Source organism: Streptomyces sp. NPDC006365 (assembly GCF_042870755.1).
In the GTDB taxonomy this organism is placed as follows: domain Bacteria; phylum Actinomycetota; class Actinomycetes; order Streptomycetales; family Streptomycetaceae; genus Streptomyces; species Streptomyces xiangluensis.
Genome location: NZ_JBIAHS010000010.1, coordinates 64,860 through 120,622, shown reverse-complemented (window position 1 = coordinate 120,622; position 55,763 = coordinate 64,860). Strand labels below are relative to the sequence as shown.

The following is a 55,763-nucleotide window of genomic DNA, read 5'->3' as shown; positions in this document are numbered from 1 at the left end:
GTGGACGGTGCGTACGCACTCGTCGCGGTCGTGGCCGTAACAGACCTTCGTGCCGCCGCTGACCGGTTTGCCGCCACCGCCGCCCTTGCGGAACTGCTCCACCATCGACACCTCGGGCATCATCGTGATGTAGCCGTCGCCGACACGGGCCGCGAGGGCCGTCGCCTGAGGGCCGAAGCCGGAGATGTCGATCGGGACGGGCTCGTCGGGAACGGTGTAGAGGCGGGCGTTCTGGACCGTGTAATGGGGCCCGGAGTGGTTGACCTCCTTGCCGGTGAAGAGCTGGCGCATCACCTGGATGGACTCCTCCAGCATCTCCAGGCGGACATGCGCGGGCGGCCAGGCGTCACCGAAGATGTGCTCGTTGAGGGCCTCGCCGCTGCCGACGCCGAGCCGGAAGCGGCCGTTGGTCATCACCGCGCTGGTCGCCGCGGCCTGCGCCACCACCGCCGGGTGCATCCGTACGGTCGGGCAGGTGACCGCCGTGCCGATCGGGAGGGACACGGCCTCGGACAGGGCGCCGATCACGGACCACACGAAGGGACTCTGCCCCTGCTCGTCGTTCCACGGGTGGAAGTGGTCCGAGATCCACAGCGACTGGAAACCGGCCTGTTCGGCCATCCTCGCCTGCTCGACCAGATCGGCGGGACCGAACTCCTCGGTGGACAGGAAACAGCCGTACTCGACCATGGGGCACCTCCGCGGCCGGGCGGGTCGGGGTCCTCGTCCGGGTATCCCCGGGGTCCGGCGCGAAACGCCGCCGCCCAGGGCAGGCGACGTTTGGGTGCCCGGGCCGGGGGGACGCGGAAAGCCCGTACGAGCGACCCCTATGAGCGACCCCGCCGGAGGCGAACATGAGTCGACCCCGCGTCGTGATCGTCGGTGCCGGCTTCGCCGGGTACCAGACGGCACGCACCCTGTCCCGGATCACCCGGGGCAAGGCCGAGATCACTCTCCTGAACCCGACGGACTACTTTCTGTATCTGCCCCTGCTGCCCCAGGTCGCCGCCGGGGTGCTCGAACCGCGCCGGGTCACCGTCTCGCTCGCCGGCACCCTGCCGCGCGTACGGCTGGTGCTCGGGGAGGCCGACGGGATCGACCTCGAAGGGCACTCCGTGCACTACACGGATCCCGAGGGTGACGGCGGCACGCTCGCGTACGACCGTCTTGTGCTGGCCGTCGGCAGCGTCAACAAGCTGCTGCCCGTACCCGGTGTCGCCGAGCACGCGCACGGGTTCCGGGGGATGCCGGAGGCGTTGTATCTGCGCGATCACGTGACGCGGCAGGTGGAGCTCGCGGCGGCCTCCGACGATCCCAAGAGCTGTGCGTCGCGGTGCACCTTCGTGGTGGTCGGCGCCGGCTATACGGGGACCGAAGTCGCCGCGCAGGGGCAGATGTTCACCGACGCGCTGGTGCGCAAGCAGCCGCTGCGGCAGGGCATACGGCCGCGCTGGCTGCTGCTCGACATCGCTCCGCGTGTGCTGCCCGAGCTCGACGAACGCCTCTCGCGCACCGCCGACCGTGTGTTGCGGGGGCGCGGGGTCGAGGTCCGCACGGAGACCTCGGTGCAGGAGGCCACCCCGACCGGAGTGCGGCTCAGCGACGGGGAGTTCATCGACACGCAAACCCTCGTGTGGTGTGTCGGGGTACGGCCCGATCCGCTGGTCGAGGGGCTCGGGCGACCGCTGGAGCGCGGTCGGTTGCTCGTCGACCCGTACCTCCAGGTACCGGGCCACCCCGAGGTGTTCGCGTGCGGGGACGCTGCCGCTGTGCCGGATCTGGAGAAGCCCGGCCAGTACACGCCGATGACCGCTCAGCACGCCTGGCGGCATGGCAAGGTCGCGGGCCGCAACGTGGCCGCCTCGCTCGGCTTCGGCGACCGCCGCGTCTACCGCCACCGCGACATGGGCTTCACCGTCGACCTCGGCGGCGTGAAGGCCGCCGCGAATCCGCTCGGTGTCCACCTCTCCGGCCCGCTGGCCGGAGCCGTCACCCGCGGCTACCACCTCGCCGCCATGCCCGGCAACCGCATCCGAGTGGCCGCCGACTGGTTCCTGGATGCCGTACTTCCGCGCCAGGCCGTGCAGTTGGGCCTGGTCCGCTCCTGGTCGGTTCCCCTGGACACGGCTTCCCCGGAACTGGCCCGAGTGGCGGGCCCACCAGCCCAGAACCGCCCCGCTCCGGTCACGCGCGGTGCGCCCGCAGCGACGCAGGGGGCCGACACCCATGCGGTCCCGGACCCCGGCAGGCCGGGGGCGACGGTGCCGAGGAAGTCGGCGGTGCTGGATCCCGGGAGGCCGGGGTCGCCCGGTGACGATCAGCGTGGTCATGCTGACGCGACGAAAACGGGCCGTGGCGGCGCCGGTGCCGAGGGTTCCGGTCCTGCCGGCTCCGGCCCGGGCGGGCCCGCGATGCCGGGCGCCGAGGAGCCTGCCTCCGGCAGGCCTGCGGCGTCTGGTCCGGGTGGGTCCACCGCGTACAAGCCCATGGCGTCCGGTTCCGGCGGATCCGGCTCCAGCGGGCAGGCGGCGTCCGGTTCCGACGGGGATGCCTCTGCCGCGCCGGAGGCATCCGGTCCCGGCGGACCCGGCTCCGGTCAGCCGGAGGCATCCGGTCCCGACAAGCCCGCCCCCGCCGGGCCGGAGGCCACCGGCCCCGGCAACCCCCGTCCCGCCCGGCCGGCAGGACCCCGCACAGAGGGAGAGTCATGAAGAGCCGTCAACTTGTCGATCTTGGACAGCAGTTGCGGGTGGACAGTGTGCGGGCTGCGGCTGCGGCCGGGTCCGGGCATCCGACGTCCTCGATGTCTGCTGCTGATCTGATGGCTGTGCTGCTTGCTCATCATCTGCGGTATGACTTCGAGCGGCCCGCTCACCCCGCGAACGACCGGTTCGTCCTGTCCAAGGGGCATGCCTCGCCTCTGCTGTACGCCGCGTACAAGGCAGCCGGAGCCATCAACGAGACCGAGTTGATGACCTTCCGGCGGCTCGGGAGCCGGCTCGAGGGGCATCCGACGCCGCGGCGGCTGCCATGGGTGGAGACGGCCACCGGCTCGCTCGGGCAGGGGCTGCCCGTGGGGGTCGGGATCGCGCTGTCCGGGAAGCGGCTCGACCGGGTCGGCTACCGGGTCTGGGTGCTGTGCGGCGACAGCGAACTGGCCGAGGGCTCCATATGGGAGGCGGCCGAGCACGCCGCGTACGAGCATCTCGACAACCTCACCGCCATCGTCGACGTCAACCGGCTCGGCCAGCGCGGCCCGACCCGGCACGGCCACGACCTCGACGCGTACGCCCGCCGCTTCCAGGCCTTCGGCTGGCACACGATCGAGGTCGACGGACACGACGTGGACGCCGTGGACCGCGCGTACGGCGAGGCCCTCTCCACCGTCGGCCAGCCGACCGTGATCCTCGCCCGCACCCTCAAGGGCAAGGGCGTCGAAGCCGCCCAGGACCGAGAGGGACTGCACGGCAAGCCGCTCAAGGACGCCGACGAGGCGATCGCGGAACTCGGCGGTGTGCACGACCTCCGCGTCGAGGTCCAACCCCCGCCCGCCGCCCGGATGCTGCACGCCGTACGGACCGGACACCTCGACCTGCCGCGCTACGAACTCGGCGATCAGGTGGCCACCCGCGACGCCTTCGGCCAGGCGCTCGCCGCGCTCGGCACGGCACGCGGCGACATCGTCGCCCTCGACGGCGAGGTGAGCGACTCGACGCGCTCCGAGTACTTCGCGAAGGAGCACCCCGACCGGTTCTTCGAGTGCTACATCGCCGAGCAGCAGCTCGTCGCCGCCGCCGTGGGACTCGCCGCGCGCGGCTGGGTTCCGTACGTCTCGACCTTCGCCGCGTTCCTCACCCGCGCCCACGATTTCGTCCGCATGGCGTCGATCAGCGGCAGTGGCATCAACCTGATCGGCTCGCACGCGGGCGTCGCGATCGGCCAGGACGGACCCTCACAGATGGGCCTGGAGGACCTGGCGATGTTCCGCTCGCTGCACGACTCGACCGTGCTCTACCCGTGCGACGCCAACCAGACCGCCCATCTCGTCGCCGCGATGGCCGGCTGTGAGGGCATCCGCTATCTGCGTACCTCGCGCGGCCCGTCGCCCGTCGTCTACGGACCGAACGAGGAGTTCCCGATCGGCGGCAGCAAGGTGCTGCGCGTCTCCGCTCAGGACCGGCTGACCCTCGTCGCCGCCGGAGCGACGGTGCACGAGGCCCTGACCGCCGCAGACCTGCTCGCGGCGGACGGCATCCCCGTCCAGGTCATCGACCTCTACTCCGTCAAGCCCGTCGACCGCCGCACCCTGCGCGAGGCCGCCGAACACACCGGCTGCCTGATCACCGTCGAGGACCATCGCGAGGAGGGCGGCCTCGGCGACGCGGTCCTCGACGCCTTCCTCGACGGCCGCCCGATGCCCCGCCTGGTTCGCCTCGCCGTGCGCACCATGCCCGGCTCGGCCTCGCCCGCCGAGCAGCTGCATGCCGCGGGCATCGACGCCGAGGCGATCGCGGCTTCGGCAAAGCTGCTGGTCGAGCACGCGGTCGTGCGATGAGCGCCACCGCTGGACGCGTACGGAGAGAATGACCATGACACGGACCGTACGGGCCGGTCGGCGCACGTGGAGGTGCACCGGCCCGACAAGGTGCTGTTCCCCGGCGAGGGGCGGGCCAAGGAGTACACCAAGGACGACCTCGTCACCTATTACCGGGAGGTCGCGCCCTTCATGCTGCCGCATCTGCGCGGCCGGCCACTGATGCTGGAGCGGCACCCGGACGGTCTCGACGGACCCCGGTTCATGCAGAAGAACCTCCAGCCATACGATCCGGACTGGATCAACCGCATCGAGGTGCCCAAAGAGGGCGGCACCGTCTGCCACCCCGTGTGCGACGACACCGCCACCCTGCTCTACCTCGCCGACCAGGCCTCTTTGACCCTGCACCGCTGGCTGGCCCGCGTCGACGGGATCGACCGTCCCGACCTGCTGGTCTTCGACCTCGACCCGGCGGGCGACTCCGCCGACGAATCCGCCTCCGTACGCCGGGCGGCCCGGCAGCTCGGCGAACTCCTCGACCGGATCGAGCTGCCGTCCGCGCTGATGACCACCGGCTCACGCGGCCTGCACGTCATCGTGCTGCTCAACGGACACCACGACTTCGACGAAGCACGCGAGTTCGCCAGGGCCGTCGCCGACACACTCGCCGACGCGCACCCCGACGAGCTCACCACGGCCGCCCGCAAGAAGGACCGCGGCGACCGGCTCTACCTCGACGTACAGCGCAATGCGTACGCCCAGACCGCCGTCGTCCCCTTCACCGTGCGCGCCCGGCCCGGCGCGCCGGTGGCCACCCCCATCAGCTGGGACCAGCTGGACGATCCGGACCTGGGCCCCCGGCGCTGGACCATCGACAACGCCATCGACCAGGCCCGTACCGACCCCTGGTCCGCTCTGCCGCGCCGCGGCCGGGCGCTGGGGCCCGCGCGGCGCAAGCTCGACGCCCTGCGCTAGAGGCCCTGGACCAGAGGTTTGGCCAATGGCCTAGGGGCACTCGGAAGGCGAGGTGGCCATGTCGAACACATCGAACACATCCAGAAAATCAAGTTCACAAGATTCTGCGGAAACCCGGAAAGACCGGCAGAACGGTCTGGGGGACGAGGCGCCGGGCCCCATGGAGGTGCTGCGCCATGCGCGCGCTCAGCTCGCCGAGCTCACCGGCATGGCGGCCGAGTCCGTGTCGTCCTTCGAACGTACCGAGGACGGCTGGGTGCTGGAGATCGAGGTCCTGGAACTCGTCAGGGTCCCCGACACGATGAGCCTGCTCGCGAGCTACGAGGTGACCCTCGACCCCCAGGGCGAGCTCACCGGCTACCGGCGCGTTCGCCGTTACGAACGCGGGAGGGCAGAACCACATAGGCCTGGCGGCCGGTAGGCCGCCGACCCGCGCACTCGCACACACTCGCAACCCACAAGGAGGAACGGTCGGTATGACCGTCGTCCCAGCCCAGCAGACCGGCGGCGGAGGGGGCTCCAGCGGCCTCTATGACGTGCTGGAGCTCGTCCTGGACCGAGGGCTCGTCATCGACGCCTTCGTCCGGGTCTCCCTCGTCGGTATCGAGATCCTGAAAATCGACGTCCGTGTCGTCGTCGCCAGCGTCGACACCTATCTGCGCTTCGCGGAGGCGTGCAACCGGCTCGACCTGGAGGCAGGCCCGCGCAAGAGCCCCGGCCTGCCCGACATGGTCGGCGAGATCACCGAGTCCGGCGCGCGCGGCAAGTCCAAGGGAGCGCTGTCGGGCGCCGCCGAGACCATCTCCGGCGCCTTCAAGCAGGCCCGTGAGGAGGGCCAGGGCGAACGCCAGGCCGAGTCCAGGCCGCGCGCCCGCAAGTCCACGACGACGCGCAAGAAGGAGGAGCCGGAGTGAGCACGTACGTCTACGGCATCACCGCCGACTCCCACCCTTCGCTTCCCGAGGGCATGGACGGAGTCGGCGACCCGGCGTGCTCCGTGCGCGTCGTCAAGGAGGGCGGTCTCGCCGCTGTCGTCAGCGACGCTCCCGAAGGGCTGCGGCCCAAGCGCAAGGACCTGCTGGCCCACCAGAACGTGCTGGCCGAGGTCGGCGCGGGCGGCCCGGTGCTGCCCATGCGGTTCGGCAGCATCGCGACCGACGACGCCACCGTCGCCGGCGTGCTGGCCGAACGCGCGGACCACTACAAGGAACGCCTCGACGCCCTGGCCGGCAGGGTCGAGTACAACGTCAAGGCCAGCCACGACGAAGAGGCCGTACTGCACCGCGTGATGTCGGAGAACCCGGAGGTCCGTGCGCTCACCGAGGCCAACCGGCAGGCCGGCGGCGGCAGTTACCAGCAGAAGCTACGGCTCGGCGAGATGGTGGTGGCCGCGGTGAAGTCCCGTGAGACGGAGGACGCCGCAGAGCTCCAGCACGCCCTGGAGCCGGTCGCCGACGCCGTGAGCGCGGGCCCCGAGTCCAGCGGATGGCTGGCCAACCTGTCGTTCCTGGTGGCCCGCGAGACGGCGGAGATCTTCCTCACCGCGGTCGAGCAGGTCCGCAAGAGCCATCCGCACCTCGATGTGCGGGTCAACGGACCGCTGCCACCGTACAGCTTTGTCGACCCGGGCCCCTCCGAGCCGGCGGACACCACGATCGGCTCGGACGCCGCAACGGACGCCGAAGCGGAGCGAATGCAGGAACGGATGCAAGAGCGGATCCAGGAGTGAACCCATGGGACTGATCGGTGAAGTGCTGCTGCTGCCGCTCGCTCCGGTGCGCGGCAGCGCATGGGTCGTCAGACAGGTGCTGAACGAGGCGGAGCGGATCTACTACGACCCGGCCACCGTCCGTAGGGAACTCGCCCAGCTCGAGGAGCGGCTCGAGTCAGGCGAGATCGATGAGGAGGAGTTCGACCGACTCGAGGACGAGCTTCTCGACCGGCTGGAGATCAGCACGCGAGGCAACGCAGGAACGGGCGAGTGGACGTGACCATGAACCGAGTGGGACTGGGCCTCGCGGTAGGGGCCGGATACGTCCTCGGACGTACGAAGAAGATGAAGATGGCGTTCGCCGTCGGCTCCCTGGTGGCCGGTAAGCGGATGAATCTGAGCCCGCGGGCGCTCGCAAATCTGGTGAATGAGCAGCTGCAGAACAACCCGCAGGTCAAGGAGATCGGCGACCAGCTGCGCGAGGACCTGAGCGGCGTCGGCAAGGCGGCGTCCGGTGCGCTGGTCGAGCGGCGGATCGACGCGCTGGCGGACCGGCTGCACGGCCGTACCGAGCAGGTCCGCGGACAGCTCGCCGGTGTCACACCGGACGTGCCGGGTCTCCGGGACGAAGAGGAGCCCGAGGACGAACGCGAGGAATCCGAAGAAGAGGAATCCGAAGAAGAGGCATCCGAAGAAGAGGCATCCGAAGAAGAGGCATCCGAAGAAGAGGCATCCGAAGAACCGGCTGAGGCCGAGGGTGAGTCCGAAGAGCCGGAGGCTGAGGAGCGCGAGGAGGCCGAGGCCGAGGAGCCGCAGAAGGGCGCCGCCAAGAAAGCGGCGAAGAAGGCACCGGGCAAGAAGCCGGCCTCGAAGGGGCCTGCGAGGAAGGCCCCCGCCAAGAAGACAGCGGGCAAGAAGACGGCGGCGAAGTCCGCCAAGAAGGCCCCCGCGAAGAAGACGGCCGCACGCGGCCGAGCTGCCGAGGGGAGGCAGGGACGATGACGGACACCCTCGGGACGGCGACGGGCCGGGCCAAGAAGGGCCTCGGGGCGGCGACGGAACAGGCGGAACAGGCGAAGGGCGGCGGCCTCGGCGGTCTCGGAGGCGTCGCACAGAGCGAGGCCGCCGACCGGCTCAAGGCCGAGCTCCAGGAGTACCTCGCGGCCCAGACCCAGCGCATGCTGGTCGGCTTCGGCCGCAAACTCGGCGAGACAACCGGCAAGCTCAACGACATCGCCGAGGGCAACAGCCCCGGCTTCGCCAAACTGGCCCTCGACGGCGGCCGCAAACTCGCCCAGGGCAAGGGGCCGTTGAGGTCCGCCCTGGAGCTCGGCGCGGGCCGGGCCAAGGACCAAGTGCTCGGCGCCTTCAAGGGCATGGCCGGCGGCAAGGGCAAACGCAAGGGCCGTGCCGGCAAGAAGCCCACGGTCATCATGGAGTTCATCGACGTCGGCGTGCCACTGCGCACGGCGTACGACCAGTGGACCCAGTACCAGGACTTCAGCACCTTCGCAAAGGGCGTCAAGGGCGCGAACCGCGTCGACGACACCACCTCCGACTGGCAGCTCAAGGTCTTCTGGTCCAACCGCAGTTGGAAGGCCAACACCACGGAACAGGTGGCGGACGACCGGATCTCCTGGACGTCGGAGGGAAGCAAGGGCACGACGAAGGGCGTCGTCTCCTTCCACTACCTCGCAGAAAACCTCACTCGCATCCTGCTGGTCATCGAGTACTACCCCCAGGGGTTCTTCGAGAAGACCGGCAACATCTGGCGCGCCCAGGGCCGCAGGGCGCGCCTCGACCTCAAGAACTTCGCCCGCTTCATCACGATCAAGGGTGAGGTGGAGGACAGCTGGCGCGGGGAGATCCGCGACGGCGAGGTGGTCCGCAGCCACGAGGACGCGATCGCCGAGGAGAGCGAGGAAGCAGAGGAGGAAGAGGGCGCCTACGAGGAGGAGGGCCCGAGCGGCGAAGAGGAAGAGGAAGCGGAAGAGGAAGCGGAAGAGGAAGAGGAGCCTGAGGACGAATACGAGGACGAAGAGGTGCCTGAGGGCGAGGAGGAACAAGAGGAACCCGAGGGCGAGTACGAGGAGGAAGACGAGTACGAGACCGCCCAGGGCGGGAGCCGCCGATGACCACTCCCGGCCGGCTCCCCGAACCGTACGGGCGCGACACCAGCGCCAATCTCGCCGACATCCTTGAGCGCGTGCTCGACAAGGGCATCGTGATCGCGGGCGATATCCGGATCAATCTGCTCGACATCGAACTGCTCACGATCAAGCTGCGGCTCATTGTCGCCTCCGTCGACAAGGCGAAGGAGATGGGGATCGACTGGTGGGAGGACGACCCCGCGTTGTCCACGCGTGCGAGGCGCGACGAACTGGCCCGTGAGAACGCCGAGTTGCGTGCACAAGTCGCCGAACTGGAACGCGGGGAAGTCGAGCGCGGGGTAGTCGAGCGTGGTCGTGCCCGTACGGAGGAGGAGGCCCCATGAGTGGTCTGCGTTATGTCTATGCCGTCTGCCGCCCTTTTGGCTCCACCCTTCCCTCCCAGCTGACGGGCGTCGCGGGCGTGCCGCCCAAGCAGCTGACCCATCACGGACTGGTCGCCATCGTCAGCGCCGTACCTGAGGAGGACTTCTCCGAGGAGCCGCTGAAGGCCCACCTGGAGGACCTGGACTGGCTCAGCGCGACCGCGCGGGCCCATCAGAGCGTGATCGACGCGCTCACCGTGGTCACCTCGCCCTTGCCGCTGCGGCTCGCCACCGTCTTCCGGGACGACAGCGGCGTGCGCACGATGATGGAGGCCGAGGAGGAGACCTTCCGCCGGACACTCGACCGGATCGAGGGACGGGTGGAATGGGGTGTAAAGCTCTACGCGGAATTCGCGGAGTCCTCCCAGCCCTCTCAAGTCTCCCCATCCACCCAGGTTTCTGAGAAGCCTGGCGCGAAAATCGCGAAAGGCGGCTCGGGGCGCGACTATCTGCGGCAGCGGCGACAGCAGCGCAGAGCTCACGACGAGAAATGGGAGCGGGCCGAGGAATTCGCGCGCCGGCTGCACGACACTCTTTCCGAGTTCGCGGAGGACGCGCGTATCCACGCGCCGCAGAACCCGGCGCTGTCCCGCGCCTCCGGGCGCAATGTGCTCAACGCCGCCTATCTCGTACCGCGTGCGGAATCCGAGGAATTCGTGGAACTGGTGGACCGTACGAAAGGCGAGGAGCCGGGCCTTCGGGTGGAACTCACAGGGCCCTGGGCCGCGTACTCCTTCAGTGGCCCGGCGGGACAGGAGGGCGCATGACCGTCGTCGAACGCAGGGAGATCGCCCTCGTCGACCTGCTCGACCGGCTGCTCGCGGGCGGGGTCGTGATCACCGGTGACCTGACCCTGCGGATCGCGGACGTCGATCTCGTACGCATCGACCTGAACGCGCTCATCAGCTCGGTGAACGAACAGGTCCCCTCGCCCTGGCAGGAGCTGCTGTGACAAACCGGAGGAACCGTCTGGACCTCGATCCGGACACCGTGGAACGCGATCTGGTCAAACTCGTGCTGACCGTCGTCGAGCTGCTGCGGCAGCTGATGGAGCGGCAGGCGATCCGGCGTTTCGACACCGGGGAGCTGACGGAGGACCAGGAGGAGCGGATCGGGCTGACGCTGATGCTCCTCGAGGACCGGATGGCCGAACTGCGCGATCGCTACGGACTGCGGCCCGAGGACCTCAATCTGGACCTCGGGCCGCTTGGACCACTGCTCCCGAAGGAATAGCGGATAGTGCACTTCCGCAGCGGAAGTGGCCTACCAGCGATACCAACGGGACCTGGTGCCGGTCGTGGTGGTGCTGCGCATCAAGAATCCGAGCAGCCACACGACAAGAACCGCCACGGCAATCCACCAGAGCACTTTCACCGCGAATCCGGCACCGAAGAGAATCAGCGCCAGAAGCAGTACCAGCAGGATGGGAACCATAATCTTCAACCTCCTCCTGCTGTCCGGGTAGCCCGAACGGGGGGAATCAGACCGGCTTTCGGCAGAGAATTTCTCCGTGCAGGCAGGAGAACCACGCGTCCTCCTGCCATCCCCATTCCCGCCACGCCGCGGACACTGCTCGCAGTTGATCCTCCGTCGCATGGCCGCCGTGCGTGGCGCGCTCCGCGTACGCCGAGGCGAGGGTGCGGTCCGCCCACAGGCCGCTCCACCAGGCGCGCTCCTCGGCGGTGGCGAAGCACCAGGTGCTGGAGGAGGCGGTGATGTCGGTGCAACCGGCTTGCATCGCCCAGGACTTGAGGCGCCGCCCGGCGTCCGGCTCACCGCCGTTGGCGCGGGCCACGCGCAGATACAGGTCCAGCCAGTCGTCCATGCCGGGCGTCCGCGGATACCAGACCATCCCCGAGTAGTCCCCGTCCCGTGCGGCCACGAAGCCGCCGGGCTTGGTGACCCGGTACATCTCGCGCAGCGCCTGCACCGGGTCCCCCACGTGTTGCAGCACCTGATGGGCGTGGACGACATCGAAGGTGTGGTCGGGGTAGTCCAGCGCGTGGACGTCCGCAACCGCGAACTCGACGTTCTCCAGGCCTCGTTCGGCGGCCGTGGCCCGGGCCTGGTCCAGGATGCCCGGCGCATGGTCGACCCCGGTGACCCGGCCGTCCGGGACCAGCTCCGCCAGGTCGGCGGTGATGGTGCCCGGCCCGCAGCCGATGTCGAGGATCGTCATACGGGGCTTCAGTGAACCGAGGAGGTACGCCGCCGAGTTGGCGGCCGTGCGCCAGGTGTGCGAGCGCAGCACGGACTCGTGGTGCCCGTGGGTGTAGACGGCGGTCTCCTTCGACATGGCGTCCCCTTCCGTGGCCGTACCAGGTGAGGTCACCGTACGCCGGCATGCCAAATAATGAGACCCGTGTCTCGTGATGCGGACAGGTGTAGATGTCGTCCGGGTGATCAGCGGTTGTCGAGCGGCCGGTAGACCGTCAGCGCCTCCGGCAGCTTCTCCAGCGTCAACTGGCCCTCCACCTCCGTCACTTCGCCGTCGTAGGCCAGGAGTGTGCCGGGTGCGACTCCGTCCACGCGGAGGCCGCTGACCCGTACCGCCGCATGGACGGGGGAGCGGGTCAGCGGTCCCGCGACGGCCGCGGCGAGCAGCCGGACGGCGGGTTTGCGGCCCCCGTGCACGACCCGTACGTCCAGCCGGCCGTCCGCGAGGTCGTAGCGGCGGCCGGGGATCGGGCCCATGCGGTGGTACATGCCGTTGCCCGCGAACAGCAGCCACAACGGTCGCTCCGTGCCGCCGATCTCGGTCCGCAGTGGATGGCGGTCGGCCCGCAGCACGCGCAGCGCCGCGAGCACCCCGGCGGGCCAGCCGCCGATCCGCCGCGACCAGCGGTCCCGCTCCCGCACCAGCTCGGGATAGACGCCCAGGCTGCAGGTGTTGAGGAAGCAGCCGTCGACGGCGCCGGCCTTGAAGTAGCCCACGTCCACGCGGACGGCGTCGCCGTGCCGGAGGGCCTGGCACAGATCGCGTACGTCCTCCACGCCCAGATCGTGTGCGAAGTGGTTGAGCGTTCCGCCGGGCAGCACCGCGAGCGGCAGGCCATGGCGTACGGCCACCTCGGCTGCCGCGTTCACGGTGCCGTCGCCGCCGCACACGCCCAGCACCACGGCCCGTTCCGCCGCCTTCTCCAACTCGGCCCGCAGCTCGGCCGCTTCGCACTCGACGACCTCGGCACGCGGCAGCACATCGCGCAGCAGACGTACGCGGTCCGGGGTGCCCGCCTCTTTGTTGGCGACGAGCACCAGGCCCTGGCCCTCGGGGAGCGCGGGCGCGTCCACGCGCGGGCGGCCCGGCGGCGGCAGCTGGTCTCGGGTCGGCACAAGGCCGCGTACGGCATAGGCGGCGCCCGCGCCCAGTGCCGCGCCCGCGAGGACGTCGCTCGGGAAGTGAACACCCGTGTAGACGCGGGAGAGGGCCACGGCGACGGCGGCCGGGGCGACGCTCGCACCCAGCGGCCGGGACTCCAGGGCGACGCCCGTCGCGAAGGCCGCCGCCGACGCCGAGTGCCCCGAGGGGAACGAGGTCGTGATCGGCTGCCGCTCCAGCTGACGGATCAGCGGTACCGCGTGCAGCAGCGGGCGCGGCCGGCGCACCGTGCGCTTGCCGAGTGTGTTGATGGTCGCCGAGGCCAGGGCCAGCGAGGCGACACCCCGGGCGGCGGCGCGGCGGGCCTTCGGCGAGCGTGTCGCGGCGAGGGCGGTCGCCGTGGCGAACCACAGCACGCCGTGGTTGGCGCTGCGGCTGAGCCTCGGCAGGACGCGGTCGGCGCCGGGCCAGTGCCGGGCCGCCACGGCGTCGAAGAGCCGGCAGTCCAGGGCCAGCAGCCGGTTTCGCATGCCATGGCCGGGTTCCGGGACGGAGAGGTCTACATCTGCGCTCATGAGCTGCGGGTACCCCGCAGACGCCGGACCGCGCATAACCGTTTGCCGCTCGCTGCCGCCGCCCGGAGAATGCCCAACCATGGGACATCTGGAAGCGGCGCATCTCGAGTACTACCTGCCCGATGGAAGGGCGCTCCTCGGCGACGTGTCCTTCCGGGTGGGCGAAGGGGCCGCGGTCGCGCTGGTCGGCCCGAACGGCGCCGGGAAGACAACCCTCTTGAGGCTGATCTCGGGGGAGCTGAAGCCGCATGGCGGCACCGTCAACGTCAGCGGCGGGCTCGGGGTGATGCGCCAGTTCGTGGGGTCCGTACGTGACGAGACCACCGTGCGCGAACTGCTCGTCTCCGTCGCGCCGCCGCGGATTCGCGAGGCGGCGAAGGCCGTCGACGCCGCCGAGCACGCCATCATGACCGTCGACGACGAGGCCGCCCAGCTCCAGTACGCGCAGGCGCTCGCCGACTGGGCGGAGGTCCAGGGATACGAGGCCGAGACGCTGTGGGACATCTGCACCATGGCCGCGCTCGGCGTGCCGTACGAGAAGGCGCAGTTCCGCGAGGTGCGCACGCTCTCCGGCGGCGAGCAGAAGCGGCTCGTGCTGGAGGCTCTGCTGCGCGGCAGTGACGAGGTGCTGCTGCTCGACGAGCCGGACAACTACCTCGACGTGCCCGGCAAGCGCTGGCTGGAGGAGCGGCTGCGGGAGACCCGCAAGACCGTCCTGTTCGTGTCCCACGACCGGGAACTCCTCGCCCGCGCCGCCGAGAAGATCGTCAGCGTGGAGCCGGGCCCTGCGGGCGCCGACGCCTGGGTGCACGGCGGCGGCTTCGCCACGTACCACGAGGCGCGGCGTGAACGCTTCGCGCGCTTCGAGGAGTTGCGCAGGCGCTGGGACGAGAAGCACGCCCAGCTGAAGAAGCTTGTGCTGAACCTGCGTCAGGCGGCCTCGATCAGCCATGAGCTGGCCTCGCGCTACCAGGCCGCGCAGACCAGGCTGCGCAAGTTCGAGGAGGCGGGCCCGCCACCGGAGCCGCCGCGCGAGCAGGACATCACCATGCGCCTGCACGGTGGACGTACCGGCGTAAGGGCCGTCACCTGCGAGGGACTTGAGCTCTCCGGCCTGATGAAGCCCTTCGACCTGGAGGTCTTCTACGGCGAGCGGGTCGCCGTGCTGGGCTCGAACGGCTCCGGAAAGTCGCACTTCCTGCGGTTGCTCGCGGGCGGCGACGTCGCGCACTCGGGGGAGTGGAAGCTCGGTGCGCGCGTCGTTCCCGGCCACTTCGCGCAGACGCACGCTCATCCGGAACTGGAGGGGCGCACACTGCTCGACATCCTGTGGACCGAGCACTCCCAGGACCGCGGCGCCGCGATGTCCCGGCTGCGGCGTTACGAGCTGACCGCCCAGGCCGAGCAGCGCTTCGACCGGCTGTCCGGCGGTCAGCAGGCCCGCTTCCAGATCCTCCTGCTGGAACTGGAAGGGGCCACGGCCCTGCTCCTCGACGAACCCACCGACAACCTCGACCTCGAGTCGGCCGAGGCACTGCAGGAGGGTTTGGAGGCATACCAGGGCACGGTTCTCGCCGTGACCCACGACCGCTGGTTCGCCCGCTCCTTCGACCGCTACCTGGTGTTCGGCAGCGACGGGAAGGTGCGCGAGACGACGGAGCCGGTGTGGGACGAGCGGCGAGTGGAGCGCGTCCGGTAGCCGACGGCGCCGTATCCACGGGCCGTATCTGCCGGGGCTACGACCTGGTCACCCGGGTTGCGGGGGTTCGCTCCAGCGGAGCAGCGCGCCAAGGCCCCCCACCGGAGCCGTCTGGGGCCCGGCCTCGGGCACGGCGGGCGTCAGCGACAGCGCCGCGGCGCCCGACGCGATGACGGACCGCAGCAGTGCGTCGTCCGCCCGTGCCGACCAGGGGCGCGGTTCGCCCAGCGTCTTCGTGTCCGTGCGCCGCACCGCCAGCTGGTCGGGCGCCTCGCCGACCCACACCTCTCGGTGGGTGTCGGGCCCCTCCGGGATGATCAGCAACTCGTCGATCCGGTGCTCCCGGGCCGCCTCGATCACCGCAGGTACGCCCTCGACGGCGCCGACGTTGCCGTCCGCGTCCGGCGCCCGGGCCGCCATGAACCGCTCCAGGTCCTCTTCCGCCCTGCGCCGCACATGCTCCGCGCGGATCCGCTCCAGGTCCTCGTCGAGCAGCCTGCTGCCGGCCCCGTGCGGCGCCTCCATCGTGCGGTCCTGCAGCCGCTGCGGCAGCCGCTCGCGCACAGCCCGCCGCTCGCGGTCGTCGCCGACGAGAATCAGCAGGTCGGCCCGGGTCTCCTCCTGGCACACGGCGAGCGCGTCGGCGATCTCCGCGGCGTTGTGCTCCCAGGTGTTCTCCACCCTGAGCTGGAAGTGCCGCTCCGACCAGTCGACGGTGCTCGTACGGTGCAGGGGCCACCGCCGCCCGGTCACCGAGCCCGCGTCCCGGCTGCCCAGCGCGGAGCGCAGCTCGAAGTCGGCGCCTCGCCGGTCGACGTAGGCCACCACACAGACCGGGTCCTCACCGAGCAGATCGAGCAGCGGGGCGGTGTGCGGGAGCGCCGACCAGGTGACGGACAGTCCGCCGGGCGGGGGCGCGGCCAGCGCGGGGTCGAGGACGACCTCGCCGCCCGTGGCGAACAGGGCCCTGCCATGCGGTTCCGTGGAGTGCCGCAGCTCCTCCAGCGCGGACTCCACGGCCTGGCACGTGCGCTCGTCCGCGCCCTGGTCCGCCAACTGCCTGGATGCCGCCTGTGCCGTCAGCGACCGCTCGTGAGGGGTGCTCTCCGTGTGCTGGGAGGTGCCGACGTACACGGAGGCCCAAGGTCCCGGATGTTCGTACAGTGGACGCAGAAAGGCGAGATCCATGGCTTCCTCCCGGATGCCGTTCGGGATATTGCTTGCCGGGCGGGTACCCGGACGCTTCGAAGGAACACGACGATCGGGGTACCACCATGACCGGAGTCGACCCGGGTCTTCTGGACGACCAGCAGCTGATGAAAGAGCTGGAGACGATCCACCGCACACGGCACGACACGCTGCTGCACGGCTCGAACGACGCGCTGCGCATCCACAACGAGCGGATGGCGCAGCTGGAGGGCGAGTATCTGCGTCGGAATCCGCGCCGCCCTGTGGCCCCGGGCCGGACACGGGAAGGCGCGCGGGAACGGCAGCCGGGCGGGGCGTGAGGAACGCCCGGCCCGCGGCTTCCCGGGGCGGCCGGTCGGTGGATACGCCGGCCGGCTGGTGCTTGGTCCGGCAGGTCAGCGTCGCTTGGCGAACTCCTCCAGGAACGCCTCGCAGAACACCTTCAGGTCGTCCGGCTTGCGGCTGGTGACCAGCGTGGACGGCGCGGCCTCACAGACCTGGACCTGCTCGTCGACCCAGGTGCCGCCCGCGTTGCGGATGTCCGTACGCAGACTCGGCCACGAGGTCAGGGTGCGACCGCGGACCACGTCCGCCTCGACGAGCGTCCACGGGGCATGGCAGATCGCGGCGACCGGACGGCCCTGCTCGAAGAAGTCCCGCACGAACGACACGGCCTGCCCGTCCATGCGCAGCGCGTCCGGGTTGGCCACGCCGCCCGGCAGCACCAGGCCGTCGAAGGAACCCGCGGACGTCTCGGACACGACCTCCTGCACGGGGAACACATCGGCCTTGTCGAGATGGTGGAACGCCTGGATCTGACCGGGCTTCGTGGACACCAGGACGGGTTCGTGACCCGAGTCGATCACGGACTGCCAGGGGTCGGTGAGTTCGATCTGCTCGACGCCCTCCGGCGCCATCAGAAACGCGATACGCATCAGTTCTCCACGTCCTCTCCGGACAGGTCCTTTCTCGGACCCGTCTCTCGGCACGTCCTTCCTCGGCGGCTCGCCCCTGCCCGGCACGGGCCGCCGTTCCTCCCGCTGGTTCAGCGGATCATGCTGCCCGGCGAGTCGTCCGGTGCGGCGCGGCTGATCTCCGCCAGAGCCGAGCCGGGGTCCTCGGAGACCGCGAGGTCGCCCAGACTGACCATGCCGACCGGGTGGCCGTCCTCGACGACCGGCAGACGGCGTATGGCGTGCTCGCGCATCAGCTCGACCGCGGCCGAGACCGCGTCGTCCGGACCGATCACCACTGGGTTCGGTGTGCACACAGCCTGGGCGCTCACCGTCAGTGGGTCGACGCCGTCCGCGACCGCGCGCAGCGCGATGTCACGATCCGTCAGGACGCCGAGGAGGCTGCGGTCCCCAGCCACCAGGACATCGCCGATGTCCTGGGCGCGCATCAGTTGCGCCGCTTCGACGAGCGAGGCGTCCGGGCGCACCGCGACGACGCCTGGCGTCATGACTTCCCTCACGAACTGGGCCATGGCTGTGGGCCTTCCTGCTTCCCCCGGGTACTGGGGTGGGGCAACTGCTACTGGTACGACGACGTGATGTCGCCCGCAGTACCCCTGCGACGGCGGCCTATGCCTCCGTCGCACATTCGCCGCGGTTTCCTCAAGGGGTGCTCACCTCTCACCCGTTCTCACCGGTTCTCGCCGGTCTCGCCGCTCGCGGCCCGTACGACCGCTTCGGCCAGTTCCTGAGCTGTGTGGTAGACCGCCTTCCTCGGCAGCCGCTCCAGCGGTTCGACGAGCCCGTCGGGTGCGTACCTGCTCCGCAGGAGACGGATCAGTTCACGAGGGGTCGCGGGGAAGGCCGTACGGCCCAGCAGCCGCGCCAGTTCGTAACGCACCGCCTCCTCGGAGCTCCGGCCGGCGTCAGGCCTGACCGGTCCGCCCGCGACCCACAGGTCGTCGTCGGCGGTCGGCTCCGGGTCGTGCCACTCCTCGGTCCTGGTCGGGTGGCCCGACCGGAGCAGGCCCTGCAGTTCATGCTTCATCTCGTCGTCCTTGTGGACGTTGAGCCGGTCGCTGCCTCGCTGCATGTGTCCCTCCAGACACTCGGGGGTGGACCCTCGTGTACCCGCGCCCCCGATATCGACACGAAGGGTTTGTCCGCCCGTGGTCTGGAGACCCGATTTGCGCCCCCCAATCGCAAATCTCCTGGGGAAGGACAAGGCCATGGCGGTGTTCGCTGTGATCATGCCGGTCCTGTTGCTCGGCGTCGTCCTGGCGCTCGGCCGCTACGAGGAATGGCTCCTCCCGCCGGCCCGGCACCCCGACGAATCCGAAAAGCCCGCACTGCCCCACTGATCAGTGACCGAGCCGGACGGCATCGGCCCCCGGCGCCTGGGGAACGCCGGGGGCCTGCTCGTGGAGCTGCCCGTCAGGAGCGGTCGCGCCCCGGCAGGAATTCCTGGATCTTGGCCTTGAAGCCCTGCCGGACCATGGACGTGCGGTCGAAGTCGCCCTTCAGGACGGCGGCGGCGGTGGCCTCCATCTGCTCCCACGTGGCGTGCGGCGGGACCGGCGGTACGGCGGGGTCGGTCAGGAACTCGACGACCGCGGGACCGTCCGCCTCCAGACCCGCACGCCAGCCCGCCTCGACGTCCTCCGGCTTCTCCACGCGGATACCGGTCAGCCCGAGCGAACGGGCGAAGGCGGCGTACTGCACATCCGGGATCTCCTGTGAGGGCAGGAAGGACGGGGCACCCTCCATCGCCCGCATCTCCCAGGTCACCTGGTTGAGGTCGTGGTTGTTCCACACGCCCACGACGAGCCGCGGGTCCTCCCAGCGATCCTGGTACTTCGCGGCCGTGATCAGCTCCGCGAGCCCGTTCATCTGCATCGCCCCGTCTCCGACGAGCGCGATCGCGGGCCGGTCCGGATGCGCGAACTTCGCACCGATCGCGTACGGCACCCCACAGCCCATCGTGGCGAGGGTCCCCGACAGCGACGAGCGCATCCCGGACCGGTGCGTCAGATGACGCGCGTACCAGTTCGCAGGCGACCCCGAGTCGGACGTGACGATGGCGTTGCCGGGCAGCAGCGGATCCAGCGCCCGGGCCACGTACTCCGGGTTGATCGGATCGGCGGACAGATGGGCCCGGCGCTCCATCACGTCGCGCCAGCGCGTCACGTTCGCACACACCGTGTCGTACCACTCGCGCCCGCGGTCCGCGTCCAGCAGCGGGATCAGCCGCTCCAGGGTCGCCTTCGCGTCCCCGACGAGATTCACCTCGTACGGATAGCGCATCCCGACCATGTGCGGATCGATGTCGATCTGCACGCCCCGCGCCTTCCCGAACTCCGGCAGGAACTGCGTGTACGGGAAGGAGGAGCCGATGGTCAGCAGGGTGTCGCAGTCGCGCATCAGCTCGTACGAGGGCCGGGTGCCGAGGAGGCCGATCGCGCCCGTGACGTAAGGGAGTTCGTCGCTGAGCGCGTCCTTGCCGAGCAGCGCCTTGGCGACGCCCGCGCCGAGCAGTTCGGCGATCCGCTCCACCTCGGGCTGTGCCCCGGCGGCGCCCTGGCCGATCAGAATGGCCACCTTGTCACCGGAGTTGAGCACCTCGGCCGCCCGCTCCAGCGACTCCCGCGAGGGAATCGCCGTCCACTCGCTGCGGCCCAGGCTGGAAGGGACCATCTTGAACTCGTGGGTGGGGGCGGAGTACTCGAGGTCCTGCACGTCTCCGGGGATGATCACGGCGGTCGGGGCGCGGCGCGCGTAGGCGGTGCGGATCGCCCGGTCCAGGACGTTCGGCAGCTGCTCGGGCACCATCACCGTCTCGACGAAGTCGGAGGCCACGTCCTTGAACAGCGTGTGCAGATCGACCTCCTGCTGGTACGAGCCGCCCATCGCCGTACGGTGCGTCTGGCCGACGATCGCGAGCACCGGCACATGGTCGAGCTTGGCGTCGTACAGGCCGTTGAGCAGATGGATCGCGCCGGGTCCCGAGGTCGCCGCGCACACTCCGAGCCCGCCCCCGAACTTCGCGTAGCCGACCGCTTCGAACGCGGACATCTCTTCGTGTCGGGACTGGATGAACTTGGGGTGGTCCTCGGCCCGGCCCCAGGCGGCGAGGAGACCGTTGATGCCATCCCCCGGATAACCGAACACGTGTTCCACGCCCCATTCGCGCAGGCGCTGCAGGACATGGTCGGCGACCTTGGTGCTCATACGGGACCTCCCAGGGGTGACAGCTGTACGGCCCGAGTCACCCACGTGCCGCCGGAAAAACCTTCGGGTGTTTGCCGACCACGCGGCGGGGCAGGCGAATGTCAGTGCTTCGGACAGGAGGCACGTCCGTGGGAGCGGCGGAGACCCGCCACGGGTGTGCCTGTCAGGCTGTAGGCGCGCTCCCACGGTGACCGTCCAAACCAAGGCACCACTCAAGGGAGTTGCGACGCACCATGCAGACTCACGCGAGCGCCAAGCACCACCCGCATGACGACGCCCCCGACACCGCGGAGGCGTTTCGTACCCTCGCCAAGCTTCCTCCGGGACAGCAGCGCGACACACTGCGTGCGGAGATCGTCGAAGCCTGGCTCCCTATGGCCGAGCGGCTCGCGGGACGATTCCGCAGCCGTGGCGAGAGCTTCGAGGACCTGCGCCAGGTCGCGGCGCTCGGTCTCGTCAAGGCCGTCGACCGGTACGACCCCGAGCGCGGCAACGCCTTCGAGAGCTACGCCGTGCCGACCGTCACCGGTGAGATCAAGCGGCACTTCCGCGATCACATGTGGACCCTGCACGTGCCCCGCCGGGTCCAGGACCTGCGTAATCGGGTCCGTTTCGCCAGTCAGGACCTGTCCCAGACGATCTCCGGCCGACAGCCCACCGTCAAGGAGATCGCCGAGCACGCGCAGATGAGCGAGGAGGACGTACGCGTCGGACTTGAGGCGCTCGAGAGTTTCACCGCCCTCTCGCTCGACGCCGAGCTCCCGGGCAGCGAGGACGGATACTCCCTGAGCGACGCGCTCGGCGCCCCCGATCCGTCGCTCGACGTCGTCGTCGACCGCGAGGCGGTCAAGCCCCGGCTGCAGGCGCTGCCCGAACGCGAACGGGCCATTCTCTACATGCGGTTCTTCGGCGACATGACGCAGAGCCGGATCGCCGAACAGCTCGGCATCTCCCAGATGCATGTGTCCCGGCTGATCAGCCGCTGCTGCGGCAAGCTGCGGGACCAGGTCATGCAGGATGCGGCGTAGCGCGTAAGCGCTCCGCTGAGGGCCGTCTTGAAGCTGCGGTTCGTTGTGGCTGGCCGGCTCCCTCACTCTCGGAAGGTCTGCGGCCTCCTTCAGGGGCGCGTGACCGCACTCAGCGGCGGTCCAAGTTCCTTAGTGCCAGGGCTATGTGACGGGACATCATGTCCAGTACCTGTGCCTCGGCCATCGAGAAAGCGAGCCGGGCCCCGCAGCGGAACAGGGTGATGACGCCCTGCACGGCGCCGTTCACGGTCAGCGGGACGCACAGCAGCGATGTGACGTTCGCGCTGACCAGGACGGGGGCGCCCGAGGCGTCCTTGCCGAAGGCGTCCGGGTCGTCCGGGCGTACCTGAAGGGCCGTGGAACCGCCGCGTGCCGCCTCGACGACGAGCGGGCACGAGGCGGGATCCTGCGCCTGGAGGTCCTCGACCTGCGTGCCGGGCTGGTCCGTCGGCCCGAGGACGGTCATACGGCACAGCCGCGCGGCCCCCTCGTCGGCGATCACCCAGTCCGCGAACCGCCCGTGCAGCACTCGGGCCGCCTGCTCCAGCACAGCGGCCCGGGTCTTCGCGGGCTCGGCCAGCAAGGCCGTGGACATGGCGTCGATCAGGTCCAGCTGCGCCGCGTGCCGTGTCGTCTCGGCGAGGTCCGGCAGCGGGCCGGGGACGCCTTCGTCCGTCGGCACCCGCGCCCCCGCGGGCTGCAGCACCATGAGTACGGAAGCACGCGGCTCACCGCTCGTCCTGACCGCGGTGAGCGTCGCACGCACGGAAGTGGAGGGGCGTTGCTGAAGGTGAACGGTGAGACTGCGGTCGCCCTCGCCCCGGACCACCGCGGCGACCTGGGAACGGAACGCGGCCCGGTCCGCGTGCGCGAGGAAACCGGTCAGCGGCCGGCCCGTCGCATAGCCCGACCGTACCCCGGTGAACTGGGTCGCCGCGTGGTTGAGTCTGCGGACCACGGTCTCGCGGTCCATCAGGGCGACGGGCAGGGGAAGGCGCTGGAAGATCGCCCGCAACAACTGCTGCTCCTGGCGGTCGGTGGAGGGCCCATTGTGTGTGACGCCCGAGCTCAGCCGCTCGTACCACGGCCACAACTGCTCGGCCACATGATCCAGTTCAAAGAGTGCCGCGTCGAGCACTGTCTGAAGGTCGTCGCCAGGTATGGACCGCGCCGCCTTCAACTCCGCGACACGGCGCACGAAATCCTCAAGCTCTTCGCCGAACTCATCCGTCTGCGCCATGAACGAAACGTATCCCGTCCCAGGCCGCTGCCGTGAGGCCGGAGTGGAACCGTTCATTTTCGTTTTCTCCGGGAGTGTGTGGGCAGGTCCCAAGTCAAGGAGGTGAAACCATGCCGGACACCGAGCACATCGGCCATCTGGGCGCGGAGTCCCCGGAGTCCGCACTTCCTGCTCGTCGGCTGTCGGAACTCGCCGAGCAGGCCCTGCGCTGCACCAGCGACTGCTGCGGCGCGAGCACCACGGTTTCCAACGGTGGCACGGAGCAGCCGACCGCGGTGACCCATCCCGACCTGGCGGGCCTCGTCTCGGTCCAGCTCCGCTCCGGCGAGGGGCCGATCCCCGCCGCCGTGGACGGCGGTGAAACCGTCGAGACGGGGGACTTGCTGCGCGCCGAACGCTGGCCGCAGTACCGGGCCGTGGCACTCGACGCGGGCGTACGCTCCTGCGTCACGATGCCGTTCCGGCGCGCGGGACTGACAGTGACCCTCAGCCTTTACAGCTTCCGCCCGGACACCCTCGATGACGCCTCGCACGGTCCCGCCCGGGCCCTCGGCGACCTCGCCGCGAGCAGTCTCGTACGCGACCGCTCCTACCGCGCCGCGCTCACCGAACTCGACCAGCTGGGCACCGCCTTGCGCACCCGGCCCGTCGTCGACCAGGCCTGCGGCATCATCATGCACGTACTGGCCTGCGACGCGGACGAGGCCTTCGGGGTCCTGCGCCGTGTCTCACAGGGCACCAATCGCAAACTGTCCGACGTCGCCTCGTCCCTCGTCGAGACCAGGGGCCGCGGCCTGGAAAACGAACTGACGTCGCTGGCGTAGGCGCTCCGCTGGGGGTGCGGTTTGAAGCTGCGGGTGCGTTGTGGATGCCCGCGCCCCGCGGCGGAGCCGCTGATGTCACAGCCCCGCGCCCCTGGGTGGGTGGTGGGTCGGGGCATACGACGCACCGCCCCACGTCCCCTCCCGCCAGTGGGAAGCTGCGGGTAGTCGGAATGCGGGCTTTCCCCAGGCGCGGGGAGCCGCAGGCTTTTGCTTTCAGGGGCGCGGGGCTGTGACATATGCGGCTCCGCCGCGATGGGGGTCCCCCGCGCGAGCGAAGCCGAGAGTGGGGGAGCGACCAGCCACGACGCACCCGCAGCCGCGACACGCCGTGTCACCCCCACCCCTTTGCGGGAGTCTGGGGCGCAGCCCCGGTTTCGGGAAGGGGCGGGGCTGGGGAAAGGAAACCCCCACCCGCACTCGCTCACGGCCAGCGGCGCGGTACAGCGCCGCACGCCGTCACCCGCTCGGACGCCCCCGTGGCACGAATGGTGCCCGGCCGCGCGCGCCCCGGCGACGGCCGGGCTCTGATGGGCTACGGGGCACGAATGCTGTGCCCCTCCTCCGCAGCCCTCGGGGGCGCGGTAGGCCCCCGCCTTCGGCCGAAGGAGCCCTGTCCATGCACCGTGCAGCCCGCGTTCTGTCCACCGCAGTCGCCGCCACCGCCGTCGTCGCCGTCGGCCTGGGCACGGCCGCGTCGGCCGCAGTCCCGGTCGAGGAACGGGCCAGGGTTCCGGGCCAGGAGCGGGCCACTGGCCCGGCCGACGAGTCGGCGGACCTTCCCGCCGATGAGTCGGCCACAGGTCCGGCCTGGGTTCCGGAGGAGGAGCCGACGGATGCGCCTCCGATTCCCGATGAAGAGCCGTCCGACGAGTTGGCGGAGGAGCCGGCCGACCTGTGGGCCGATGAATCGGGCGGTGCTCCGGCGGAGGATCTGGCCGGGCAGCCGACCGAGAATTCGGCCGGTGTGTCGCCCGGGAGGTCGGCCGACGAGTGGGCCGGGACATCGCCCGGGGTGTCGGCCGGAGCGTCGGCAGCGCACCCGGTCGCCGAGGTCACCCCCCACACCGTCGCCCCCGGCGGCACCGTCACCGTCTCCGTGTCCTGCGGCGTGCTGGGCGGGACCGCGCCCGAAAGCATCGACGCCCACTCGCAGGCCTTCGAGCACGGCACCGCCAAGCTGCACCTGGTCAAGGGCAAGGGCAAGGGCAAGGGCAAGGACGAGGCGGCGGGCCCTGCCTACAGCGGCACCGCCCGGATCGCGTCTGCCGCGAACTTCGAGAAGGGCGGATCCCACAAGGCCGGCACCTCCGAGTGGAGCGTCGACGGCGCCTGCCCGGCGCCGCCCGGCGGCAAGGAGGCGGAGTGGAGCGCGACGTTCACGGTCGCGAGAGACGGCTCCCACCACCCGCACGGGGTGCGCGCGGGCGCGGGCGGCGCGTTCACCGACTCCCCGGCCGCCCTCGCCGCCGGCGGCATCCTCATCACGGGCGCACTCGGCGCCGCCGTACACAAGCTGCTGCGCAGGGAGTCATCCGCGAACCGCTGAATTGATGACGCGTGACGGTGGGTACTCACTGCTCAGAGACACAACCGGCACCGTAGGAACCACGGATCACTGCGCGGAGGCGACCATGCGGCGGACGGATCCGGAAGGGCACGGCCCCGTCCGTTACGGCCCACCGCTTCCCGGCCAAGGGCTGCCGGTCCCACCGGGACTCACCGCCGCCGCGGTCGGCGCGCACACCGAACCCACCGGTGGCGGCCCCCGGCTCCTGGACGCGGCCTGCGCGTACTGGGCGCGGCGCGGGTTGCCCGCAGAGCGCCACCGCACGGCCGCGGCCCCCGGCGCCCCGGCCCTGCTCCTCGCGCTGACCGCCGCACTCGGCGGCGACGTCCTGGTGCCGCGCCCCTGCGCCACCTGGTGGCGGCCCACGGCCCGGCTGCTCGGCACCTCCGTGTTCCATGTGGCGACATCCGCCGAGTGCGGCGGCGTCCCCGATCCCTACGCCCTCCTCGAAACCGTGCGCCGGGTGCGCGCCGAGGGCGGTGACCCACGGCTGCTGGTGCTCTCCGTCGCAGACGACCCCACCGCCACCGTCGCCCCGCCCGAAGTGGTCCACGAGACCGTGGAGGCCGCCGCGGGCGAGGGACTGCACCTGATCAGCGACGAGACCTGGCGAGACACCCTGCACCAGCCGCACGACACGGTCCTGCTGAGCCCCGCCGAGATGCTTCCCGACCAGGTCACCGTGATGACCGACCTGGCCGGCCCGTTCCTGCCGCCCGGCTGGCCGGCCGCCCTGGCCCGTTTCCCCGACACCGCCCTCGGCGTCCGGCTGCGCGACCGTGTCCTCGACGTCCTGACCGCGCTCGGCGCCCGCCTCGCGACACCGGCCGCAGAAGCCGCCGCGTACGCACTCGGCGAACCCGAGGAGATCAGCCTGCGGCTCACCGCGTCCGTACGGCTGCATGCCCGCGTGGCCGCCGCCGCGCACCATGCCGTGGTGACGGGGGGCGCTCTTGCCCGGCCCCCGCAGGCAGGCCGCCATCTGTACGCGGACCTGGGCCCGCTGCGCCCCGCGCTCACCGAGTACGGCGTGGGCGACGCGCAGGAACTGGAGGACTTCCTCACCGCCCGCCTCGGCATGCCCGCCCCCGGCGGTCACCGCTTCGGCGACGACCTCGGCGCCCTGCGCGTCCGCCTGGCCACCGGCCCGCTCCTCGGAGCAACGGACGAGGAGCGGATGGCGTCTCTCACGTCACCGGAACCTCTGGAATTGCCGCATGTGGAACGCGCGTTGACTCTGCTGGGTTCGGTATTCGACGATCTCCGCGACGACGCCCGGCGATGGGAGTCCCCTCGATGAAGCAACACTCCGAGTCGACCTCGACGACCACCACGTCCGCCTCCTCGTCCACGGGTGCCGATGAGCGGGTGTCCTCCTCCGTGCCCGCCGCCGGAACGGAAACGCCACCACCCCCGCCCCGCCCGCTCGGCGAGCGCCGCCGCTGGCCGCGGTCCTTCGCCGACCGGCTGACGGATCCGCTGCCGGGCCTCAGGGGCTTCGCACGCTTCGCCCGTGAGGGCGCTCTGCGGCCGACACCCGAAGGCCTCGCCGACATCACCCGGCTGCCGTACGAGCCGGCCCCGCTGCCGCGCGTGGACGCGCAGACCGTCGCCGTCTCCTGGGCCGGGCACGCGAGCTGGGTGATCCGGATCGGCGGTCTCACCGTCCTCACCGACCCGGTCTGGTCCCGCAAGATCCTCGGAACTCCCGCCCGGGTCACGCCCGTTGGCGTGCCCTGGAGCGAACTGCCGCGCGTTGACGCGATCGTCATCAGCCACAACCATTACGACCACCTGGACGCCCCGACCCTGCGCAGGCTCCCGCGTGACACCCCCGTCTTCGTCCCGGCCGCGCTCGGCGGCTGGTTCAGGCGCCGCCGCTTCACCCGTGTCACCGAGCTCGACTGGTGGGAAGCGGCTGAACTGCATCCGACGGGCGGCGCCGCTGGCGCCTCGGTTGAGGGTGGTGGTGCGAGACGGGCGGGCGGAGTCCGCTTCGACTTCGTCCCCGCCCACCACTGGTCCAAGCGCAGCCTCCACGACACCTGCCGCACCCTGTGGGGAGGCTGGATCCTCACGGCACCCGACGGCAGACGCGTCTACTTCGCGGGCGACACGGGCTACGGCCACTGGTTCACGCGCATCGGCGACCGCTACCCCGGCATCGACCTGGCGCTCCTGCCGATCGGCGCTTACGAGCCCCGCTGGTGGCTCAGCGACGTCCACTGCGACCCGGAGGAGGCGGTCCGCGCGGCCCAGGACCTCGGGGCCAGGCGGATGGCACCGATGCACTGGGCCACGTTCGTACTGTCGGCGGAGCCGGTGCTCGAACCGCTGACACGGGTCCGTGCGGCCTGGGACCAGGCAGGCCTGGCCCGCGAGGACCTGTGGGATCTGCCGGTGGGGGGATCCCGGATCCTGACGTGATCAGACGGCACGTGAACGGAGCGTTCAGGCCAGGGACTTACGCCACGGACTTACGAAACCTGCGCCATACACTCGGCGCCCCACTGATCACCAGCGTGAGCACCACCGCGGCCACCACACCCTCCCAGGGCTCCTTGAACAGCGAGCCCCCGAGTATCCCGATGAGCTGATACGTCACCGCCCACGCAAGGCAGGCCGGCACATCCCCCCGTACGAACTGCCGCATCGGCATCCGGGCCATCAGGCACGCCAGCATCACCGGAATCCGCCCCGCCGGAACCAGCCGCGACACCACCAGCACGGTCACCCCGCGTGCGTCGAGCCGCTCCTGTGCCTGCGCGAGCCGGTCCTCCGGGGCGCGATCACGCAGTGCCTGCAGCCACCGCGAGCCGTTCTTCGAGCCCATCCCGCGCTTCCCGAGCCAGTACAGCGCGATGTCACCGAGGAAGGCCGCGACCGACGCCACCGCGAAGACCATCAGCAGCGAGAACGGCGCTGTCTGATGGAAGGCCACCACCGCGGCCGAGCTCACCAGAGCACCCGTGGGCACCACCGGCACCAGCGCCCCGATCAGCACCAGCAGAAACAACGACGGATAGCCGACCGCCTGCTGGGTCGCCTCCGGCGACGTGGCCGCCGCGGACAGGATCACCGCGCGACCTCCGGCCGTACGCTCTCGCCGTGCCCCAACAGATGCACCGCCACCTCGGGCGCCCTCTCGCGCGCCAGGCGCATGAACTCCGGGCCCGGCGCATGGAATTCATGGGGGCGCACAGCGTCCATGCCGATCGGCCAGTACGTGCCGTAGTGCACCGGCACCGCGCTCCCCGGCAGCAGCCGGACCAGCGCCTCGGCGGCCCGTCCGGCGTCCAGGTGCCCCTCCCCGAGATACGGCCCCCAGCCGCCGACCGGCAGCAGCGCCACGTCGACGGGCCCGACCTCCTCGGCCATCGCCTCGAACAGGCCGGTGTCCCCGGCGAAGTACGTCCGCCCCTCGCCCTCGACGACATAGCCGAGGGCGGGCGCACGGTGCGGCCCGAGCGGCAGCCGCCGCCCGTCGTGCCGCGCCGACACGGCCCGTACGACCAGGTCACCGACCCGTGTCACATCGCCCGGCGCGACCTCCGTGAGCCGTAGATGGCCGAGCCTGCGCAGCCCGGGCACGGCGCGTGCGGCGCCCCTCGGCACCAGCACCCGGGTGCCCGCGGCGAGCCGCCCCAGCGAGGGAACGTGCAGATGATCGGCGTGCAGATGCGAGACGAGGGCGGCGTCCGCGAGCGCCGCCTCGGGCGGGGGCGTAGCCCCGCGGCGCCGCCGCAGATGAGCGAGCCGACGCGCGAACAACGGGTCGGTCAGCAGGCGCACGCCCGAGTCCTCGACCGTGCAGGTTGCATGACCCCACCAGGTGATCTCCACCGGCACCCCCTTTGCTCCCTTCGCGCGACTCCCCCAGAGCCTACGGGCAGGGGTAGGGTCAGCGGCGAAACCGGAGGTGAGGGGGACACCATGGGAGACACGCGCAGCGCCTCCGGCCTGCTTCGCGTCACGGCCATCGCCAGTCTGACGCCGCTCGAGGAACTGGACGCCGATCCCTTCCTGGTCGACTCGCGCAGCCAGCACGCCATGTGCGCGCGCTGGGCCGCCGAGCACGGGTACGTCATCACCCGGGAACTCCTCGTACGCGGACTGCGCCCCGACCACGGCGCGCTCTGGGAGGACGTCGAGGCGGGGCGCGTCGACCTGTTCGTCGCGCCCAGCCGCCGGGTGCTGGAGCGGGCGCTCGCCTCGGTCGACGAGTTCACCGCCGAGTGCGCCCGGCGAGGCGTACGCATCGAGACGGCCGGGCACGCGGAACCGGCGTACGACGCGCAGATGAAGGCGCACGTCCATCGTCGGCTGTCGATGCCGACGGCGGGGTACGACGGGCGCTGATCCGCGGGCGTTCACTCCCTGTCCGCAACCGCCCGTGCGCCCTCACCCGTTGTGACAATGTGGGGGACGGACTTCGTCACCGGGAGCCGGTGGGAGACAGCGGGAGGTGGGCGTGGGCGACAAGCGATGGCGGCGGGTGGGCAGCGCCGTCTTGCGGAGTATCGCGGTGTGGGCCGTTTCCACCGTCACCATGCTGGTGCTCGCCGGGATCCTGCCGGACTTCCGGATCCAGTCGGCCGACGGAGAGAGCGCCACCCGTATCACCGTCGCCGCCGCGGTCGGCGCCGGAGGCTTCGGTCTGCTCTCGGCCCTGGTGTGGCCCCTTCTCGTCCGCGCCCTGCTCCTCGTGCCCGCCCTCGTCCTCGGACTGCTCGTCTTCTTCCTCAACGGCTCGCTGCTCCTCGTCGTCCTGCGCTTCAATCCCTCGGGACGGGGTGAGGTCGCCCCGGAGACCGCCGTCGTGGTCGCCGCGGTGATGTCCGCGGTCGCCTCCGCCACCGGCGCGGCCCTCGCGGTCCGGGACGACGACGCGTACCGGAGGAGGCTGTACCGCCTGGCGGACCGCCGTCGCACGGAGGAGTTGGGAGAGGGCGGACCGTCGACTCCCGGCACTGTCTTCCTCCAGCTCGACGGCGTGGGACACGACGTACTGCTGGACGCGGTGGGGCGGGGGCTGATGCCCACGGTCGCCGCCTGGCTCGACACCACCCACCGCCTCACTCTCTGGCGCACCGACTGGTCCAGCCAGACCGGTGCCAGCCAGCTCGGCATCCTGCATGGCTCCAACCACGACATCCCCGCCTTCCGCTGGTACGAGAAGGAGAGCGGGGAGGTGATGGTCTGCAACCGGCCCACCAGCGCTGCCGAACTCCAGCGCCGGGCCATCGAGCGCACCGGCGACGGCGGACTGCTCACCCTGGACGGCGCCAGCCGCGGCAACCTCTTCAGCGGCGGCGCCGACCAGCTCGCCCTGGTGCTGTCCGTGGCGGCGAGGCGGGGCAAGGAGAACCGTTCGCGGGCGGGCTATTTCGCGTACTTCAGCGACCCCGCCAACGCCGTCCGTACCGCCATGTCGTTCGTCGCCGACGTCGGCCGCGAGATCGGCGAGTCCACCCGGGCGCGTCTCAGAAGGCAGCGCCCCCGCGTCAAACGCGGCGGCCTGTACCCCCTCATCCGCGCCTTCGCGACCGTCGTCGAGCGGGACGTCGTCGTCGCCGCCGTGATCGGCGACATGCTCGCCGGACGTGCCGCGGTCTACGCGGACCTGGTGGCCTACGACGAAGTGGCCCACCACTCGGGCCCGTACAGCCGCGACGCCGAGAAGGTCCTGGGGCGCCTCGACCGCTCGCTGGCCCTGATCGCGAAGGTCGCCGAGCACGCCCCGCGCGCGTACCGCATCGTCGTCCTGTCCGACCACGGCCAGAGCCCCGGCGAGACCTTCCGCGCACGCTATGGACTGGCCCTCGGCGAACTCGTCAGGGCCGGCTGCGGACTGCCCGTGCCCCGCAAGGCGCAGCGCACGCACAGCGGCGCCGAGGCCCGGGCTGCCGTACGGGCCGCGCTGCACCGGCCCGTCGAAGAGGGCGGCGAACAGCACCGCCCGTCCGGCCGCCGCTCGGAACCCATCGTGCTGGCGTCCGGCAACCTTGGCCTGGTGTCCTTTCCGGACGTACCGCACCGGATGAGCCGCGAGGAGATCGACGAGCGCCACCCGGCACTGCTGTCCACACTCGCCAACCACCCCGGCGTCGGCTTCGTCCTGGTCAGGAGCGAGCGGCACGGCGGCCTCGTCCTCGGCGCGCACGGCGCGGAGATCCCCGTGGACGAACTGGCGGAGAACCCGGGCCCGCTCACCGACTTCGGCCCCGCCGCGGCCACCGCCGTACGCCGCACGCACTCGTTCCCGCACGCGGCCGACATCATGGTCAACTCCGCCTACGAGCCCCAGGACGGCGAAGTCCTCGCCTTCGAGGAGCAGATCGGCTCCCACGGCGGACTCGGCGGCGCGCAGGGCGAGGCGTTCCTGATGTCGCCCGTCGAGCTCTCGCCTCCCGTCGAGGAGGGGGCGGAACTCGTCGGCGCCGAGCAGGTGCACCGCGTCCTGCGGAGCTGGCTGCGGGAGGCCGCGGGCCCGCAGATTCCGCTGCCGGCCCGCCGCGACCAGCGGGCGGCCTGACGGGAGTTGGGCCCGTCCCGCCGGGTGCTTCCCTGCCGTTCAACCACTCTTGTCCCGGTCCTTCGACTGCACCGGGCGCGGATGTGATCGGATGGGCCGGACGGAACCGATTTAGGGACCATCGAACTCGTTGAACTCATCGAGCTTCGAACTCATCGAAAGGAACCATCGTGGCAACCACGCGTACCGCACACACCGTCTGGGAGGGCGAACTGCTCAAGGGCAGCGGCACCGTCACCTTCGACTCCTCCGGCATCGGTTCGCAGCCGGTGTCGTGGCCGTCGCGGGCCGAGGCCGCGAACGGAAAGACCAGCCCGGAGGAGCTGATCGCCGCCGCCCACTCCAGCTGCTTCTCCATGGCCCTGTCGCACGGCCTGAACGGCGCCGGCACCCCGCCCACCCGCCTGGAGACGAAGGCCGACGTGACCTTCCAGCCCGGCGAGGGCATCACCGGCATCCACCTCACCGTGCGGGGCGAGGTGCCGGGCCTGGACGCGGACGGCTTCGCCGCGGCGGCCGAGGACGCCAAGAAGAACTGCCCGGTGAGCCAGGCCCTCACCGGCACCACGATCACGCTGACGGCCGAGCTGGCCTGACCGCCTGCCTGACCCTCGTACGCACTCTGTACGCACGTTCGTAAGCACTCAGTACGCACCTCGATGCCGCGCCTCCCGCAGGGCGCGGCATCGTCGTTTCCGGTCGCTGCCCCAGGTGCGGCGTACGCGTTTCCGGGGTACCTGGTGTTGACAAGAGCGCACTCAAGTTTTGTGCTGGAGGGCGGGAAGCGCCCGGGTGGAAGGGGACGAAGATGGCACGAGCGGTCGGGATCGATCTCGGTACCACGAACTCCGTGGTGGCCGTCCTGGAGGGCGGTGAGCCCACGGTCGTCGCCAACGCCGAGGGCGCGCGGACGACGCCGTCCGTCGTGGCTTTCGCCAAGAACGGGGAGGTCCTCGTCGGGGAGGTCGCCAAGCGGCAGGCCGTGACGAACGTCGAGCGCACCGCGCGCTCCGTGAAGCGGCACATGGGCGACGGGAGCTGGCGCTTCCCGGAGAAGGGAGACATCGACGGGACCCGCTACCGCGCACAAGAGTTGTCGGCCCGTGTGCTGCAGAAGCTGAAGCGGGACGCCGAGGCATATCTCGGCGAGGACGTCACAGACGCCGTGATCACGGTGCCCGCCTATTTCGACGACGCACAGCGGCAGGCCACCAAGGAGGCCGGCGAGATCGCGGGCCTGAAGGTGCTGCGGATCATCAACGAGCCGACAGCCGCTGCCCTTGCGTACGGGCTCGACCGCGGTGAGGAGCAGACGGTCCTCGTCTTCGACCTGGGCGGCGGCACCTTCGACGTCTCACTCCTGGAGATCGGCGAGGGCGTCATCGAGGTCAAGGCCACCAACGGCGACACCCATCTCGGCGGCGACGACTGGGACCAGCGGATCGTCGACCACCTCACCAAGCGTTTCAAGGGTTCGTACGGCATCGACCTCGGCAACGACAAGATGGCGATCCAGCGGCTGCGCGAGGGGGCCGAGAAAGCCAAGATCGAGCTGTCCTCCTCCACCGAGACGACCATCAACCTGCCCTACATCACCGCCTCCGCCGAAGGCCCGCTGCACCTCGACGAGAAGCTGACGCGCGCCCAGTTCCAGGAAATGACAAGCGACCTCCTCGACCGCTGCAAGACGCCCTTCGACCAGGCGGTCAAGGACGCGGGCATCAAGCTCTCCGCCGTCGACCACGTCATCCTCGTCGGCGGCTCCACCCGGATGCCCGCGGTGACGGAACTCGTCAAGGAACTCACCGGCAAGGACCCGCACAAGGGCGTCAACCCCGACGAGGTCGTGGCCCTCGGCGCCGCCCTCCAGGCGGGCGTCATCCGCGGCGACGTGAAGGACGTCCTGCTCCTCGACGTCACCCCGCTGTCCCTGGGCATCGAGACCAAGGGCGGCATCATGACGAAGCTGATCGAACGCAACACCACGATTCCCACCCGGCGTTCGGAGATCTTCACCACCGCCACGGACAACCAGCCCTCGGTCGGCATCCAGGTCTTCCAGGGCGAGCGCGAGATCGCCGCCTACAACAAGAAGCTCGGCGTCTTCGACCTCACGGGCCTGCCGCCCGCGCCGCGCGGGGTGCCGCAGATCGAGGTCGCCTTCGACATCGACGCCAACGGAATCATGCACGTCTCGGCGAAGGATCTCGCGACGGGTCGCGAGCAGAAGATGACGGTGACCGGCGGCTCGGCCCTCCCCAAGGACGACATCGACCGCATGATGCGCGAGGCGGAACAGTACGCCGACGAGGACCGCAGCCGCCGCGAAGCCGCCGAGACCCGCAACCAGGCCGAGCAACTCGTCTACCAGACCGAGCGTTTCCTCCGCGACAACGAGGAACGGATCCCCGCCGACACCAAGTCGGAGGTGGAGTCGGCGATCACCGAACTCAAGACCCTCCTGGAGGACCGCGAGGGCGCCGACACGGCCGCACTACGCTCCGGTGTCGAGAAACTGGCCTCGGTCAGCCAGAAAATGGGCCAGGCCATGTACGCCCAGGCCCAGCAGGGCCCCTCAGACGCACAGCCAGGCACCGACCGGCCGTCCCCGGAGGGCTCGGCCGCCTCGGAGGAGGAAGGTGTAGTGGACGCGGAGATCGTCGACGACGAGAAGGACACGAAGGGCGGCGCCGCCTAGGACATGTTCGGCGATCTCGCGGCTGCGGGGCTTGACCTCAAGCTGACTTGAGGTCACTGCCCGGCGGTGGCACCGGGCGGGGTATCAGCCCTCCCAGAGGACTCAGAAGTCGTCCCGCCGCTTCTCAATGAGCTGCTTCGTCCGCTGAGCCGTGGCCGCCCGCGCCGTCATGTGGTCGAGCACCTCAAGGTGCGCGGCAACCTCCCGACGCGAGTCGAGATACAGCGCGCCGGTCAGATACTCGCTGTACACCATGTCCGGCAGCTCCGGTTCAGCGAAGCGGAACAGGGTGAACGGCGCGTACGTTCCCGGATGGGGCCCATGCGCGAACTCGGCTATCTGTAAGGTGATGTGGTCGTTCTCGGCGACCATCAACAGCCGCTCCAGTTGCTCCCGCATCACCTCACCCCGCATGCACACCGGCCGCAGCAAGACCGTTTCGTCCATGATCACCCATAGCCGGGGCGGATGCTCGCGGGTCAACAGCTTCTGCCGCTCCAGCCGCAACGACACATGCCGCTCGATCTCGGCAGGCCGGGTCTGCCCCACCGTGCCCGCCTCCATGACGGCACGCGCGTACTCCTCGGTCTGCAGCAGTCCGGGCACGAAGTGCGGCTCGTACGACCGGATCAGCGAGGCAGCGCCCTCCAGGCTCACATGCAGGCTGAACCAGTCCGGCAGAACGTCGTGGAAACGCTGCCACCAGCCGGGCTGGTTCGCCTCCTCGGCCAGCGCGACGAACGCCGCGATCTCTTCGTCGGGCACGCCGTACGTCGACAGCAGCACCTGTGCGTACGGGATCTTCAGCGCGACCTCGGCCATCTCCATCCGCCGTACGGTCGCGGCCGTGACACGCAGAATCTGGGCCGCCTCGTCCCGCCGCAGCCCGCATTCCTCGCGCAGTTCCTGAAGTCTTCTTCCGAGCACCACCTGACCCACAGTCGGCGCCGGACGCCGTTCACTCACGCCACGCCTCCCCACGCGCCGAGCAACGCAAGAAGTCTGCCACGTCGGCGGGAAACCATCACGGGATCGGGCGCTCGTTCATTACCTCGCGCGTAATCGACCACCGCCCACAGGCCCGGCATGGTGGTCATACCGGCTCCCGGGCCGGCGCACTCCGGCCCGGGAGCCGGGTCCACCGGCCCGACCGGACCCTGCCCCACCCCATCCCGACCTCGACGGAGGCTGATCCGCCATGTCCGCAACCCAGCTCGCCGCCCTGGCCCGCACCCCCGAGCCGCACACCATGCTGCGCCGCTTCCTGGCATTCGACGCGGCGGGGACCGGCGCGAACGGCATCGCCTACCTCATCGCGTCCGGCCCGATGGGACGGCTGCTCGGCATCGACTCCGGCCTGCTGCTCACACTCGGCGTGCTCCTCACGGCGTACGCGGCGGGCGTCGGCCTCCTGGCCGCGCGCCCGCAGCCGGCGACCCTCCCGGTCCGGGCGGTGATCGAGATCAACCTCGCCTGGACTGCCCTGAGTTTCATCGCACTCGCCGTGTGGCTGTCACCGACCACCGCGGGCGCGGTGTACATACCGGTACAGGCGCTGGTCGTGGCGGGGTTCGCGGGCTTGCAGTACGGGGCGCTGCGGGCGGCCGGAAGCAGCTGATGAGCAGAGATTGCTGAGTAGTCCGTCAGAAACCAATGAACCGAGGGCGCTTGATACCGGACCGGTCGCCAACAACCAATTCGGCAACATTGTGGTCACTGTGAGTCACTGATCCGGGCGCACTCGCTGTCGGAGCAGCCGCTTAGGCTGTCCGGATGTTCTCTCGGCGCAAGGACAAGGCCCTCAGACAACAGGAGTTCACGCTCGCTCTCTCCGAGCGGCTCAGTTCCCCCGATGCCGCGGTCCGCGAGAAGGCGTTCGCGGACGCGGCCAAGGCACCTGACCTGGAGTGGGCGCTGCGCGAACTGGCCCAGGCACTCGGTCACGAGCCGTCACTGGACGTCTCCGTGGAGGCGGCGGGAGCCTTCTGCGACGCCCTGTGCCGGGACGAGGAACTGCGGGAGCGTGCCGTACAGATCTTCGCGCGAAACCTCGACGCTCCGGAGGACCTGCTGCGCGAGTGGACGGCACTGGTCACGGAGCTGGGCGGAGCCCCTGCCCTGCGGGTGATCGACGCAGACGTACGAGACGACGCGCGCCTGCGCCTGAAGTTGCTGCGCCAGCAGGGCTGGACACCCGAGGGGCTGCCGGGCATCCAGCGGGGCACGTTCGCCTTCGAGCTGAGGTTCGGCATGGCCGTCGCGGCTGTGCACGGCGTCGTGCGCCGCGCGGCACCGCTCTCCGACGAGGACGCGCACCGCACGCGCCGGGAAGCACGCGCTGTGTTCAAGAAGGCGCTGCTCCATCCCAGCGGCAGCGAGGAACGCGATCGCGAGCTCCAACCGCTGGTCGAGCTGCAGGACGACGAGTCGTGGCCCGACCGCGCCCGGACGGGCCTTCGCATGGACGAAGCGCTCGCGCTCTGCGACAGCGGAGAGGAAGACCTGGTAGCCCTGGGTGTGGAGGTGATCTCCTACCTGCTGGTCTGTCACGACGGGGTCCGACGGGACCTCGTACGTGACACACTCGACGGCCTCGTCTCGCGGGACCCGGAGCCGCTCATGCTCAGCGAGATCCTGGATTGCTACGAACTCCTGCACGACGAGCTCCCGCTGAACGACCCGCCGACAGCGCACTTCCTGGAGGGCACCCGGCATCCGGTCGCCAAGGTCCGCAGATCCGCGGCCCTCGGACTTTCCGACTTCACCCTGGGGGGTCCGGAGGAAGCCACGGCAGTGGACGTCCTCGTCCGTCTGCTGGACGAGGACGTGGACGACGAGGTGCGTCAGTGTGCCGCCGCAGCACTGCAACGGAGCAGATACAGCCAAGAGGACAACGTGAAAGCCGCGTCCACCGCTCTGGCCCGCCATGCCGACTCGACCGACCCTGTCATCCGGGCGATGAGCCTGGCTGACCGGGTTCACCACCGTGCACCGGACGCACCGGCCTGCCTGCTGGCCGAGCTGGAACTACCGGACCCTCACTGGAAGTTCATGCCCGTGGTCGCTCTCGCCGCGCTGCAGGCCCGTACCTCCGGCCACCGCATGCCGCGTCGGGTCCGTAACGGCCTGGTCAAACGCCTTGTCGACCTCCAGAAGACCCACTGGGCCGACCGGGACATCGACCCGATCTACCCCGACGCGGAAGACCGGGCGGAGCTGTTGGCGGACGCCCTGAAGGAACTGCGCGCCTAGTCCGGCGGCAGTGATGCTCCGTCAGGACATCAGCGACTGAAGGTACTTGCCCGTCCCCGGGTCGGCCGGGAGCAGCGTCTCTATGGCCAGCTCGGCGACCGTCACGTCCATGGGGGTGTTGAACGTCGAGATGGACGAGATGAAGGACAGCACGCGCCCGTCGTGTTCGATCTGCATCGGCAGCGCGAAGGCAAACGGCTCCCCAGGCCCCTGTCCGCACTCCGGGGAGGGGTCTTCCTCCGGGGAGGGGTGCGGATACGACGCCACCTCCTCGTACAGCACACGCAGCGCATCCGAGCGGCGCAGGGCGATGTCCCGTTCCATCTGGGCGAGCAGATGGCCCCGCCACTCGCGCAGATTGCGGATCCTCGGCGCCATGCCCTCCGGATGCAGCGTCAGCCGTAGCGCGTTCAGTGGAGGCACGAGCAGGTGTTCGGGGAGGCCGTCGAACAGCATCGCGATGCCCCGGTTGGCGGCGACCACGTTGTACGTGGCGTCCACGACGAACGCCGGGTAGGGCTCGTAACCCTGGATCAGCCGCTCCAGACCCTCCCGCAGCGAGTCCATCGCCGGGTCGTCCAGCGGCGTCTCCGGATAGTGGGGTGCGTAACCGGCCGCCAGGAGAAGGGAGTTGCGCTCCCGTACGGGGACGTCGAGGTGCTCGGCGAGGCGCAGCACCATTTCCTCGCTCGGGCGGGAGCGGCCCGTCTCGATGAAGCTGATGTGCCGCGCCGACGATCCGGCACGCAGCGCCAGCTCCAGCTGACTCACCCGGCGCTGCTCGCGCCAGCCGCGCAACAGCGGCCCGATCCCACGGTCGGCCGAGGCGGAGGCGGAGGAAGGGGTCGGGACAGTGGCCATACGACGACCGTAGTCGAGGCCCGGCCACAGGCGGCCACCGGAGTGACGCGAGAGAAGGGGGAGGCGAGTAAGGCAGGGCGCCGCCGTTCCCGGTCCCGCGGCCGAATCCATCCGCCGCCGGCCGGCGGGCACCCGCCTGACCAGGCCCGGAACCGTGCGGCTGTGGCACGCTGAGAGAACCGGACGTTACGGGACGACGGAACGGAGCACAGCCATGCCCCTCGAACCGCTCTCGCAGAAGGACATCGAGGAACGCCTAGCCGAACTGCCTGGCTGGTCGCTCGACGGGGACCGGATCGCCCGCTCCTACCGCCTCGGCTCGCACTTCGCGGCAGCCGCGCTGGTCGTGCACATCGCGCAGGTGCAGGACGAGCTGGACCACCACTCCGACCTCACCCTCGGCTACCACTCGGTCTCACTCACCGTGAACACGCACAGCGTGGGCGGCGCGGTCACCGAGAAGGACTTCGAGCTGGCGCGCCGGGTCGAGGAACTCGCCTCCGGGCACGGTGCCGGTTGAGCAACCTGGTGTTCGACTACGACGAGGAGGCCGAGCGGTACGACGCCTCCCGTGGCGGCGTGCCCCGTGCCGCCGAGGCCGCGAGCGCGGTACTCGGACTGCTTCCCGAGGGCACGCGCACCCTTCTCGACCTCGCCTGCGGCACCGGCACGGTGACCCGGCGCCTGGCGGCGGCCGGCCTCGACGTGACAGGAGTCGACGCCGCGAACGGAATGCTGAGCCGGGCCGCCGCACAGGTACCCGGCCGCCTCGTACGCGCCGACTGCCGCCAACTCCCTTTCCCCAACGCCTCGTTCGACGCCGCCTCGTCGATCTGGCTGCTGCACCTGCTGGACGACGCGGCCCTCGTAGTCGCCGAGGCGGCCCGTGTCCTGAGGCCGGGCGGCGTCTTCGTCACCACCGTCGACAAGGCGGCTGCCCACGACGTGGGCAGCGACATCGACGCCGTCATGGCCCCCCGCCCCCGCCGCGCCGCCCGCGACGAGTCCGGCCTGGTGGCCCGCTTCGCCATCGGCAGCGGCCTGACCCCGGCAGCCCGTTCGACGTTTCGGGGCCGTGGCCAGGGCCGCACCCCGGCCCGGGCCGCCGCCGACGTACGCCGCGGCTGGTACACCCTCCTCCGCCCCGGCGCCCCCCTCACCGAACGGCTCGCGTCCCGCCTGGAGGAACTGCCGGACCAGCATGTCCCGCGCCCCGAACCGGAGTTCAAGCTCCGCTCGTTCCGAAAGCCGGGGCCGCACACCGTGTGAAGTCCATGACCCAGTTGGTCACCCACGTCTTCTCGCCGTCCACCGAGAACGCCTGTTCCCAGCGGGCGGTGGTGCCGGAGAGCCCCGACCACACGAACCGCACACGCACGTCCTTGCTGTCGTGCCTGTCGTCCCCGAAGAACTCGCCCCGGCCGTCGGCGAAGTGACCGATCACGGGCGGAAACAGCCTGCCCGTGCGGCTGGCCGACCAGTTCAACGACCACTCCCTGGTCTCCTGGTCGAACAGCCGCAGCGTCAGCCCCTTCCAGCCCTCGCTCGGTACGTCCATCTCGTCGATGTTGGCGGCTCCGTCGAACAGGCTCCAGCAGCGGTTTGTCGCCCGAAACTCCTCCCAGTCGCTGTCCGGGTCGAGGAAGTCGGTTCGGCGGCGGTTGAGGACCTGCCACTCGCCGTGGAAGAAGTCGAAGTCGTGCGCGCTGCTCATGAGAGGTCTCCAGTCGTGCCCTCGGGCAGTGAGTCCGCGAGGTATCCGTCCAGGTCAGGGGTGTCGGGCATGAGCACGTGGCGTACCCAGGCGTTGCGTTCGTGCAGGATGGGGGGTAGTTCCCAGACGCAGCCGATCCACGGCAGGTCGGGGGTGATGAAGTGGGTCGGGTCGCGGTCCGGGCAGCCGAGGACCGGCTGGCCCGCCGAGGCGCCCCGGAAGTGCAGCACGTTGTCCCACACCCAGCTGTATGCGTTGAGGTACGCGCCGTCGTCGCCGCCCCGGTGCAGCACGACGAACGTCGCGGGTGGTGTGTTGTCCGGCTCAGGAAGCAGTTTCGGCAGCATCGCGTACGCCGCCTCCTCGACTTCGGGCGCTATGCCCGCCGGGTCCCCGGTGACGTGGTAGCGCTTGATCCGCCGTCCCGCCACCTCGATGGGCGGTGGCACGGTCAGGCGTTTCTCCGTGAAGGCCACAGAAAATGTCATGGCAGGAAGCTAAACCGGCTTCACTGACACCTTCTGTCAGTGGATTCTGAGATGGTGCCCGAATGAAATCGGCGCGGCTCGTCTCCGTCCTCCTGCTCCTCCAAACGCGAGGACGGCTCACTGCCGCCCAGCTCGCCGAGGAGCTGGAGGTTTCGGCGCGTACGATCTACCGGGACGTCGAGGCGCTGAGCGCCGCGGGTGTCCCGCTGTACGGCGACGCCGGCCACGCGGGCGGTTACCGACTCCTGGACGGCTACCGCACCCGTCTCACCGGGCTCACTGCCGAAGAGGCCGAGGCCCTGTTCCTCGCCGGCGTCCCCGGCCCCGCCGCCGAGCTCGGGCTCGGTTCGGTCCTCGCCGCCGCCCAGCTGAAGGTCCGCGCGGCCCTACCGCACGAACTGCGCGAGCATGCCGACCGCATCAGCGGCCGCTTCCACCTGGACGCGCCCGGCTGGTACGCCGAGGATGACGAGGCGCCGTACCTCCCCGCCGTTGCCGACGCCGTCTGGAACAGCCGCGTCCTGCACGTCCTCTACTGCCGCTGGCGCGAGCCCACCGATGTGCGGCGCCGCCTCGAACCGTACGGTCTCGTCCTCAAGTCGGGCCGCTGGTACGTGGTCGCCGGCCCGGGACCGCGTACGTACCGCGTCGACCAGATCCTTGAACTGGCCGCATCCGGCGAGGAGTTCACCCGCCCTGAGGACTTCGACCTCGCCGCGTACTGGGCCGCTTACCAAAGGGACTTCCACGACCGGCTGTACCGCGGCGAGGCGGTGGTCCGGTTGGCTCCGGGAGCGCGGCTGACCGGCCCCGCTGCCCGCGCTGTCGAGGTCACCGGCCGTACCGACGAGAACGGCTGGACTCGCGCCACCCTCCCCATCGAGTCGGTCGACCGAGCCCACGACGAGTTCCTGCGCCTCGGCGCGGACATCGAGGTCCTCGAACCGGCCGAGCTGCGGGAACGGATTGCGCTGACGGTGGCCGCACTGGCCCGCACGTATGCGTAGAGAGCGCTTCCACAAAGGCGGCAACTCCCGTACCCCCAGCGGCAACAGAGGAAGTGGAACTCCTCTGCCCCCACCCAGGAGGTACGTCACCGTGCGGCACCCGCATCGCAGACGCAAGAAGATCCGCCTGCTGCTCACCACCGTCGTCACCGGGACCCTGGCTGCCGCCGGGATCACCGCGTTCAACGTGAGTTCGGCCGAGGCCGCGGTCGCCCGGCAGGTCGAGGGACTCGACCGGGGCGTCGTCAGCGTCCACACAGGCAGCGGCAACCTGGTCAGCTGGCGCTGGCTCGGCACCGACCCAACCAACGTGTCCTTCAACGTCTACCGGGGTGACACCAAGGTCAACTCGACCCCGATCACGGGTTCCACGAACTACTTCCACTCCGGAGCGCCCAACTCCGCCGACTACCGGGTTCGCGCGATCGTGGACGGTGTCGAGCAGGGCTTCTCGGAGCACGCCATCCAGTTCCGCAGCGGATACAAGGACGTGCCGATCACGCCCCCGGCGGGCGGCTCCGGCTACACCTACGAGGCCAACGACGCCTCCGTCGGCGACCTGGACGGCGACGGCGCCCTCGACTTCGTACTGAAGTGGCAGCCGACCAACGCCAAGGACAACTCGCAGTCCGGCGTCACCGGCAACACGATCATCGACGGCATCAAGATGGACGGCACCCGCCTGTGGCGCATAGACCTGGGCCGCAACATCCGCTCGGGCGCGCACTACACACAGTTCCAGGTGTACGACTACGACGGCGACGGCAAGGCCGAGGTCGCCATGAAGACCGCGGACGGCACACGGGACGGCACCGGCGCGGTGATCGGCAGTGCGTCCGCCGACCACCGCAACTCCGGCGGATACGTGCTGTCTGGGCCCGAGTTCCTGACCATGTTCAACGGCCAGACCGGCAAGGCGATGCAGACGGTCGACTACGTTCCGGCGCGCGGCAACGTCGCCTCGTGGGGCGACTCGTACGGCAACCGCGTCGACCGCTTCCTCGCCGGCACGGCCTACCTGGACGGCGAGCGGCCTTCGTTGATCATGGCCCGCGGCTACTACACACGTAGCGTGATCGCGGCCTGGGACTGGCGCAACGGCCAGTTCACGCGCCGCTGGACCTTCGACACCAACTCCTCGACCAACACCGGCAAGGGCTACGACGGCCAGGGCAACCACAGCCTGTCCATCGCGGACGTGGACGCCGACGGCAAGGACGAGATCGTGTACGGCGCGATGACCGTGGACGACAACGGACACGGCCTGTGGACGACCAAGCTCGGCCACGGGGACGCCGGTCATGTCGGCGACCTCAACCCGTCCCGCTCGGGACTTGAGTACTTCAAGGTGTCCGAGGACAGCTCCAAGCCCGGTTCCTGGATGGCCGACGCGCGCACCGGACAGATCCTGTGGCAGACCGCCTCCGGCTCCGACAACGGCCGCGGTGTCTCCGCCGACATCCACGCGGGTTCGGCAGGCGCCGAGTCCTGGTCCGCGGCCGACACCACGCTCCGCTCGGCCGGCGGAGCCTCGCTCGGCCGCGAGCCGTCCAGCATCAACTTCGTGAACTGGTGGGACGGCGACACCACCCGCGAACTCCTCGACGGCACCCGCATCGACAAGTACGGCACGAGCGGTGACACCCGTCTGCTGACCGGCGCCTCCGTCGCGTCCAACAACGGCACCAAGGCGACCCCGGCGCTCTCCGGCGACATCCTCGGCGACTGGCGCGAGGAGGTCGTCTGGCGCACCGCGGACAACACGGCGCTGCGGATCTACTCGACCCCGCACCAGACGAGCACGAAGATCACCACCCTGCTGCACGACCCGATGTACCGCGTCGCGCTGGCCTGGCAGAACACCGCTTACAACCAGCCGCCGCACCCGAGCTTCCACATCGGCAGCGGCATGGCGACGGCTCCTCGCCCGACCGTCCACGCACCCTGACGGCCCGGCCTGTCTGAGGCACCTCAGGCACCTGAAGCACCGAAGGGGTCCCGCATCTGTCGCGGGGCCCCTTCCTTTCTGCCGGAACCAGTTGACGATGGCACGCTGAGCACCGATGAGTTCAGCGCGCTCCAGCCGTCTGACAATGCAGCTGACAAGAGACAGGAAGGAACATCATGAGGAAGATCACCGCAGGCCTGTTCATCTCGCTCGACGGCGTCGTAGAGGCCCCCGACCAGTGGCACTTTCCGTACTTCGACGACGACATGGGGGCCGCCGTCGGCTCGCTGTTCGACGGCGTAGACACCATCCTGTTCGGCCGCAAGACCTACGACAGCTTTGCCGGAGCGTGGCCCGAGCGTGAGGCGGAGGGCGGGGAGGACGCCGGTTTCGCCAAGATCCTCGGCGACGTACGCAAGATCGTGGCCTCGCACCAGAAGCTCGAGTTCACCTGGCGTAACTCCGAGCAGCTCCAGGGCGACCTCATCGAAACCGTCACCGCGCTGAAGAACGAGCCGGGCGGGGGCATCTCCCTGAGCGGCTCGATCTCGGTCGTCCGCCAACTGCTGGCCGCGGGCCTCCTGGACGAACTGCACCTGCTGGTACACCCGATCGCCGTACGCCACGGAATGCGGCTCTTCGACGAGGCCGAGACCACGATCCCGCTGCGCCTGCTCTCCTCGAAGACCTTCGGTTCCGGCGTACTGCACCTGGTCTACACCCGGGCCGAGTCCACCGGCGAAGCCGGCTACGACGAGGCCAAGGCTCACCTGTCCCAGTCCGGGCAGTAAGACACCACCGGCTCACCGCCCGGCCCGGCCCGCGCACACCGCGCAGGCCAGGCCGGGTCAGGACGGGGCCACTATCCCGCCGTGTCCCCGTAAATGACCCCGCGCCCGTTCGTCGACACGTACACCCGCCCGAAGACCCGCGGATCCCCGGTGATGGCCGCGCCCGTCCAACCCCACTGGTGGGCGTCGTCGTTGATGCGCGTCCAGGTCGAACCCTGGTCCGTGGAGCGGAAGATGCCGCGTACGCCGCCGATCTTGGCGCTGGTGTAGAGCGTCTGGTACGAGGCGCCGGCCGCGGCCCTGCCGAAGCCGATGGTGTCCGCCTGCTCGACGCCCGACAGCTTGGTGAAGCTCGCGCCGCCGTCCGTCGAGTGCCACAGCCCGTACGCGCCGTCGCTCGCACCGCCCGCCAGCCAGATGTCACCCTTCGTACCGGGCAGCGCCTTGAAGCGCACGCTGTCACCGCTCGGCAGGCCACTGGCCGAGGACGCCGTGAATGTCGCCCCACCATCCGAACTGACGTAGAACTTCCCGGATTTGAAGCCGTAGAAGGTCCTCGGATCGACCCGGTCGGACTCCACGATCGCGCCCGCCGGGATCCCGCTCGACGCGGACCACGAGGAGCCGAACCCGGTCGCGTAGTGCACGCCCGCGCCCTCCGGACTCCAGACGAAGCGGCTGCCGTCGGAGGCCGCGGCGACCGTTCCGCCGCCCGAGACACCCGATGGATCCGTTCCCGCGAACCAGTTGGCGCCGTTGTCGGTGGAGAAGGCGATATGCGGACCCGAGTCGAGGTTCCCGGCCCGTACCACGGTTCCGGGGTTCGTCTCGGCGAAGTCGAGGCTCGTGGTGGAGGCGAAGTTCGGCGAAGTGAACATCATCGACGGCACTTTGGTGAGATCTGTGTGCCGGAAGCCGCCGACGTCGCCGAGCGCGCTGAGGAGCTGCGCCCCGCCGGACGGGGGAGCGGCGAGATCGTTGACGGCCGTCTCCTCCAGGCCCTGCACCATCGGCTTGATGGTGAACTGGCCCCCGCTGTCCCACGTGCCGAGGTCCTCGGTCCCGTAGACCGTGGCGCCCGTCCCGTACATCATCCGGTCCGAGTCGAACGGGTCGATCTCCAACGCCTCGGTCATCCAGCCGAGTTTGGGTGTCTGCTCGGGTGGTGAGGGGTTCGCGCCCCAGGTCAGCCAGGGCGAGGACGAGACGTCCATGGTGTAGCGGTTCGATCGGTTGGGATACGAGCTGTAGTCCCAGGCCTTCGTCCAGGTGCCGCCGCTGTTCGTGGAGCGGAAGATCTGGGTGTCCGGCCACCAGGAGCTGTACGCGGTCGCCATCACCGTGCCCGGGTTCTGGCGGTCGACCGTCAGGCCACTGAAGCCGTAGTACGTGTCGGCCTCGGCCACCGGGCTGATGTCCGTCCAGGTCCCGGACCCGGTCGCGTACCGCCACAGCTGTCCCTTGCCGCCGTCGTACGGGCCGCCCTTGTCGCTGTACGCGAGATAGAGGTGGCCGTTCTCGGCGTCCAGCACGCCCTTGTGGGCCAGGTATCCGGTCGGCTGGCCGGGCAGCCGGGACCAGGTGGCGCCCGCGTCGGTCGAGCGGTAGACCGAGTTCTCCTTGTCGGCGACCCCGACATAGATCGTCTGCGTGGCGTTCGTACCGGCGCCCGTCGACTCGTCGAAGGTGACCCAGACGATGCCCTGGTTGTCGGAGGCGTAGCCGCTGGTGTCGCTCGGGTCCTGCACGTAGTTGCCGACGTTGGGGAAGTTCGTCACCTGCGACCAGGAGGCGCCCGAATCCGTGGACCGCCACAGGCCCTTGCCGCTCGGGGCGCCCAGATACAGCACGCTGTTCTTGTGCGGGTCCACGGCGAGCCGCTCGCCCATGCCGCGCCCGGGCATGTTGCCGCCCAGCTTGAACGGCAGGCCGGCCTTCTGCCAGCTCGCGCCCCGGTCGGCGGACCTGAACACGGCACCGTTCTTCGGGTCCCAGCTGTTCGTGTACGTGCCGACGGCCGCGTAGACCTTGTCCGGTTCGACCGGGTCCGAGGCGAGGCTGACGACGCCGGTGTGGCCCCAGTCGTCCCAGCCGATGGAGTCGAGCAGCGGGGTCCAGGTCTTCGACGACTCCTGCCAGCGGTAGGCGCCGCCGATGTCGGTGCGGGCGTAGGCGAGGTTCTGCTCACTCCGGTTGAAGACGATGCCGGGCACGAAGCCACCGCCGTCGATCCGGGCGTTCTTCCAGGTGTACGGGTCGGCGGCGACGCTCATCGTCCTCTCGACAGGCTGGGCCGCCATCGCGGACGGACTGCCCGCGAGGAGACCGGCCGCGAGCGCGAGTACGGCCGTGAGAACGCGGCCCCTGCTGACGGTTCTTCGCACGGTGGGGGTCCTCTCCTGGAGCGGGGGATGGAGGAAAGGCGCGGCGAGCCGGGCGGACCCCCAGGAGGAGGGCGTCCGCCCGGCCGTGGGCCCCGTCGGTAGGGCCCTGTACACGGAGCGACGGGGGCTATTCGAGGAGCTCCGCGTACGAGCCCATGGCGAGGGCTATGTCCGCCTGGGCCCAGAACCGGTGGTACGTGAACGTGGGCGCGGCGCCGCCCGCGAGATAGCTCTCGATCTTCGACCACGCCGGGTCGTCTTCGTAGAAGGAGCGGATGGAGTCGAAGGTGGACGAGGAGTTGATCGCGTCGCCGTTCGGCATCGTGCCGGTCCACCCGCTGGGGATGTACACGCCGTCGTCGAAGCGGTTGTAGTCGGCGCGGGTCTCCGGGACCGCGATGCCCAGCGCGTCCTGGTTGTTCGCCCACATGCCGTCGAGCAGCGCCTTGGCGGTCGACGCGGCTTCGGCGTCCCCGGACTTGTCGGCGTAGTACGTCAGGGTCTTGGCGTACGCGGCGGCCACACCGACATCGTTCGTGTAGTCGGCGACGGTGACATGAAGTCCGCTGTTGGCACCGGGACTTGACGCGTTCCAGGTGTCGGGCGCACCCGACCACTGGAGCGTGTTCGGGATGCGGAAGCTGCCGTCCGGGTTGACCGTGGTCTTGGACAGCGCCCAGTCGACCCACTTGTCGAGCACAACCTTGGCGTCGGCGTCACCCGTCTGCTGGTAGTACTCGGCGACCCGCTCCATGGACCACGCCTGGAAGCCGAACCACTGGTTGGACGGCGGGTCGTGGTACACCGGCTTCTCGTCGTAGTACATGCCGTAGAAGGTCGGCGTCCCGGCCGGCGGGGTCGCGTAGTGGCCCTTCCAGCTGTTGGTGGCACCGCCCGCGATGGCCCCCTCGTTCGACTGCAGCCAGCGGTAGAACTCCAGTTGCCGGTCGAGCGACTTGGCCCAGTCCGCTTGCCCTGTTGCCGACTTGGGCTTCAGATCGGCGTACGAGCTGAGCGCGTACGCGGCCAGGGGGTTCTGGTAGCCGCCGTGGGCGTGGCTGGAGCCGATGCGCCAGGCCCAGCCCGCCGCGGTGTCGGTGGCGCCACCCCACGCGTAGTACCAGTTGAGCAGATAGTGCGAGGCGTCCTTGCCGGTGCCGGGCGAACACGTCGACGGGCCCACACAGTTGCCGATCTTCTTGAAGTACTTGTCGTACATGGCGTAGCGCAGGTAGTCGCCCATCTTCGCGGCCTTGCCGAGCGTCGCCGAGACCTCGGAGCCCTTGCCCTGTTCCTCGGCCCAGACATCGGCCCAGTAAGCCGCCTGCACGGCACGCGCGTCGGCGTCCGGTGCGTTGGTGAACTTCCACTGCTTGGCATAGGAGGCGTCACCGGTGAACAGGTCCAGGTAACCGTTCTTGCCGCCGTACTTGAAGGCGTCACAGGTCGGCTGCGGCACCGTCTCCCACACCGACTCCTGCGAGCCGCGCTGGAAGGTGTTGATGTACGAAGGGCCGGTATCGCTCGGGCCCGCCTCGCACTTGCCCGGCGAGTTGCCGTAGCCGTAGACGTTGTCGACGTCCTGCAGCCAGTGCATGCCGTAGATGTCGTCCGTGCCGTACGCGCTCTTCAGCTCCGAGGCGATCGGGTCGGAGCCGACGGAGACGCCGGGGTCGAGCTTCGCCGGGTACTCGTTCGGGGTGTCCAGCTCGGGCGCGTACGTGGCGGGCTTGGAGGCGTTGTAGAAGGAGTTCGTCGGCTGGTCGGCGTGCGTGGGGATCATGAACTTCTCCATGGTCTCCCACGCGGCGTTGAACCTGGTCCAGTCGCCGGTGACCTTGCCGTACATGGCCTGGAGCCAGATCAGATAGCTGTACGCCTCCGACGTCGTCTCATGGCCGTGGTCCGGCGCCTCGACGATCAGCGTCTCGACCGAGTGGTACGGGATGCCCTCGGGGGAGAAGTAGCCGTTCGCCGGGTCGGTGATCTTGCCGTAGAGCTCCAGGAAGCGGGCGTCGTACGCCTTGGTCGCGGCGAGCTGGGTGGCAGTGACCGTGGCCTTGGTGTGTCCGGTGGCCGTCGACTCGAACGTCGCGGATCCGGTGCCGGAGTTGCCGGCGGTGATGGTCACCTTCTGGGCCGCGTTCCAGTTCGACGGCGTGAAGGTGAGCGATGAGCCGCCGGTGACCGACAGGCCCGTGTTGCCGTCCGTACGGGCGGTGGAGACCGTCACGTTCGCGCTCGGCTGTGTCGACAGCTTCACGTCGAATGTGCCCGTCTTCCCTTGCTGGACGCCGAGTTGGGCGGGTGTGGCCACCACGGCGGGACCTGAGGCGACCGTGATGCCGACCGGGGTGGAATCCGCCGAGGCCCCCAGGCTGTCGTACGCCTTCGCCACCAAGGAATGACTGCCCACGGTCAATCCATTGACCGACAGCGTGAACGGTGACGTGGTGTCCGTACCGAGCAACTTCGTGTCGTCGTAGAACTCGACCTTGCTGATCGTCGCGTCATCGGCCGCCGCGGCGGTGGCGGCCAGCGGGACCGCGTCGCCCTGCGTGTAGACGGCGCCCGCGGCGGGGCTGGTCAGCACGGTGATCGGCGGCTGATGCGCGCCGGCGCACGTAGTGCCGTTCACGGCGAAGCTGGTCGGTGCCGCGTTCGTGCCGCTGTACGTGAACTGCGCCCCGGTGCTGACGGCGGCTCCGGCGGCGATCTTCGCGTTGAAGGAGGCGCTCTTCACCGTGACCGTCTTGCCGGACTGGGACCAGGCGCCGTTCCACCCGTTGGTGAGCTTCTGGCTGCCCGCGTAGTCGTACGTCAGGGTCCAGTCGTCGATGGCTTCGGATCCGCGGTTGGTGAGGGTCAGCTCCGCGGTGAAACCGGAGCCCCAGTCATTGGTCTTGTAGTCCACGCTGCACTGAACTGCCGCCGCCTGTGCGGGAGTCGAGCCCGTTGCCAGCGTGGTGAGGGGGAGCGCGAGGGCCGCCACGACAGCGGTCCACAATCGCCGCGCACGGCGTCTCTTTCTGCCTGCCATGTCTGGTTCCTCTCCTTGCGGCTCGGAGATGTGGGGGAGGAGCAACAAGCCTTGAACCAGTGGGAGCGCTCCCAGCTTGAGGAGGGGGGTGTCAAGGGTCAAGGTGCTTGAAGAGTCGAAAAGATTCGATACGGACATCTGTAAGAAACATGTCAACTCCTTCGTTACTCCTCTGTTCTTTACCGTCACTTGGCGCTACCTTCGTCCGCACCAGTGGGAGCGATTCCATCAGTCGACGCGTCCGTGACGGCGTGTCAGAGCTGTGAGGAGTCGCTCATGCGACATCCCCCGCGTTTATGTCTTTTAGTGGCCGGTGCGGCACTCGCCCTTGCGGCGAGCGCCATCGCGCCGGTGGACACGGCTTCCGCAGCGGCGCCCGCGTGCACGGTGGAGTACTCCGTCACCAGCCAGTGGGACTCCGGCTTCCAGGGCGCCGTGAAGCTCACCAACAACACCGCCGCGCTGAGCAGTTGGAGTCTCTCCTTCGACCTGGCCGGCGGACAGCAGGTCAGCCAGGGCTGGAACGCCAAGTGGTCCCAGTCCGGGAGGACCGTGACCGCGGCCAACGAGAACTGGAACGGAGCGCTGGGCTCGGGAGCGAGCGTCAGCGCCGGGTTCCTGGCCTCGGGGCCGGGGAGCACCGCCGCGCCCGTGTCCTTCAAGCTCAACGGGACGACGTGCAACGTGGACGCCGAGTCCCCGCCCGACCCGACGGATCCGCCGGCGCCCACGGACGGCCCTCCCGTGCTGAAGGTCTCCGGCAACAAGCTCGTCGACGAGTCCGGCGCCACCCGGCGACTGCTCGGCGTCAACCGCTCCGGCGGTGAGTTCGCGTGCGTCCAGGGTTACGGCATCTGGGACGGACCGGTGGACGACGCCTCGGTCAAGGCGATCGCCGACTGGAACGTCAACACGGTCCGCATTCCGCTGAACGAGGAGTGCTGGCTCGGCCTGTCCAACATCAAGCCCGAGTACGCCGGCGCCAACTACATCGCCGCCGTCGAGGACCTGGTGACCAAGGTCAAGGCGCACGGCATGACGCCTATGCTCGAACTGCACTGGTCGTACGGCCAGTACACGGGCAACTCGGCGGGCTGCGCCGATGTGCATGCCAGTTGCCAGAAGCCGATGCCCAACATGCAGTACACGCCGTCCTTCTGGGCCTCGGTCGCGAGCACCTTCAAGGACGACCCGACCGTCGTCTTCGACCTGTTCAACGAGCCCTACCCGGACCGCGCGACCTCCACCGCCGCCCAGGCGTGGACCTGTTGGCGGGACGGCGGCACCTGCCCCGGCATCGGCTACGAGGTCGCCGGGATGCAGGACCTGATCGACACGATCCGCGACACCGGAGCCACGAACGTGATCCTGGCGGGCGGGCTCGCGTACTCGAACGACCTGAGCCAGTGGCTGACGTACAAGCCGAGTGATCCGGCGGGCAATCTCGCCGCGGCCTGGCACGTCTACAACTTCAACACCTGCTCCAACGAGAGCTGCTGGGACTCCACGCTCGCCCCGGTCGCCGCCCAAGTGCCGCTCGTGGCGGGCGAGATCGGCGAGAACACCTGCGCGCACTCCTTCATCGACCGCGTCATGACGTGGTTCGACGAGCGCGAACAGTCGTACCTCGGCTGGACCTGGAACACCTGGAACTGCAACTCGGGTCCGGCCCTGATCTCCAACTACGACGGCACACCGACGTCGTTCGGCATCGGGCTGCGCGATCACCTGCGCTCCCTCGACGGATAGGAACCCGCACACCATGAGCCGTACCAGAACCGCGTTACTGGCAGCGTTCGCGCTGCTCGCCTCAGGAACGGGCACCGCTGTCGCGGCGATGCCCCCGGACGCCGGTCCGGCGGCCGTCCCCTGCACCGTCGACTACAAGGTGCAGAACCAGTGGGACACCGGCTTCACCGCCGCGGTCACGGTCACCAACCACACAGCAGCCAAGTCCTCCTGGGCCGTGAAGTGGTCGTACGCCGGAAACCAGAAGGTCACCAACGGCTGGAACGCCAACCTCAGCCAGAGCGGCAACGCTGTGACCGCCGCCAACGAGAGCTACAACGGGACGCTGTCCACGGGCAGTTCGATCAGCTTCGGCTTCAACGCCTCGTACAGTGGCACCAATGCGATGCCCACCACCTTCACGCTCGACGGCGTGACCTGCAACGTCGACGGTGGCGGTGGTCCCACCGACCCGCCCGACCCGACGGGGCCCAAGGTCGACAACCCGTACTCGGGCGCCAAGGTGTACGTGAACCCGGAGTGGTCCGCCAAGGCCCGCGCCGAAACCGGCGGCAGCCGCATCGCCAACCAGCCCACCGGTGTGTGGCTGGACCGGATCGCCGCCATCAACGGTGTGAACGGCGGTATGGGGTTGCGCGACCATCTCGACGAGGCGCTGGAGCAGAAGGGCTCGGACGAACTGGTCGTCCAGCTCGTCATCTACAACCTGCCGGGCCGTGACTGCGCGGCGCTGGCGTCGAACGGCGAACTCGGGCCGACGGAGATCGACAAGTACAAGACGCAGTACATCGACCCGATCGCCGCGATCGTCGCCGACCCCAAGTACGCCGACCTGCGCATCGTCACGACGGTCGAGATCGACTCGCTGCCGAACCTCGTCACCAACGCCGGGAGCCGTCCCACGGCAACGCCCGAGTGCGATGTGATGAAGGCCAACGGCAACTACGTCAAGGGCGTCGGCTACGCGCTGGGCAAGCTCGGTGACGCGGAGAACGTCTACAACTACGTGGACGCCGGACACCACGGCTGGATCGGCTGGGACGACAACTTCGGCCCGTCGGCGGACCTGTTCAAGCAGGCGGCGACCGCCGAAGGCGCCACGGTGAACGACGTCCACGGCTTCATCACCAACACCGCCAACTACAGCGCACTGAAGGAAGACCACTTCACGATCAACGACACCGTGGCCGGCAAGTCGGTCCGTGAGTCGAAGTGGATCGACTGGAACCGCTACGTCGACGAGCAGTCCTTCGCCCAGGCCTTCCGCGACAAGCTGGTCTCGGTCGGCTTCAACTCCGGCATCGGCATGCTGATCGACACGTCCCGCAATGGCTGGGGCGGCGCTTCCCGGCCCACCGGCCCGGGCGCGACGACCAGTGTGGACACCTACGTCGACGGTGGCCGTTACGACCGTCGCCTCAACACGGGCAACTGGTGCAACCAGTCCGGCGCCGGCCTTGGTGAGCGCCCGCAGGCCGCGCCTGCCTCCGGCATCGACGCCTATGTGTGGATGAAGCCGCCGGGTGAGTCCGACGGGGCCAGCAAGGAGATCCCGAACGACGAGGGCAAGGGCTTCGACCGGATGTGCGACCCGACGTACGAGGGTAATCCTCGTAACAACTTCAACATGTCGGGGGCGCTGCCGGACGCTCCGCTGTCGGGGCACTGGTTCTCGGCCCAGTTCCAGGAGCTGATGAGGAACGCGTACCCGGCACTGTAGCTACCGCTGGTCGGGTGGTTGGGGGTCTGCGGGCCCGGCTGTGGCTGGGCGCGCAGGCCTCCGACGGTTGGGCGGCTGCGGGTTGCGTGTGGCTGGTCGCGCCCCGCGGCGAGCCGCTGATGTCGCAGCCCCGCGCCCCTGAGGTGCGTGGTGGGTCGGGGCCGCGGGCCGGTGCGTCAGCCCGTCGCAGGGTGGGCATACGGCCCTCCGTCTCCCACAGGGCGCAGGTGACCTGAGACAGAACCTACGCGACGGGCATACGACGCACCGGCCCACGTCCCCTCCCGCCGGTGGGCAAGTGACGGGTCCCTTGTGGCTGACGGCTCCGGGGAGTGCCCCTTTAGGGGCGCGGGGAACTGCGCGACCAGCCACGACGCACCGCTGTCGCGACACGCAGTGTCACCCCGACCCCCTTGCCTGGGGGCCTGGGGCGCAGTCCCGGGGCCAGTTCATGTACAGGTTCGGCTTGCTGTTTCGGCAAGGTGAATGGCCGTTTCGGGGATTCGCGTCGCACTCTGGACGCAAGCCGAATGAGAGGTCAGGAATCATGGCGCATCAGCACGATCACGCACAGATTGACTTCGCCGAATGGCTGCCCATGCTGGAGCAGGAGGCCGAGCTGTTCGCTCCGGTGTACCGGCAGGCGGCGGGCTGGTTGCGGGAGTGGAAGCCCGAGCCCGAGCTGATCGCGGACGTGGGCAGTGGGCCCGGTGTCATCTCCTGCCTCCTCGCGGACGCGTTCCCGCAGGCGCGGGTCGTCGCCGTGGACGGGGCCGCGCCCCTCCTGGAAGCCGCCCGCTCCCGCGCCGCCGAGCACGGCATCGCCGACCGGTTCAGCACGCTGGAGGCCGAACTGGCCGACGGGATCGGCGAGTTGGAGTACCCGGCCGACCTACTCTGGTCCAGCAGGGCCCTGCATCACGTCGGCGACCAGCTCGCCGCCCTCACCGAATTCGCTCGCCATCTCGCTCCCGGCGGCGCCCTCGCCCTTCTGGAGGGCGGCCTGCCCTCGCGCTACCTCCCGCGCGACATCGGCATCGGCCGCCCCGGCCTGCAGTCCCGTGTGGACGCGGTGCAGGAAGACTGGTTCAGCAGGATGCGGGCCGAACTGCCCGGCTCGGTGGAGGAGACGGAGGACTGGCCGGCCCTGCTGACCGCCGTCGGACTCCGCCACACCGCGACCCGCACCTTCCTCCTCGACCTTCCGGCCCCCGTCTCCGACGAGGCCCGCACCTTCATCACCACTGCCCTCTCTCACCGCAGGGAGGGCCTGGCAGAGGGGCTCGACGCAGACGACCTGGCCACCCTCGACCGGCTCCTCGACCCGGACGACAAGGCGAGCGTCCACCACCGCCCGGACGTGTTCCTCCTGACGGCCCTGACGGTGTACGTCGGGGTGAAGCCCACGTGACCCGTGCCCGGTCAGCAGGTGTCCGGCCGCCGCGTACACGGTGACCCGGACGTTTCAGTTGGCCCTGAGGAACCGTTTCGCCAGCGACTCGCCGAGGGAAACCGCCGCGCTGCGGCTCTCGATGGGGGAGACGCGGGAGTTCCTGAACAGGATGTAGGTGACTCTCGAGGCGGTGCCGCCGGTCGCCGGGTCCGGGTTGATGCCCAGGGCTTCGGCAGTGGCGTACGAGGCCTCGCCGATGATGTCCGTGGGGCCTGCGTCGCCGACTACGGCGTACTGGACCTGGTCGTTGTGGATGACGGCTACCACGCCGCCGCCCTTGATGCCGGAGTTCGCGTAGTCCCAGATGCCGCTGGGGGCGGGCACGACGACGTACGGCAGTGTCTGGGGGTTCAGCGGTCTGCCGTCGGACTGGGGGAAGGCCGTTTCGGGATGGAACCACGGGTCGGTGTCCCTGTTGCAGCGTGCGGTGACCTGGCCGTCACAGGCGATGTCCATGTCGGCCTTCCAGTACACCGCGCCCTTCTTGCCGCAGACGGGGACGGAGGGCGAGGTCCCTTCATCGGTGCTGTACCGGCCGTCGGAGATCCGCGAGCAGGACTCCACCTCGGCCAGCAGCTCGGCCGCACCGACCGTCCTCTCCCGGGCCTCGGTGGCCGTGCCTTCCTGTGCCTCGATGGGGCTGTCGGACACGGCGACCGTCCTCTCCCGGGCCTCGGTGGCCGTGCCTTCCTGTGCCTCGATGGGGCTGTCGGACACGGCGACCGTCCTCTCCCGGGCCTCGGTGGCCG

At 69.9% G+C, this 55,763-nt stretch carries 53 protein-coding genes and 1 pseudogene (1 of these 54 only partly in view); 35 read left to right on the top strand and 19 right to left on the bottom strand.

Features of this window, described 5'->3' with window-relative positions; translation table 11 throughout:
- A protein-coding gene (locus tag ACFYO0_RS26510) for an LLM class F420-dependent oxidoreductase (protein ID WP_388680657.1) crosses the window boundary here: on the bottom strand, positions 1-690 show its 5' portion. Its footprint begins 276 nt before the window's first position; the window shows 690 of its 966 coding nt (coding positions 1-690); the start codon lies at positions 688-690; the stop codon falls past the left edge of the window.
- A 164-nt stretch (positions 691-854) separates the two neighbouring features.
- On the opposite strand from ACFYO0_RS26510, the gene ACFYO0_RS26505 reads away from it, so the two are divergent.
- The 13 genes and pseudogenes from ACFYO0_RS26505 (at position 855) to ACFYO0_RS26445 (ending at position 10,986) form a co-directional block, all read left to right on the top strand.
- Positions 855-2,711, top strand: a complete 1,857-nt coding sequence (locus tag ACFYO0_RS26505; protein WP_388680654.1) for an FAD-dependent oxidoreductase — start codon at positions 855-857, stop codon at positions 2,709-2,711.
- A complete protein-coding gene (locus tag ACFYO0_RS26500) occupies positions 2,708-4,555 on the top strand; it encodes a transketolase (RefSeq protein ID WP_388680652.1) in 1,848 nt (615 codons plus the stop codon). The genes ACFYO0_RS26505 and ACFYO0_RS26500 overlap by 4 nt, the downstream gene beginning before the upstream one ends.
- A 28-nt stretch (positions 4,556-4,583) precedes the next feature.
- Positions 4,584-5,509, top strand: a pseudogene (gene ligD / locus ACFYO0_RS26495) (non-homologous end-joining DNA ligase).
- 58 nt (positions 5,510-5,567) lie between these two features.
- Positions 5,568-5,930: a gas vesicle protein gene (locus tag ACFYO0_RS26490; RefSeq protein ID WP_388680650.1), complete on the top strand. Its 363-nt coding sequence runs from the start codon at positions 5,568-5,570 to the stop codon at positions 5,928-5,930.
- 55 nt (positions 5,931-5,985) lie between these two features.
- Complete coding sequence (locus ACFYO0_RS26485) at positions 5,986-6,423, top strand: gas vesicle structural protein GvpA (RefSeq protein ID WP_388680647.1); 438 nt, start codon at positions 5,986-5,988, stop codon at positions 6,421-6,423.
- Positions 6,420-7,238: a GvpL/GvpF family gas vesicle protein gene (locus ACFYO0_RS26480; protein ID WP_388680644.1), complete on the top strand. Its 819-nt coding sequence runs from the start codon at positions 6,420-6,422 to the stop codon at positions 7,236-7,238. The genes ACFYO0_RS26485 and ACFYO0_RS26480 overlap by 4 nt, the downstream gene beginning before the upstream one ends.
- 4 nt (positions 7,239-7,242) lie before the next feature.
- Positions 7,243-7,500: a gas vesicle protein GvpG gene (locus tag ACFYO0_RS26475; protein ID WP_388680642.1), complete on the top strand. Its 258-nt coding sequence runs from the start codon at positions 7,243-7,245 to the stop codon at positions 7,498-7,500.
- Between the two features lie 2 nt (positions 7,501-7,502).
- On the top strand, positions 7,503-8,222 hold the full coding sequence (locus ACFYO0_RS26470; RefSeq protein WP_388680639.1) for a DNA primase: 720 nt from the start codon (positions 7,503-7,505) through the stop codon (positions 8,220-8,222).
- Entirely contained in the window at positions 8,219-9,355 is a 1,137-nt protein-coding gene (locus ACFYO0_RS26465; RefSeq protein ID WP_388680637.1) for an SRPBCC family protein, read from the top strand. Before ACFYO0_RS26470 ends, ACFYO0_RS26465 begins: the two co-directional genes overlap by 4 nt.
- The gene (locus ACFYO0_RS26460) at positions 9,352-9,714 is read left to right on the top strand and encodes a gas vesicle protein (protein ID WP_388680634.1); all 363 of its coding nucleotides are present in this window, start codon (positions 9,352-9,354) and stop codon (positions 9,712-9,714) included. Before ACFYO0_RS26465 ends, ACFYO0_RS26460 begins: the two co-directional genes overlap by 4 nt.
- A complete protein-coding gene (locus ACFYO0_RS26455) occupies positions 9,711-10,520 on the top strand; it encodes a GvpL/GvpF family gas vesicle protein (protein ID WP_388680631.1) in 810 nt (269 codons plus the stop codon). The genes ACFYO0_RS26460 and ACFYO0_RS26455 overlap by 4 nt, the downstream gene beginning before the upstream one ends.
- The gene (locus ACFYO0_RS26450) at positions 10,517-10,705 is read left to right on the top strand and encodes a gas vesicle protein (RefSeq protein ID WP_386341340.1); all 189 of its coding nucleotides are present in this window, start codon (positions 10,517-10,519) and stop codon (positions 10,703-10,705) included. Before ACFYO0_RS26455 ends, ACFYO0_RS26450 begins: the two co-directional genes overlap by 4 nt.
- The gene (locus ACFYO0_RS26445; RefSeq protein ID WP_388680628.1) at positions 10,702-10,986 is read left to right on the top strand and encodes a gas vesicle protein K; all 285 of its coding nucleotides are present in this window, start codon (positions 10,702-10,704) and stop codon (positions 10,984-10,986) included. The genes ACFYO0_RS26450 and ACFYO0_RS26445 overlap by 4 nt, the downstream gene beginning before the upstream one ends.
- Before the next feature lie 30 nt (positions 10,987-11,016).
- Here the strand turns inward: ACFYO0_RS26445 and ACFYO0_RS26440 are convergent, their stop codons facing one another.
- The 3 genes from ACFYO0_RS26440 to ACFYO0_RS26430 all read right to left on the bottom strand — a co-directional run bounded on the left by ACFYO0_RS26440 (position 11,017) and on the right by ACFYO0_RS26430 (position 13,647).
- Positions 11,017-11,187, bottom strand: coding sequence for a hydrophobic protein (locus tag ACFYO0_RS26440; protein ID WP_386341344.1), 171 nt, complete (start codon positions 11,185-11,187; stop codon positions 11,017-11,019).
- 46 nt (positions 11,188-11,233) lie between these two features.
- On the bottom strand, positions 11,234-12,049 hold the full coding sequence (locus ACFYO0_RS26435; protein WP_388680625.1) for a class I SAM-dependent methyltransferase: 816 nt from the start codon (positions 12,047-12,049) through the stop codon (positions 11,234-11,236).
- Between the two features lie 107 nt (positions 12,050-12,156).
- Positions 12,157-13,647, bottom strand: coding sequence for a bifunctional phosphatase PAP2/diacylglycerol kinase family protein (locus ACFYO0_RS26430; RefSeq protein WP_388680621.1), 1,491 nt, complete (start codon positions 13,645-13,647; stop codon positions 12,157-12,159).
- A 79-nt stretch (positions 13,648-13,726) separates the two neighbouring features.
- Here ACFYO0_RS26430 and ACFYO0_RS26425 point away from each other — a divergent pair, with 79 nt between their 5' ends.
- Complete coding sequence (locus ACFYO0_RS26425) at positions 13,727-15,346, top strand: ABC-F family ATP-binding cassette domain-containing protein (RefSeq protein WP_388680618.1); 1,620 nt, start codon at positions 13,727-13,729, stop codon at positions 15,344-15,346.
- Between the two features lie 48 nt (positions 15,347-15,394).
- On the opposite strand, the gene ACFYO0_RS26420 is transcribed toward ACFYO0_RS26425, so the two are convergent.
- A complete protein-coding gene (locus ACFYO0_RS26420) occupies positions 15,395-16,534 on the bottom strand; it encodes a Vms1/Ankzf1 family peptidyl-tRNA hydrolase (protein ID WP_388680615.1) in 1,140 nt (379 codons plus the stop codon).
- A gap of 86 nt (positions 16,535-16,620) precedes the next feature.
- On the opposite strand from ACFYO0_RS26420, the gene ACFYO0_RS26415 reads away from it, so the two are divergent.
- Complete coding sequence (locus tag ACFYO0_RS26415; protein ID WP_165343168.1) at positions 16,621-16,854, top strand: DUF6158 family protein; 234 nt, start codon at positions 16,621-16,623, stop codon at positions 16,852-16,854.
- A gap of 75 nt (positions 16,855-16,929) precedes the next feature.
- Here ACFYO0_RS26415 and ACFYO0_RS26410 read toward each other — a convergent pair whose 3' ends face one another.
- From ACFYO0_RS26410 to ACFYO0_RS26400, 3 genes are all read right to left on the bottom strand, one after another.
- A complete protein-coding gene (locus tag ACFYO0_RS26410; protein WP_388680612.1) occupies positions 16,930-17,469 on the bottom strand; it encodes a type 1 glutamine amidotransferase domain-containing protein in 540 nt (179 codons plus the stop codon).
- 110 nt (positions 17,470-17,579) lie between these two features.
- The gene (locus tag ACFYO0_RS26405) at positions 17,580-18,020 is read right to left on the bottom strand and encodes a CBS domain-containing protein (protein ID WP_388680609.1); all 441 of its coding nucleotides are present in this window, start codon (positions 18,018-18,020) and stop codon (positions 17,580-17,582) included.
- Between the two features lie 158 nt (positions 18,021-18,178).
- Complete coding sequence (locus ACFYO0_RS26400; protein ID WP_388680606.1) at positions 18,179-18,580, bottom strand: DUF2795 domain-containing protein; 402 nt, start codon at positions 18,578-18,580, stop codon at positions 18,179-18,181.
- A gap of 136 nt (positions 18,581-18,716) precedes the next feature.
- Here ACFYO0_RS26400 and ACFYO0_RS26395 point away from each other — a divergent pair, with 136 nt between their 5' ends.
- Positions 18,717-18,848, top strand: a complete 132-nt coding sequence (locus tag ACFYO0_RS26395; RefSeq protein WP_388680604.1) for a hypothetical protein — start codon at positions 18,717-18,719, stop codon at positions 18,846-18,848.
- A 73-nt stretch (positions 18,849-18,921) separates the two neighbouring features.
- Here the strand turns inward: ACFYO0_RS26395 and ACFYO0_RS26390 are convergent, their stop codons facing one another.
- Positions 18,922-20,715 (bottom strand): thiamine pyrophosphate-requiring protein, encoded by a 1,794-nt coding sequence (locus ACFYO0_RS26390; protein WP_388680602.1) that lies wholly within the window; start codon positions 20,713-20,715, stop codon positions 18,922-18,924.
- A 233-nt stretch (positions 20,716-20,948) separates the two neighbouring features.
- Between ACFYO0_RS26390 and ACFYO0_RS26385 the strand changes: the two genes are divergently transcribed.
- Positions 20,949-21,743: an RNA polymerase sigma factor SigF gene (locus tag ACFYO0_RS26385; protein ID WP_388680600.1), complete on the top strand. Its 795-nt coding sequence runs from the start codon at positions 20,949-20,951 to the stop codon at positions 21,741-21,743.
- 109 nt (positions 21,744-21,852) lie between these two features.
- On the opposite strand, the gene ACFYO0_RS26380 is transcribed toward ACFYO0_RS26385, so the two are convergent.
- Complete coding sequence (locus ACFYO0_RS26380) at positions 21,853-22,983, bottom strand: GAF domain-containing protein (protein ID WP_388680597.1); 1,131 nt, start codon at positions 22,981-22,983, stop codon at positions 21,853-21,855.
- Between the two features lie 110 nt (positions 22,984-23,093).
- Between ACFYO0_RS26380 and ACFYO0_RS26375 the strand changes: the two genes are divergently transcribed.
- The 4 genes from ACFYO0_RS26375 (at position 23,094) to ACFYO0_RS26360 (ending at position 27,801) form a co-directional block, all read left to right on the top strand.
- Positions 23,094-23,807, top strand: a complete 714-nt coding sequence (locus ACFYO0_RS26375; protein ID WP_388680595.1) for an ANTAR domain-containing response regulator — start codon at positions 23,094-23,096, stop codon at positions 23,805-23,807.
- Positions 23,808-24,423: 616 nt separating this feature from the next.
- Complete coding sequence (locus ACFYO0_RS26370) at positions 24,424-25,353, top strand: hypothetical protein (RefSeq protein ID WP_388680593.1); 930 nt, start codon at positions 24,424-24,426, stop codon at positions 25,351-25,353.
- Between the two features lie 85 nt (positions 25,354-25,438).
- Entirely contained in the window at positions 25,439-26,674 is a 1,236-nt protein-coding gene (locus ACFYO0_RS26365; protein WP_388680590.1) for an aminotransferase class I/II-fold pyridoxal phosphate-dependent enzyme, read from the top strand.
- Positions 26,671-27,801 (top strand): MBL fold metallo-hydrolase, encoded by a 1,131-nt coding sequence (locus ACFYO0_RS26360; protein ID WP_388680588.1) that lies wholly within the window; start codon positions 26,671-26,673, stop codon positions 27,799-27,801. Before ACFYO0_RS26365 ends, ACFYO0_RS26360 begins: the two co-directional genes overlap by 4 nt.
- Before the next feature lie 37 nt (positions 27,802-27,838).
- Here the strand turns inward: ACFYO0_RS26360 and ACFYO0_RS26355 are convergent, their stop codons facing one another.
- Complete coding sequence (locus tag ACFYO0_RS26355; protein WP_388680585.1) at positions 27,839-28,453, bottom strand: DedA family protein; 615 nt, start codon at positions 28,451-28,453, stop codon at positions 27,839-27,841.
- A complete protein-coding gene (locus ACFYO0_RS26350; protein ID WP_388680582.1) occupies positions 28,450-29,223 on the bottom strand; it encodes an MBL fold metallo-hydrolase in 774 nt (257 codons plus the stop codon). Before ACFYO0_RS26350 ends, ACFYO0_RS26355 begins: the two co-directional genes overlap by 4 nt.
- Positions 29,224-29,307: 84 nt before the next feature.
- On the opposite strand from ACFYO0_RS26350, the gene ACFYO0_RS26345 reads away from it, so the two are divergent.
- The 4 genes from ACFYO0_RS26345 to dnaK all read left to right on the top strand — a co-directional run bounded on the left by ACFYO0_RS26345 (position 29,308) and on the right by dnaK (position 34,607).
- Positions 29,308-29,733 carry a hypothetical protein gene (locus ACFYO0_RS26345; protein ID WP_388680579.1) on the top strand — a complete coding sequence of 142 codons (426 nt, stop codon included), beginning with the start codon at positions 29,308-29,310 and terminating at the stop codon, positions 29,731-29,733.
- 112 nt (positions 29,734-29,845) lie between these two features.
- Positions 29,846-31,909 (top strand): alkaline phosphatase family protein, encoded by a 2,064-nt coding sequence (locus tag ACFYO0_RS26340; RefSeq protein WP_388680576.1) that lies wholly within the window; start codon positions 29,846-29,848, stop codon positions 31,907-31,909.
- A 170-nt stretch (positions 31,910-32,079) separates the two neighbouring features.
- The gene (locus tag ACFYO0_RS26335; RefSeq protein WP_386341383.1) at positions 32,080-32,505 is read left to right on the top strand and encodes an OsmC family protein; all 426 of its coding nucleotides are present in this window, start codon (positions 32,080-32,082) and stop codon (positions 32,503-32,505) included.
- A gap of 212 nt (positions 32,506-32,717) precedes the next feature.
- A complete protein-coding gene (gene dnaK, locus ACFYO0_RS26330; RefSeq protein ID WP_388680572.1) occupies positions 32,718-34,607 on the top strand; it encodes a molecular chaperone DnaK in 1,890 nt (629 codons plus the stop codon).
- Between the two features lie 102 nt (positions 34,608-34,709).
- On the opposite strand, the gene ACFYO0_RS26325 is transcribed toward dnaK, so the two are convergent.
- The gene (locus tag ACFYO0_RS26325) at positions 34,710-35,573 is read right to left on the bottom strand and encodes a helix-turn-helix domain-containing protein (RefSeq protein WP_388680569.1); all 864 of its coding nucleotides are present in this window, start codon (positions 35,571-35,573) and stop codon (positions 34,710-34,712) included.
- A 232-nt stretch (positions 35,574-35,805) separates the two neighbouring features.
- Here ACFYO0_RS26325 and ACFYO0_RS26320 point away from each other — a divergent pair, with 232 nt between their 5' ends.
- Together ACFYO0_RS26320 and ACFYO0_RS26315 are read left to right on the top strand one after the other, a co-directional pair.
- Positions 35,806-36,225, top strand: coding sequence for a hypothetical protein (locus ACFYO0_RS26320; RefSeq protein ID WP_388680566.1), 420 nt, complete (start codon positions 35,806-35,808; stop codon positions 36,223-36,225).
- Positions 36,226-36,380: 155 nt separating this feature from the next.
- The gene (locus ACFYO0_RS26315; protein ID WP_388680563.1) at positions 36,381-37,859 is read left to right on the top strand and encodes a HEAT repeat domain-containing protein; all 1,479 of its coding nucleotides are present in this window, start codon (positions 36,381-36,383) and stop codon (positions 37,857-37,859) included.
- Positions 37,860-37,880: 21 nt separating this feature from the next.
- Here ACFYO0_RS26315 and ACFYO0_RS26310 read toward each other — a convergent pair whose 3' ends face one another.
- Positions 37,881-38,720 (bottom strand): helix-turn-helix domain-containing protein, encoded by an 840-nt coding sequence (locus tag ACFYO0_RS26310; RefSeq protein WP_388680559.1) that lies wholly within the window; start codon positions 38,718-38,720, stop codon positions 37,881-37,883.
- Between the two features lie 214 nt (positions 38,721-38,934).
- Here ACFYO0_RS26310 and ACFYO0_RS26305 point away from each other — a divergent pair, with 214 nt between their 5' ends.
- Both ACFYO0_RS26305 and ACFYO0_RS26300 read left to right on the top strand, forming a co-directional pair.
- On the top strand, positions 38,935-39,240 hold the full coding sequence (locus tag ACFYO0_RS26305; RefSeq protein WP_388680556.1) for a 4a-hydroxytetrahydrobiopterin dehydratase: 306 nt from the start codon (positions 38,935-38,937) through the stop codon (positions 39,238-39,240).
- A gap of 8 nt (positions 39,241-39,248) precedes the next feature.
- Positions 39,249-39,989, top strand: a complete 741-nt coding sequence (locus tag ACFYO0_RS26300) for a class I SAM-dependent methyltransferase (RefSeq protein ID WP_388681004.1) — start codon at positions 39,249-39,251, stop codon at positions 39,987-39,989.
- Here ACFYO0_RS26300 and ACFYO0_RS26295 read toward each other — a convergent pair.
- Positions 39,946-40,434 carry a hypothetical protein gene (locus ACFYO0_RS26295; RefSeq protein ID WP_388680553.1) on the bottom strand — a complete coding sequence of 163 codons (489 nt, stop codon included), beginning with the start codon at positions 40,432-40,434 and terminating at the stop codon, positions 39,946-39,948. The two genes, ACFYO0_RS26300 and ACFYO0_RS26295, sit on opposite strands and share 44 nt — an antisense overlap.
- The gene (locus tag ACFYO0_RS26290; protein WP_388681002.1) at positions 40,431-40,910 is read right to left on the bottom strand and encodes a hypothetical protein; all 480 of its coding nucleotides are present in this window, start codon (positions 40,908-40,910) and stop codon (positions 40,431-40,433) included. Before ACFYO0_RS26290 ends, ACFYO0_RS26295 begins: the two co-directional genes overlap by 4 nt.
- A gap of 74 nt (positions 40,911-40,984) precedes the next feature.
- Between ACFYO0_RS26290 and ACFYO0_RS26285 the strand changes: the two genes are divergently transcribed.
- From ACFYO0_RS26285 to ACFYO0_RS26275, 3 genes are all read left to right on the top strand, one after another.
- Complete coding sequence (locus ACFYO0_RS26285; protein ID WP_388680550.1) at positions 40,985-41,929, top strand: helix-turn-helix transcriptional regulator; 945 nt, start codon at positions 40,985-40,987, stop codon at positions 41,927-41,929.
- A gap of 91 nt (positions 41,930-42,020) precedes the next feature.
- Positions 42,021-43,877 carry a rhamnogalacturonan lyase gene (locus ACFYO0_RS26280; RefSeq protein ID WP_388680547.1) on the top strand — a complete coding sequence of 619 codons (1,857 nt, stop codon included), beginning with the start codon at positions 42,021-42,023 and terminating at the stop codon, positions 43,875-43,877.
- Positions 43,878-44,053: 176 nt separating this feature from the next.
- Positions 44,054-44,668 (top strand): dihydrofolate reductase family protein, encoded by a 615-nt coding sequence (locus ACFYO0_RS26275; protein ID WP_388680545.1) that lies wholly within the window; start codon positions 44,054-44,056, stop codon positions 44,666-44,668.
- Positions 44,669-44,739: 71 nt separating this feature from the next.
- On the opposite strand, the gene ACFYO0_RS26270 is transcribed toward ACFYO0_RS26275, so the two are convergent.
- Positions 44,740-47,052 (bottom strand): xyloglucanase, encoded by a 2,313-nt coding sequence (locus tag ACFYO0_RS26270; RefSeq protein WP_388680542.1) that lies wholly within the window; start codon positions 47,050-47,052, stop codon positions 44,740-44,742.
- Between the two features lie 127 nt (positions 47,053-47,179).
- The gene (locus tag ACFYO0_RS26265) at positions 47,180-50,092 is read right to left on the bottom strand and encodes a glycoside hydrolase family 48 protein (protein WP_388680539.1); all 2,913 of its coding nucleotides are present in this window, start codon (positions 50,090-50,092) and stop codon (positions 47,180-47,182) included.
- Between the two features lie 276 nt (positions 50,093-50,368).
- Here ACFYO0_RS26265 and ACFYO0_RS26260 point away from each other — a divergent pair, with 276 nt between their 5' ends.
- The 3 genes from ACFYO0_RS26260 (at position 50,369) to ACFYO0_RS26250 (ending at position 54,972) form a co-directional block, all read left to right on the top strand.
- Positions 50,369-51,841, top strand: coding sequence for a cellulase family glycosylhydrolase (locus ACFYO0_RS26260; RefSeq protein WP_388680536.1), 1,473 nt, complete (start codon positions 50,369-50,371; stop codon positions 51,839-51,841).
- A gap of 13 nt (positions 51,842-51,854) precedes the next feature.
- The gene (locus ACFYO0_RS26255) at positions 51,855-53,561 is read left to right on the top strand and encodes a glycoside hydrolase family 6 protein (RefSeq protein ID WP_388680533.1); all 1,707 of its coding nucleotides are present in this window, start codon (positions 51,855-51,857) and stop codon (positions 53,559-53,561) included.
- A gap of 547 nt (positions 53,562-54,108) precedes the next feature.
- Positions 54,109-54,972 (top strand): class I SAM-dependent methyltransferase, encoded by an 864-nt coding sequence (locus tag ACFYO0_RS26250; RefSeq protein WP_388680530.1) that lies wholly within the window; start codon positions 54,109-54,111, stop codon positions 54,970-54,972.
- Positions 54,973-55,026: 54 nt separating this feature from the next.
- Here ACFYO0_RS26250 and ACFYO0_RS26245 read toward each other — a convergent pair whose 3' ends face one another.
- On the bottom strand, positions 55,027-55,665 hold the full coding sequence (locus tag ACFYO0_RS26245) for a glycoside hydrolase family 75 protein (protein WP_388680999.1): 639 nt from the start codon (positions 55,663-55,665) through the stop codon (positions 55,027-55,029).
- Positions 55,666-55,763 lie beyond the last annotated feature (98 nt).

Coding starts and splice junctions, on each gene's coding strand:
- ACFYO0_RS26505 (WP_388680654.1), top strand. CDS start 855: ATGAGTCGACCCCGCGTCGTGATCGTCGGTGCCGGCTTCGCCGGGTAC.
- ACFYO0_RS26500 (WP_388680652.1), top strand. CDS start 2,708: ATGAAGAGCCGTCAACTTGTCGATCTTGGACAGCAGTTGCGGGTGGAC.
- ACFYO0_RS26490 (WP_388680650.1), top strand. CDS start 5,568: ATGTCGAACACATCGAACACATCCAGAAAATCAAGTTCACAAGATTCT.
- ACFYO0_RS26485 (WP_388680647.1), top strand. CDS start 5,986: ATGACCGTCGTCCCAGCCCAGCAGACCGGCGGCGGAGGGGGCTCCAGC.
- ACFYO0_RS26475 (WP_388680642.1), top strand. CDS start 7,243: ATGGGACTGATCGGTGAAGTGCTGCTGCTGCCGCTCGCTCCGGTGCGC.
- ACFYO0_RS26470 (WP_388680639.1), top strand. CDS start 7,503: ATGAACCGAGTGGGACTGGGCCTCGCGGTAGGGGCCGGATACGTCCTC.
- ACFYO0_RS26465 (WP_388680637.1), top strand. CDS start 8,219: ATGACGGACACCCTCGGGACGGCGACGGGCCGGGCCAAGAAGGGCCTC.
- ACFYO0_RS26460 (WP_388680634.1), top strand. CDS start 9,352: ATGACCACTCCCGGCCGGCTCCCCGAACCGTACGGGCGCGACACCAGC.
- ACFYO0_RS26455 (WP_388680631.1), top strand. CDS start 9,711: ATGAGTGGTCTGCGTTATGTCTATGCCGTCTGCCGCCCTTTTGGCTCC.
- ACFYO0_RS26450 (WP_386341340.1), top strand. CDS start 10,517: ATGACCGTCGTCGAACGCAGGGAGATCGCCCTCGTCGACCTGCTCGAC.
- ACFYO0_RS26440 (WP_386341344.1), bottom strand. CDS start 11,187: ATGGTTCCCATCCTGCTGGTACTGCTTCTGGCGCTGATTCTCTTCGGT.
- ACFYO0_RS26435 (WP_388680625.1), bottom strand. CDS start 12,049: ATGTCGAAGGAGACCGCCGTCTACACCCACGGGCACCACGAGTCCGTG.
- ACFYO0_RS26430 (WP_388680621.1), bottom strand. CDS start 13,647: ATGAGCGCAGATGTAGACCTCTCCGTCCCGGAACCCGGCCATGGCATG.
- ACFYO0_RS26425 (WP_388680618.1), top strand. CDS start 13,727: ATGGGACATCTGGAAGCGGCGCATCTCGAGTACTACCTGCCCGATGGA.
- ACFYO0_RS26420 (WP_388680615.1), bottom strand. CDS start 16,534: ATGGATCTCGCCTTTCTGCGTCCACTGTACGAACATCCGGGACCTTGG.
- ACFYO0_RS26415 (WP_165343168.1), top strand. CDS start 16,621: ATGACCGGAGTCGACCCGGGTCTTCTGGACGACCAGCAGCTGATGAAA.
- ACFYO0_RS26410 (WP_388680612.1), bottom strand. CDS start 17,469: ATGCGTATCGCGTTTCTGATGGCGCCGGAGGGCGTCGAGCAGATCGAA.
- ACFYO0_RS26405 (WP_388680609.1), bottom strand. CDS start 18,020: ATGGCCCAGTTCGTGAGGGAAGTCATGACGCCAGGCGTCGTCGCGGTG.
- ACFYO0_RS26400 (WP_388680606.1), bottom strand. CDS start 18,580: ATGCAGCGAGGCAGCGACCGGCTCAACGTCCACAAGGACGACGAGATG.
- ACFYO0_RS26395 (WP_388680604.1), top strand. CDS start 18,717: ATGGCGGTGTTCGCTGTGATCATGCCGGTCCTGTTGCTCGGCGTCGTC.
- ACFYO0_RS26390 (WP_388680602.1), bottom strand. CDS start 20,715: ATGAGCACCAAGGTCGCCGACCATGTCCTGCAGCGCCTGCGCGAATGG.
- ACFYO0_RS26385 (WP_388680600.1), top strand. CDS start 20,949: ATGCAGACTCACGCGAGCGCCAAGCACCACCCGCATGACGACGCCCCC.
- ACFYO0_RS26380 (WP_388680597.1), bottom strand. CDS start 22,983: ATGGCGCAGACGGATGAGTTCGGCGAAGAGCTTGAGGATTTCGTGCGC.
- ACFYO0_RS26375 (WP_388680595.1), top strand. CDS start 23,094: ATGCCGGACACCGAGCACATCGGCCATCTGGGCGCGGAGTCCCCGGAG.
- ACFYO0_RS26370 (WP_388680593.1), top strand. CDS start 24,424: ATGCACCGTGCAGCCCGCGTTCTGTCCACCGCAGTCGCCGCCACCGCC.
- ACFYO0_RS26365 (WP_388680590.1), top strand. CDS start 25,439: ATGCGGCGGACGGATCCGGAAGGGCACGGCCCCGTCCGTTACGGCCCA.
- ACFYO0_RS26360 (WP_388680588.1), top strand. CDS start 26,671: ATGAAGCAACACTCCGAGTCGACCTCGACGACCACCACGTCCGCCTCC.
- ACFYO0_RS26345 (WP_388680579.1), top strand. CDS start 29,308: ATGGGAGACACGCGCAGCGCCTCCGGCCTGCTTCGCGTCACGGCCATC.
- dnaK (WP_388680572.1), top strand. CDS start 32,718: ATGGCACGAGCGGTCGGGATCGATCTCGGTACCACGAACTCCGTGGTG.
- ACFYO0_RS26320 (WP_388680566.1), top strand. CDS start 35,806: ATGTCCGCAACCCAGCTCGCCGCCCTGGCCCGCACCCCCGAGCCGCAC.
- ACFYO0_RS26315 (WP_388680563.1), top strand. CDS start 36,381: ATGTTCTCTCGGCGCAAGGACAAGGCCCTCAGACAACAGGAGTTCACG.
- ACFYO0_RS26310 (WP_388680559.1), bottom strand. CDS start 38,720: ATGGCCACTGTCCCGACCCCTTCCTCCGCCTCCGCCTCGGCCGACCGT.
- ACFYO0_RS26305 (WP_388680556.1), top strand. CDS start 38,935: ATGCCCCTCGAACCGCTCTCGCAGAAGGACATCGAGGAACGCCTAGCC.
- ACFYO0_RS26295 (WP_388680553.1), bottom strand. CDS start 40,434: ATGAGCAGCGCGCACGACTTCGACTTCTTCCACGGCGAGTGGCAGGTC.
- ACFYO0_RS26285 (WP_388680550.1), top strand. CDS start 40,985: ATGAAATCGGCGCGGCTCGTCTCCGTCCTCCTGCTCCTCCAAACGCGA.
- ACFYO0_RS26275 (WP_388680545.1), top strand. CDS start 44,054: ATGAGGAAGATCACCGCAGGCCTGTTCATCTCGCTCGACGGCGTCGTA.
- ACFYO0_RS26265 (WP_388680539.1), bottom strand. CDS start 50,092: ATGGCAGGCAGAAAGAGACGCCGTGCGCGGCGATTGTGGACCGCTGTC.
- ACFYO0_RS26260 (WP_388680536.1), top strand. CDS start 50,369: ATGCGACATCCCCCGCGTTTATGTCTTTTAGTGGCCGGTGCGGCACTC.
- ACFYO0_RS26255 (WP_388680533.1), top strand. CDS start 51,855: ATGAGCCGTACCAGAACCGCGTTACTGGCAGCGTTCGCGCTGCTCGCC.
- ACFYO0_RS26250 (WP_388680530.1), top strand. CDS start 54,109: ATGGCGCATCAGCACGATCACGCACAGATTGACTTCGCCGAATGGCTG.